The sequence below is a fragment of the Natronomonas sp. genome (assembly GCF_028274965.1).
Lineage (GTDB): Archaea > Halobacteriota > Halobacteria > Halobacteriales > Haloarculaceae > Natronomonas.
The window spans coordinates 1-50,391 of record NZ_JAQCNO010000068.1; the positions used below are offsets into that span (position 1 = coordinate 1).

The 50,391-nt window shown below is 69.7% G+C and carries 58 protein-coding genes; 32 read left to right on the forward strand and 26 right to left on the reverse strand.

What is annotated here, in order from left to right; genetic code table 11:
- Positions 1 to 3: 3 nt before the first annotated feature.
- On the reverse strand, positions 4 to 924 hold the full coding sequence (locus Q0916_RS10675; protein WP_299237248.1) for a DMT family transporter: 921 nt from the start codon (positions 922 to 924) through the stop codon (positions 4 to 6).
- A gap of 61 nt (positions 925 to 985) precedes the next feature.
- Positions 986 to 1,492, reverse strand: a complete 507-nt coding sequence (locus tag Q0916_RS10680; RefSeq protein WP_299237249.1) for a CBS domain-containing protein — start codon at positions 1,490 to 1,492, stop codon at positions 986 to 988.
- 303 nt (positions 1,493 to 1,795) lie between these two features.
- Here Q0916_RS10680 and mch point away from each other — a divergent pair, with 303 nt between their 5' ends.
- The 4 genes from mch to Q0916_RS10700 all read left to right on the forward strand — a co-directional run bounded on the left by mch (position 1,796) and on the right by Q0916_RS10700 (position 4,847).
- Positions 1,796 to 2,731, forward strand: a complete 936-nt coding sequence (gene mch, locus Q0916_RS10685; RefSeq protein ID WP_299237250.1) for a methenyltetrahydromethanopterin cyclohydrolase — start codon at positions 1,796 to 1,798, stop codon at positions 2,729 to 2,731.
- A 97-nt stretch (positions 2,732 to 2,828) separates the two neighbouring features.
- The gene (locus Q0916_RS10690) at positions 2,829 to 3,203 is read left to right on the forward strand and encodes a translation initiation factor IF-5A (RefSeq protein WP_299237251.1); all 375 of its coding nucleotides are present in this window, start codon (positions 2,829 to 2,831) and stop codon (positions 3,201 to 3,203) included.
- A 10-nt stretch (positions 3,204 to 3,213) separates the two neighbouring features.
- Complete coding sequence (locus tag Q0916_RS10695) at positions 3,214 to 4,023, forward strand: arginase family protein (protein WP_299237252.1); 810 nt, start codon at positions 3,214 to 3,216, stop codon at positions 4,021 to 4,023.
- A gap of 59 nt (positions 4,024 to 4,082) precedes the next feature.
- The gene (locus Q0916_RS10700) at positions 4,083 to 4,847 is read left to right on the forward strand and encodes a Nif3-like dinuclear metal center hexameric protein (protein WP_299237253.1); all 765 of its coding nucleotides are present in this window, start codon (positions 4,083 to 4,085) and stop codon (positions 4,845 to 4,847) included.
- Between the two features lie 9 nt (positions 4,848 to 4,856).
- On the opposite strand, the gene Q0916_RS10705 is transcribed toward Q0916_RS10700, so the two are convergent.
- Complete coding sequence (locus Q0916_RS10705; protein ID WP_299237254.1) at positions 4,857 to 5,552, reverse strand: SDR family NAD(P)-dependent oxidoreductase; 696 nt, start codon at positions 5,550 to 5,552, stop codon at positions 4,857 to 4,859.
- Positions 5,553 to 5,644: 92 nt separating this feature from the next.
- On the opposite strand from Q0916_RS10705, the gene Q0916_RS10710 reads away from it, so the two are divergent.
- The 3 genes from Q0916_RS10710 to cruF are packed head-to-tail and all read left to right on the forward strand — an operon-like array spanning position 5,645 to position 8,812.
- A complete protein-coding gene (locus tag Q0916_RS10710; protein ID WP_299237255.1) occupies positions 5,645 to 7,123 on the forward strand; it encodes a phytoene desaturase family protein in 1,479 nt (492 codons plus the stop codon).
- Positions 7,120 to 7,992 carry a prenyltransferase gene (locus Q0916_RS10715; RefSeq protein ID WP_299237256.1) on the forward strand — a complete coding sequence of 291 codons (873 nt, stop codon included), beginning with the start codon at positions 7,120 to 7,122 and terminating at the stop codon, positions 7,990 to 7,992. Before Q0916_RS10710 ends, Q0916_RS10715 begins: the two co-directional genes overlap by 4 nt.
- The gene (cruF, locus tag Q0916_RS10720; RefSeq protein WP_299237257.1) at positions 7,985 to 8,812 is read left to right on the forward strand and encodes a bisanhydrobacterioruberin hydratase; all 828 of its coding nucleotides are present in this window, start codon (positions 7,985 to 7,987) and stop codon (positions 8,810 to 8,812) included. The genes Q0916_RS10715 and cruF overlap by 8 nt, the downstream gene beginning before the upstream one ends.
- 45 nt (positions 8,813 to 8,857) lie before the next feature.
- On the opposite strand, the gene Q0916_RS10725 is transcribed toward cruF, so the two are convergent.
- The 3 genes from Q0916_RS10725 to gcvT form a co-directional block, all read right to left on the reverse strand.
- A complete protein-coding gene (locus tag Q0916_RS10725; RefSeq protein WP_299237258.1) occupies positions 8,858 to 9,817 on the reverse strand; it encodes a phytoene/squalene synthase family protein in 960 nt (319 codons plus the stop codon).
- Between the two features lie 105 nt (positions 9,818 to 9,922).
- Positions 9,923 to 10,306 carry a glycine cleavage system protein GcvH gene (gene gcvH, locus Q0916_RS10730; RefSeq protein WP_299237259.1) on the reverse strand — a complete coding sequence of 128 codons (384 nt, stop codon included), beginning with the start codon at positions 10,304 to 10,306 and terminating at the stop codon, positions 9,923 to 9,925.
- Between the two features lie 102 nt (positions 10,307 to 10,408).
- Positions 10,409 to 11,494: a glycine cleavage system aminomethyltransferase GcvT gene (gcvT, locus tag Q0916_RS10735; RefSeq protein WP_299237260.1), complete on the reverse strand. Its 1,086-nt coding sequence runs from the start codon at positions 11,492 to 11,494 to the stop codon at positions 10,409 to 10,411.
- A gap of 60 nt (positions 11,495 to 11,554) precedes the next feature.
- On the opposite strand from gcvT, the gene Q0916_RS10740 reads away from it, so the two are divergent.
- The 3 genes from Q0916_RS10740 to Q0916_RS10750 all read left to right on the forward strand — a co-directional run bounded on the left by Q0916_RS10740 (position 11,555) and on the right by Q0916_RS10750 (position 13,478).
- A complete protein-coding gene (locus tag Q0916_RS10740; RefSeq protein ID WP_299237261.1) occupies positions 11,555 to 11,995 on the forward strand; it encodes an NYN domain-containing protein in 441 nt (146 codons plus the stop codon).
- 92 nt (positions 11,996 to 12,087) lie between these two features.
- On the forward strand, positions 12,088 to 12,945 hold the full coding sequence (locus tag Q0916_RS10745; RefSeq protein ID WP_299237262.1) for a TatD family hydrolase: 858 nt from the start codon (positions 12,088 to 12,090) through the stop codon (positions 12,943 to 12,945).
- A 53-nt stretch (positions 12,946 to 12,998) separates the two neighbouring features.
- Complete coding sequence (locus tag Q0916_RS10750) at positions 12,999 to 13,478, forward strand: SRPBCC family protein (RefSeq protein ID WP_299237263.1); 480 nt, start codon at positions 12,999 to 13,001, stop codon at positions 13,476 to 13,478.
- Between the two features lie 24 nt (positions 13,479 to 13,502).
- On the opposite strand, the gene Q0916_RS10755 is transcribed toward Q0916_RS10750, so the two are convergent.
- Positions 13,503 to 13,922, reverse strand: a complete 420-nt coding sequence (locus Q0916_RS10755) for a GIY-YIG nuclease family protein (protein ID WP_299237264.1) — start codon at positions 13,920 to 13,922, stop codon at positions 13,503 to 13,505.
- 146 nt (positions 13,923 to 14,068) lie between these two features.
- Here Q0916_RS10755 and Q0916_RS10760 point away from each other — a divergent pair, with 146 nt between their 5' ends.
- Complete coding sequence (locus Q0916_RS10760) at positions 14,069 to 14,263, forward strand: methytransferase partner Trm112 (protein ID WP_299237265.1); 195 nt, start codon at positions 14,069 to 14,071, stop codon at positions 14,261 to 14,263.
- A 64-nt stretch (positions 14,264 to 14,327) separates the two neighbouring features.
- Positions 14,328 to 14,900 (forward strand): DUF7524 family protein, encoded by a 573-nt coding sequence (locus Q0916_RS10765; protein ID WP_299237266.1) that lies wholly within the window; start codon positions 14,328 to 14,330, stop codon positions 14,898 to 14,900.
- 35 nt (positions 14,901 to 14,935) lie between these two features.
- On the opposite strand, the gene Q0916_RS10770 is transcribed toward Q0916_RS10765, so the two are convergent.
- Together Q0916_RS10770 and Q0916_RS10775 are read right to left on the reverse strand one after the other, a co-directional pair.
- Positions 14,936 to 16,024: a DR2241 family protein gene (locus tag Q0916_RS10770; protein WP_299237267.1), complete on the reverse strand. Its 1,089-nt coding sequence runs from the start codon at positions 16,022 to 16,024 to the stop codon at positions 14,936 to 14,938.
- A complete protein-coding gene (locus tag Q0916_RS10775) occupies positions 16,025 to 16,924 on the reverse strand; it encodes a CbiX/SirB N-terminal domain-containing protein (protein WP_299237268.1) in 900 nt (299 codons plus the stop codon).
- A gap of 113 nt (positions 16,925 to 17,037) precedes the next feature.
- Here Q0916_RS10775 and Q0916_RS10780 point away from each other — a divergent pair, with 113 nt between their 5' ends.
- Together Q0916_RS10780 and cysS are read left to right on the forward strand one after the other, a co-directional pair.
- Positions 17,038 to 17,508, forward strand: coding sequence for a DUF7523 family protein (locus Q0916_RS10780; RefSeq protein WP_299237269.1), 471 nt, complete (start codon positions 17,038 to 17,040; stop codon positions 17,506 to 17,508).
- A gap of 50 nt (positions 17,509 to 17,558) precedes the next feature.
- A complete protein-coding gene (gene cysS, locus Q0916_RS10785) occupies positions 17,559 to 19,049 on the forward strand; it encodes a cysteine--tRNA ligase (protein ID WP_299237270.1) in 1,491 nt (496 codons plus the stop codon).
- A 302-nt stretch (positions 19,050 to 19,351) separates the two neighbouring features.
- Here cysS and Q0916_RS10790 read toward each other — a convergent pair whose 3' ends face one another.
- Entirely contained in the window at positions 19,352 to 20,575 is a 1,224-nt protein-coding gene (locus Q0916_RS10790; protein ID WP_299237271.1) for a tripartite tricarboxylate transporter permease, read from the reverse strand.
- A 229-nt stretch (positions 20,576 to 20,804) separates the two neighbouring features.
- Between Q0916_RS10790 and Q0916_RS10795 the strand changes: the two genes are divergently transcribed.
- Positions 20,805 to 21,773 (forward strand): transcription initiation factor IIB, encoded by a 969-nt coding sequence (locus Q0916_RS10795; RefSeq protein WP_299237272.1) that lies wholly within the window; start codon positions 20,805 to 20,807, stop codon positions 21,771 to 21,773.
- A 113-nt stretch (positions 21,774 to 21,886) separates the two neighbouring features.
- Positions 21,887 to 22,867, forward strand: coding sequence for a DUF5787 family protein (locus tag Q0916_RS10800; protein WP_299237273.1), 981 nt, complete (start codon positions 21,887 to 21,889; stop codon positions 22,865 to 22,867).
- Positions 22,868 to 22,892: 25 nt separating this feature from the next.
- Here Q0916_RS10800 and Q0916_RS10805 read toward each other — a convergent pair whose 3' ends face one another.
- Together Q0916_RS10805 and Q0916_RS10810 are read right to left on the reverse strand one after the other, a co-directional pair.
- A complete protein-coding gene (locus Q0916_RS10805; protein ID WP_299237274.1) occupies positions 22,893 to 23,717 on the reverse strand; it encodes an MBL fold metallo-hydrolase in 825 nt (274 codons plus the stop codon).
- Positions 23,717 to 25,033, reverse strand: a complete 1,317-nt coding sequence (locus Q0916_RS10810; RefSeq protein ID WP_299237275.1) for an ATP-binding protein — start codon at positions 25,031 to 25,033, stop codon at positions 23,717 to 23,719. The genes Q0916_RS10805 and Q0916_RS10810 overlap by 1 nt, the downstream gene beginning before the upstream one ends.
- A gap of 129 nt (positions 25,034 to 25,162) precedes the next feature.
- On the opposite strand from Q0916_RS10810, the gene rnz reads away from it, so the two are divergent.
- Complete coding sequence (gene rnz, locus Q0916_RS10815) at positions 25,163 to 26,095, forward strand: ribonuclease Z (protein WP_299237276.1); 933 nt, start codon at positions 25,163 to 25,165, stop codon at positions 26,093 to 26,095.
- Positions 26,096 to 26,130: 35 nt separating this feature from the next.
- Here the strand turns inward: rnz and Q0916_RS10820 are convergent, their stop codons facing one another.
- The gene (locus Q0916_RS10820; RefSeq protein WP_299237277.1) at positions 26,131 to 26,583 is read right to left on the reverse strand and encodes a MaoC family dehydratase; all 453 of its coding nucleotides are present in this window, start codon (positions 26,581 to 26,583) and stop codon (positions 26,131 to 26,133) included.
- A 112-nt stretch (positions 26,584 to 26,695) separates the two neighbouring features.
- On the opposite strand from Q0916_RS10820, the gene hisB reads away from it, so the two are divergent.
- Positions 26,696 to 27,283, forward strand: a complete 588-nt coding sequence (gene hisB / locus Q0916_RS10825) for an imidazoleglycerol-phosphate dehydratase HisB (RefSeq protein ID WP_299237278.1) — start codon at positions 26,696 to 26,698, stop codon at positions 27,281 to 27,283.
- A 40-nt stretch (positions 27,284 to 27,323) separates the two neighbouring features.
- Here hisB and Q0916_RS10830 read toward each other — a convergent pair whose 3' ends face one another.
- The 5 genes from Q0916_RS10830 to pyrH form a co-directional block, all read right to left on the reverse strand.
- Positions 27,324 to 28,475, reverse strand: coding sequence for a thiolase family protein (locus Q0916_RS10830; protein ID WP_299237279.1), 1,152 nt, complete (start codon positions 28,473 to 28,475; stop codon positions 27,324 to 27,326).
- A gap of 104 nt (positions 28,476 to 28,579) precedes the next feature.
- A complete protein-coding gene (locus tag Q0916_RS10835; protein WP_299237280.1) occupies positions 28,580 to 30,496 on the reverse strand; it encodes a heme-binding protein in 1,917 nt (638 codons plus the stop codon).
- Between the two features lie 50 nt (positions 30,497 to 30,546).
- Positions 30,547 to 32,319, reverse strand: a complete 1,773-nt coding sequence (locus Q0916_RS10840) for a site-2 protease family protein (RefSeq protein ID WP_299237281.1) — start codon at positions 32,317 to 32,319, stop codon at positions 30,547 to 30,549.
- A 51-nt stretch (positions 32,320 to 32,370) separates the two neighbouring features.
- Positions 32,371 to 34,002 carry a lysine--tRNA ligase gene (lysS, locus tag Q0916_RS10845; RefSeq protein ID WP_299237282.1) on the reverse strand — a complete coding sequence of 544 codons (1,632 nt, stop codon included), beginning with the start codon at positions 34,000 to 34,002 and terminating at the stop codon, positions 32,371 to 32,373.
- Positions 33,995 to 34,678, reverse strand: a complete 684-nt coding sequence (gene pyrH / locus Q0916_RS10850; protein WP_299237283.1) for a UMP kinase — start codon at positions 34,676 to 34,678, stop codon at positions 33,995 to 33,997. The genes lysS and pyrH overlap by 8 nt, the downstream gene beginning before the upstream one ends.
- A gap of 82 nt (positions 34,679 to 34,760) precedes the next feature.
- Between pyrH and Q0916_RS10855 the strand changes: the two genes are divergently transcribed.
- The 3 genes from Q0916_RS10855 (at position 34,761) to Q0916_RS10865 (ending at position 37,356) form a co-directional block, all read left to right on the forward strand.
- Positions 34,761 to 35,534, forward strand: coding sequence for a molybdopterin synthase (locus tag Q0916_RS10855; RefSeq protein WP_299237284.1), 774 nt, complete (start codon positions 34,761 to 34,763; stop codon positions 35,532 to 35,534).
- 261 nt (positions 35,535 to 35,795) lie between these two features.
- Positions 35,796 to 36,035 carry a DUF7123 family protein gene (locus Q0916_RS10860; protein WP_299237285.1) on the forward strand — a complete coding sequence of 80 codons (240 nt, stop codon included), beginning with the start codon at positions 35,796 to 35,798 and terminating at the stop codon, positions 36,033 to 36,035.
- A gap of 148 nt (positions 36,036 to 36,183) precedes the next feature.
- A complete protein-coding gene (locus Q0916_RS10865) occupies positions 36,184 to 37,356 on the forward strand; it encodes a site-2 protease family protein (RefSeq protein ID WP_299237286.1) in 1,173 nt (390 codons plus the stop codon).
- Here Q0916_RS10865 and thiL read toward each other — a convergent pair.
- Positions 37,343 to 38,215, reverse strand: coding sequence for a thiamine-phosphate kinase (thiL, locus tag Q0916_RS10870; RefSeq protein ID WP_299237287.1), 873 nt, complete (start codon positions 38,213 to 38,215; stop codon positions 37,343 to 37,345). The genes Q0916_RS10865 and thiL overlap by 14 nt on opposite strands.
- 118 nt (positions 38,216 to 38,333) lie before the next feature.
- Here thiL and Q0916_RS10875 point away from each other — a divergent pair, with 118 nt between their 5' ends.
- Positions 38,334 to 38,789: a 30S ribosomal protein S19e gene (locus tag Q0916_RS10875; RefSeq protein ID WP_299237288.1), complete on the forward strand. Its 456-nt coding sequence runs from the start codon at positions 38,334 to 38,336 to the stop codon at positions 38,787 to 38,789.
- Positions 38,790 to 38,871: 82 nt separating this feature from the next.
- On the forward strand, positions 38,872 to 40,029 hold the full coding sequence (purK, locus tag Q0916_RS10880; protein ID WP_299237289.1) for a 5-(carboxyamino)imidazole ribonucleotide synthase: 1,158 nt from the start codon (positions 38,872 to 38,874) through the stop codon (positions 40,027 to 40,029).
- Positions 40,030 to 40,155: 126 nt separating this feature from the next.
- Here purK and purE read toward each other — a convergent pair whose 3' ends face one another.
- Positions 40,156 to 40,776, reverse strand: coding sequence for a 5-(carboxyamino)imidazole ribonucleotide mutase (purE, locus tag Q0916_RS10885; RefSeq protein ID WP_299237290.1), 621 nt, complete (start codon positions 40,774 to 40,776; stop codon positions 40,156 to 40,158).
- Positions 40,777 to 40,879: 103 nt separating this feature from the next.
- Here purE and Q0916_RS10890 point away from each other — a divergent pair, with 103 nt between their 5' ends.
- A complete protein-coding gene (locus tag Q0916_RS10890) occupies positions 40,880 to 41,572 on the forward strand; it encodes an ArsR/SmtB family transcription factor (protein WP_299237291.1) in 693 nt (230 codons plus the stop codon).
- Between the two features lie 140 nt (positions 41,573 to 41,712).
- On the opposite strand, the gene Q0916_RS10895 is transcribed toward Q0916_RS10890, so the two are convergent.
- Entirely contained in the window at positions 41,713 to 42,228 is a 516-nt protein-coding gene (locus Q0916_RS10895) for a metallophosphoesterase (RefSeq protein ID WP_299237292.1), read from the reverse strand.
- 95 nt (positions 42,229 to 42,323) lie between these two features.
- On the opposite strand from Q0916_RS10895, the gene pdxT reads away from it, so the two are divergent.
- From pdxT to hisE, 3 genes are all read left to right on the forward strand, one after another.
- On the forward strand, positions 42,324 to 42,902 hold the full coding sequence (gene pdxT, locus Q0916_RS10900) for a pyridoxal 5'-phosphate synthase glutaminase subunit PdxT (protein WP_299237293.1): 579 nt from the start codon (positions 42,324 to 42,326) through the stop codon (positions 42,900 to 42,902).
- Between the two features lie 47 nt (positions 42,903 to 42,949).
- Complete coding sequence (locus Q0916_RS10905) at positions 42,950 to 43,396, forward strand: bifunctional nuclease family protein (protein WP_299237294.1); 447 nt, start codon at positions 42,950 to 42,952, stop codon at positions 43,394 to 43,396.
- A gap of 98 nt (positions 43,397 to 43,494) precedes the next feature.
- Positions 43,495 to 43,779 (forward strand): phosphoribosyl-ATP diphosphatase, encoded by a 285-nt coding sequence (gene hisE, locus Q0916_RS10910; RefSeq protein WP_299237306.1) that lies wholly within the window; start codon positions 43,495 to 43,497, stop codon positions 43,777 to 43,779.
- A gap of 24 nt (positions 43,780 to 43,803) precedes the next feature.
- Here the strand turns inward: hisE and Q0916_RS10915 are convergent, their stop codons facing one another.
- From Q0916_RS10915 to Q0916_RS10930, 4 genes are all read right to left on the reverse strand, one after another.
- Complete coding sequence (locus Q0916_RS10915; RefSeq protein ID WP_299237295.1) at positions 43,804 to 44,373, reverse strand: 5' nucleotidase, NT5C type; 570 nt, start codon at positions 44,371 to 44,373, stop codon at positions 43,804 to 43,806.
- Positions 44,374 to 44,436: 63 nt separating this feature from the next.
- A complete protein-coding gene (locus Q0916_RS10920; protein WP_299237296.1) occupies positions 44,437 to 45,669 on the reverse strand; it encodes an MBL fold metallo-hydrolase in 1,233 nt (410 codons plus the stop codon).
- A 78-nt stretch (positions 45,670 to 45,747) separates the two neighbouring features.
- Positions 45,748 to 45,930, reverse strand: coding sequence for a DUF5786 family protein (locus Q0916_RS10925; RefSeq protein WP_299237297.1), 183 nt, complete (start codon positions 45,928 to 45,930; stop codon positions 45,748 to 45,750).
- An 89-nt stretch (positions 45,931 to 46,019) separates the two neighbouring features.
- Positions 46,020 to 46,307 carry a hypothetical protein gene (locus tag Q0916_RS10930; protein WP_299237298.1) on the reverse strand — a complete coding sequence of 96 codons (288 nt, stop codon included), beginning with the start codon at positions 46,305 to 46,307 and terminating at the stop codon, positions 46,020 to 46,022.
- Positions 46,308 to 46,390: 83 nt separating this feature from the next.
- Between Q0916_RS10930 and Q0916_RS10935 the strand changes: the two genes are divergently transcribed.
- The 5 genes from Q0916_RS10935 (at position 46,391) to Q0916_RS10955 (ending at position 50,199) form a co-directional block, all read left to right on the forward strand.
- Entirely contained in the window at positions 46,391 to 46,849 is a 459-nt protein-coding gene (locus Q0916_RS10935) for a PaaI family thioesterase (RefSeq protein ID WP_299237300.1), read from the forward strand.
- Positions 46,850 to 46,941: 92 nt separating this feature from the next.
- Entirely contained in the window at positions 46,942 to 47,715 is a 774-nt protein-coding gene (locus Q0916_RS10940) for a hypothetical protein (protein ID WP_299237301.1), read from the forward strand.
- 74 nt (positions 47,716 to 47,789) lie between these two features.
- The gene (locus Q0916_RS10945; RefSeq protein WP_299237302.1) at positions 47,790 to 48,359 is read left to right on the forward strand and encodes a TlpA family protein disulfide reductase; all 570 of its coding nucleotides are present in this window, start codon (positions 47,790 to 47,792) and stop codon (positions 48,357 to 48,359) included.
- Positions 48,356 to 49,075, forward strand: a complete 720-nt coding sequence (locus Q0916_RS10950; RefSeq protein ID WP_299237303.1) for a cytochrome c biogenesis protein CcdA — start codon at positions 48,356 to 48,358, stop codon at positions 49,073 to 49,075. Before Q0916_RS10945 ends, Q0916_RS10950 begins: the two co-directional genes overlap by 4 nt.
- A gap of 56 nt (positions 49,076 to 49,131) precedes the next feature.
- Positions 49,132 to 50,199 (forward strand): S1C family serine protease, encoded by a 1,068-nt coding sequence (locus tag Q0916_RS10955; RefSeq protein ID WP_299237304.1) that lies wholly within the window; start codon positions 49,132 to 49,134, stop codon positions 50,197 to 50,199.
- Between the two features lie 3 nt (positions 50,200 to 50,202).
- Here the strand turns inward: Q0916_RS10955 and Q0916_RS10960 are convergent.
- On the reverse strand, positions 50,203 to 50,391 hold a 189-nt coding region (locus Q0916_RS10960), incomplete at its 5' end, for a DUF5790 family protein (RefSeq protein ID WP_299237305.1).

Sequence of the window (50,391 nt, forward strand, 5' to 3'; positions counted from 1 at the left end):
CGTTCAGCCGGATCGGTGCCGGAGCGTCTCGCGGATCGCCCGCCGCTTGATCAGCGCGAACCCGAGGAGGATGACGAAAAACCCGCCGACGGTCGGGGCGTCGATGCCCTCGCCGAGGAACGCGAACCCACTCAGCGCGGCGAAGGCGGGCGCGACGTACGAGACGAGGTTGATCTCGATGGCCCCGAGTCGCTCCAGCAGCGTGAAGTAGATCAAGAACCCGAGCGCGCTCGCGACGACGGCGAGGTACCCGAGCGCGAGGAGTCCGCGCGGAGAGGGGGCCCCCGAGACGGACTCGCCGAGACCGAGGCTCAGGCCGTGCATGAGGGCCGCGCCGCCGAGCATCGACCACGCCTCGAACGCCTCGATCGGGAGGTCGGTGTCGAGTCGACGCGTGAGAACGCTCCCGAGGGCGAAACACAGCGCGGCGCCGAAGACGAGCGCCTCGAAGCGCGAGCCGACGAGGTTCGCCGGGTCCGGCCGCGAGAGCACGACGACGCCGGCGAGACCCAGCCCCATCCCGGCGAGTCCGAGCGGCGCGAGTCGCTCGTCGTCGAGCAGTCCGCGCGCGAAGGCGGTCGTCAACACCGGCGACAGCGAGACGATAACGGCGGCCGCGGCGCTCGTCGTGCCGCGCTGGCCGACGAACAACAGCGCGTGGTAGCCGGCGATGATGAACACGGCGCCGACGGCGACCGCCGCGACCTCGAGGCGGGTTCGCGGGCGCCAGCGATCGGCCGCCCGGACGGCGTACCCAAGCATCAACACCCCGGCGACGTCGAACCGGAGGGCCGCAAACAGCACCGGCGCGTCGAAGAAGTAACCGGGGGCAGCCGGGTCGCCGACGCCGGCTTTGATCGCCATGAACGCCGATCCCCAGACGGCCGCGAGCGCGAGGAACAACGGGAGTGTGCGGTAGCCCACGGTGGGACCTGTACCGAACCGGGCCTCAATTTTTCGACGCGACTCCGGTCGGCGGCGCCGGTTACCCGGCGGTCTGGCCCGCGTTTCGCTCGTCGCGGAGCGACTCGAGAAGGTCCTGTCTGGCGACGATCCCGAGCAGCGCGCCCGCCCCGTCGACGACGGGGACGCGGTTGATGTCCCGGTCGCCGTCGGCCAGGATTGCGAGGAGTTCGTCGGTGTCGGCGTCGGGACCGACGGTGACGACCTCGGCGGTCATCACCTCCCGGATCGGACGGCCGGCGTTGCGGGCGAGGTCGATGCCCGCGTCGAGTTCGTCCCAGGAGATATCGATCGCGTACGTGAGCGATTCGAGAAAGGGCGGGAACCCGACCGGGATCCAAAGCGTCCGGTCGGAGGGCCGAAACAGGTCGACGAGATCGCCCTGCGTAGCGATCCCGACGACGAGACCGCCCTCGACGACCGGGAACCCGTTGAAGTCGGCCTCGGCGAGGCGACCGAGGACTTCGGCGACGTCGTCGTCGGGCGAAGCGGTCTCGACGTCGCGGGTCATGATCTCGCGGGCGTTCATACCGCGGGTTGAACGCCGGCGTGTATAGCCGTTGGGGACCGACCGCCCCGGATCGAACCCGGCCGTGTGGCGGCGGTCGGCGGTCGGCGGCGGTCGGCCGCGGGACGGTTTGAACCCACACGTCACAGTGGGACCGAACTCATCCAAGAGCAGCCCCTACCTCGGCGTGCTGGTTCACCCCAGCGTGGCCAACGCATCGAACATGGAACGCCCTGCTCGGCATGCTGTTTGCGGTCCCGTCGGGGCCGCGTTCGTTCGGCGCGAGCCGCGAACCTTATAGTCGTATCCGCGCGTTATCCGGGTATGGAGAGCCTCAACCGGATGGCCGTCGAGTTGGTCGACGAGGCCATCGACTTCGCCGACGAACTCGCGATCGAGATCCACGAACTGGATAACGGGGCCGTCGTCTGCGATTTCGGCGTCGAGGCCGTCGGCGGCGTCGAGGCGGGGCTGCTGTTGAGCGAGATCCAGACCGGCGGGCTGGCGACGGTCCAAACCGGGATGGGGGAAATCGAGGGGACCCCCCGGACGTACGTCGAGGTGTCGACCGATCACCCCGCGATGGCGTTTCTGGCCGCGCAGAAGGCGGGGTGGGAACTCTCCGTCGAGGGGTTCGAGGGGCTTGGGAGCGGTCCGGCCCGGGCGCTCGTCGCCGAGGAGGGCGAGTACCAGCGGATGGGGTACCGCGACGCCGCGGAGTTCGCCGTGCTGGCGATCGAAAGCGAGGAGCTGCCCGGCGAGGCCGTCGCCGAACACGTCGCCGAGACCGCCGGCGTGCCGGCCTCGAGCGTGTTCCTCCCGACGTTCTCGACGGCGAGTCTCACCGGCAGCGTCGCGCTCGCGGCGCGGGCGGGCGAACTCGCGGCGTTTCGGCTCTCGGAGTTGGGGTACGACCCACTGGACATGCTGACGACGACGGCCGCGGCGCCCGTCGCGCCGGTCGCCGACAGCGACGACGTCGCCATGGCCCGGACGAACGACGCGCTCGCGTACGGCGCGGAGGTGCACATGACCGTCGAGACGGCGTTCGATCGGTTCGACGACCTCCCCTCGAGCGCCGGGGCGGAGTTCGGCGTCCCGTTCGAGGGGATCTTCGCGGAGCACGACTGGGACTTCTACGAGGTGCCACACGAGGTGTTCGCCCCCGCGCGGGTGACCGTCGACGTCGTCGGCGAGGGCGTCGAGGTCGTCGGGCGGACCGACGAGGCGATCCTAGCGGAGAGCTTCGGCCTGCCATAGCCGATCACGGAGCGCGCGATCGGGGCCGTGAGCCGATAACTCGTCGCCTCCGGCGGTATCCAAACTGTTTATACTCCGCCGCGGAGAACCGGTTGGTATGCCGAAACAGCAGAGCGAGGTCCGCGATCTACAGGAGGGCAACTACGTGATGATCGACGACGTCCCGTCGAAGATCACCGCCTACAGCACGTCGAAGCCCGGCAAACACGGCAGCGCGAAGGCCCGCGTCGAGGGAACGGGCGTGTTCGACGGACAAAAGCGGAACTTCACCCAGCCCGTCGACGCGAAGATCTGGGTCCCGATCGTCAACCGGAAGCAGGGACAGGTCGTCTCCGTCTCCGGCAAGGACATGCAGGTCATGGATCTCGAGACCTACGAGACGATCACGATGCGCATCCCGGAGGACCTCGACCCCGAGTCGGACGACGAGATCGAGTACCTCGAGTTCGAGGGCCAGCGAAAGGTCGTCTGAGCCCGGCCGGATGGCACGCTTTCCCGGTGCCGACGCCCCGCCCGAGTCGGCCGCCTACGCGGTCGTCGGCGCGCCGCTGGACGCCTCCGCGACGTTCCGTCCCGGGGCCCGGTTTGGTCCCGAGCGGATCCGGCGGTTCGCCCGGCCGGCCGACGGGTACGACCGACGGACCGGCCGCCGCTTCTCGGAGCTCGTCACCGACGCGGGCGACGTCTCGGCGTGGAACGACGCGGCCGAGTACCTCAAGTTTCTGACCGGACGCCTCGAGGACCACGGGGACGCCGGGCGGGTCCCGCTGCTCGTCGGCGGGGAACACACCGTCACCGTCGCCGGGGTTCGGGCTGCCTCGCCCGACGTCTACGTCGCCTTAGACGCCCACCTTGATCTGTACGAGAGCTACGCCGGCGACGAGTTCTCGCACGCGACGGTCGCCCAACACGCCTTAGAGACCGCCGATCGGGCGGTGTTGCTTGGCGTCCGGACCGGCAGCGAGGCCGAGTGGGACCGCGCGAGCGATGCGGACGTGACGGTCGTACCCCCCGAGGAGGTCCCCGGGTGGTCCCCGTCGTTCGAGGGCGAGCGTGCGTATCTGAGCGTCGATATCGACGCGGCGGACCCCGGCTTCGCGCCGGGGACGGGGACCCCGACCCCCTTCGGGTTGACGCCGCGGGAACTGAGGGGCGCCGTCCGGGCGGTCGCGCCGCGGGCGGTCGGGTTCGACGTCGTCGAGGTGAACGACCGCGACGACGGGCAGGCGGCGGCGCTCGCCGCCGGACTGCTCCGGGCGTTCGTCTTCGCGCACGCCGACGGCGACGGCTGAGCCGCGTCGGCCCGACGGGGCGGCGTCGGATTCAAGCGTTCGCCCGGGGAAGTGGGTCCATGCGACTGTCCACGCTCTGCGATCGGCTGAACGAGCGCCTCGAACACGACCGCTACGCCGGGGTCGACGCGAGTTCGAACGGGCTACAGGTCGGCGACGGATCGGCCGACGTCGGCCGGATCGCCTTCGCCGTCGACGGCGCGATCGCGACGATCGAGGCGGCCGCGAAGGCGTCGGCGGACGCGTTGGTCGTCCACCACGGGATCGTGTGGGGCGGCCTCGACAGCGTGACCGGCGCGGCCTACGATCGGGTCGCCGCCTGCGTCGAGCGCGACGTTGCGCTGTACGCCTCACACCTCCCGTTGGACGGTCACGACGAACTCGGGAACGCCGCCGGGTTGGCGGCGTTTCTCGACTGCGAACCGCTCGGGAACTTCGGGGAGTACGGCGGCGTCACGATCGGACGCCGCGCGCGGGCGAACGAGCCGTACACGGTCGAGTCGCTCCGCGAGCGGCTCTCGGCGCTCGACACCGGCGGCCGCGACGTTCGGGTCCTCGATTTCGGCGCCTCGAGCATTGAGGAGATCGCGATCGTGACCGGATCGGGGGCCGACTGGATCGGCGAGGCCGCCGCGGCCGGCGTCGACGCCTTGGTGACCGGCGAGGGGAAACAGCAGGCCTACCACGAGGCCAGAGAGGCGGGGCTGAACGTCTTTTTCGCCGGACACTACGCGACGGAGACGTTCGGCGTCCGGGGGTTGAAACGGCTCGTCGAGCGGTGGGGCGTGGAGGCGACGTACCTCGATCACCCGACCGGGCTCTGAGGCGCCCGGCTACCGCGTCGCCTTCTTCCACTCGCGGAGGCCGACCACCGCGCCGTCGACCGTGTCGGCGTCGGCGTCGGTCGCCGCCCACCAGAACATCGGCGCGATGTCGGTCGGGTCCCGGCCGCCGCCGTGGCCGGTCAACTCGGTCTCCAGTTGTCCGAGATCAAGGACGCCGGTCGGTGCGTCCGACTCCGCGGCGAACTGTCGGGCGACGGCTTCGGCCCCGGCCTTCGAGACGGCGTAGGAGCCGAAGCCGGCCGTCGCCTCTCTCGCGATGCGGCCGGAGGGGACGAGCGCGCGGGCGTCCGGGGAAAGGTGCGGTTCGGCCTCCCGAAGCGTCGAGAAGACGCCCCGAACGTTCGTTCTGAGCGTGTCGTCGAAGTCGGCGTACCCCTCGGTCGAAAGCGGTGTTTCGCCGGCTGAACCGTGGTAGACGCCGGCGTTCGCGATCACGCAGTCGATCGTGTCGGCCCCGCCGGCGCGGGCGGCGGTCTCCATCAGACGCTCGACGTCGAACTCGTCGCGGACGTCGGCCCGCACCGCCGTCGCCGACCCGCCCTCTGATTCGATCGCCGACGCCACCGTTTCGATCTCCGCTCGCCGCCGCGAACACGTCACGACGTGGCTTCCCCGATCGGCGAACAGTTCGGCAACGGCCCGTCCGACCCCGCGCGATCCGCCCGTGACGACTACGGTGTCCATACCGCCGTTAGGGGCACCACCGGCAAGGTCGTTTCCCCGAGAGATCTTCCCGGACACACGTTTTAATGTGGCTGCCGCACGTAGCGCAGGTAATGTCTGAGTCTCGTTCCGTCGTCGTCGTCGGCTCCGGATTCGGCGGCCTCTCGTCGGCCTGCTATCTCGCCGACGCCGGCCTCGACGTGACGGTACTGGAGAAAAACGACGGGCTCGGGGGCCGGGCGTCGGTGCTCGAGGCCGACGGGTTCAAGTTCGATATGGGCCCGAGTTGGTACCTGATGCCCGACGTGTTCGAGCGGTTCTTCGGGCACTTCGGCCGCGATCCCTCCGAGTTCTACGATCTCGAGCGGCTCGATCCCCACTACCGGATCTTCTGGAAAGACGGCGACAGCGTCGACATCACCGGCGACCGCGGGGAGATGCGGACGCTGTTCGAGTCCTACGAGTCCGGCGCCGGCGACGCGCTCGACTCGTATCTCGACACCTCCGAGGAGCATTACGACGTCGCGACGGAGCAGTTCATCTACACCGACCGCCCGCGGCTCCGCGATTGGGTCGACCTCGACGTGATGAGAGCCGCCCCGATCGGGCTCCAGTTGCTCGGGACGATGGACGACTACGTCTCGAAGTACTTCGAGCACCCGAAGCTCAAGCAGATCATGCAGTACACCCTCGTCTTTTTAGGCGGCGCGCCGCACAACACGCCCGCGATCTACAACATGATGAGCCACGTCGATTTCAACCTCGGCGTGTACTACCCCGAAAACGGGCTCGCGTCCGTCGTCGACGCCTGCGTCGAGGTGGGCAAAGACCTCGGCGTCGAGTACGTGACCGACGCCGAGGTGGCCGAGATCGTCAACCGCCGGGAGGGATTCACCGTCGAGTCCGTCGCGGGCGATTTCGACGCCGATTTCGTCGTCAGCAACGCCGACTACGCCCACACCGAACAGGAGCTGCTCGCGGAGCACGAACGGCAGTACGACGAGGGCTACTGGGAGGACCGGACGTACGCCCCCTCGGCGTTTCTCATCTATCTCGGCGTCGAGGGCGACGTCGAGCCGCTCGAACACCACACCCTCGTGTTGCCGACCGACTGGGACGGCCACTTCGAGCAGATCTTCGATGACCCCGGCTGGCCCGAGGACCCCGCCTATTACCTCTGTGTGCCCTCGAAGACGGACGACGACGTCGCCCCGGAGGACCACTCGAACCTCTTTGCGCTGGTTCCGGTCGCCTCCGGGCTGGACGACACCGAGGAGGTCCGGACGTGGTACCGCGATCTCGTTCTCGAGGACATCGCCGAGAACACGGGCGTCGACCTCCGCGACCGGATCGTGTTCGAGGAGACGTTCTCCGTCTCGGAGTTCGCCGAGCGGTACAACAGCGCGAACGGGACCGCCCTCGGCCTCGCGCACACGCTCCGACAGACGGCGCTGTTCAGGCCGCCCCACCGGTCGTCAGCCTGCCCCGGGCTTTATTTCACCGGCTCGTACACCACCCCCGGGATCGGCGTCCCGATGTGTCTGGTCAGCGGTGAACACACCGCCTCGACGCTTCTTGACGACGCAGCATGACCGATCTCGCCCCCGATCGCGTGCTCCCGAGCGGCGACAGCACGACGGGGTATCTGCTCAAACTCTCGCGACCGCGCTTTTGGCTGTACCTGGCCGGACCCGTCGTCGTCGGCGTCGCCTACGCCGCCGAGAGCGCCACGGAACTGTTCGCGCCGATCGCCGTTGGGCTCTTCGCGTACTTTTTGCTCCCGGCGAACGTGTTCCTCTACGGTGTCAACGACGTGTTCGACGCCGACGTCGACGTCGAGAACCCGAAGAAAGACGACCGGGAGGTCCGGTACCGCGGCGAGTCGCTCGTGCCCGTACTCGTCGCCGCCACCGGGCTTTTGGGGCTCGCGTTCGTCCCGTTTCTCCCGCGCGTCGGCGACGTTGCGATGGTCGTCTTTCTGCTGTTGGCAGTAGAGTACAGCGCGCCGCCGTTTCGGTTCAAGACGACGCCGTTTCTCGACTCGGTGTCGAACGGGCTGTACGTCCTTCCGGGCGTGATCGCCTACAGCGCGCTGGCCGGCGAACTCCCGCCGGTCGCCGCGGTGGCCGGCGGGTGGCTGTGGGCGATGGGGATGCACACCTTCTCGGCCATCCCCGACATCGAACCCGACCGCGCCGCCGGGATCGAGACGACGGCGACCCGCCTGGGGACGGGGTACACCTACGCGTACTGCGCGGCCTGCTGGCTCACGGCGGCGGCGGTGTTCGGAACGGTGCACCCGTTCTTCGCGGCCGCGATCGGCGTCTACCCGGTGTTCGTCGCCGTCATCGTCGCTCGCGGGATCGACGTCGATCGGGCCTACTGGTGGTTCCCGGCGCTGAACACCGCCGTCGGGACGGTCTTCACCCTGGCCGCGCTGTGGGTGATCACGCGTGGCTAGCGTCCGGGTGCCGGCCCGACACAGACTCGAGGGCGCACTCGACGGCGTCGTCAGGGACAACCGCTTTACGATCGCCGTGGTGTTCCCTGCCGTCGGCGCGGTCATGCTCGTCGCCTCGGCCGAGGGGCTGTTGCCCGGACCGCTGCGTTTCAACCCGTACCTGCTCTTGCTCGGCGTTGCGGTGATGCGACTCCCGCTGGTCGCCGGCGTCGCCCCGCTTTTCACCCGGAAGGCCGCGCTCGGCGTGGGGGCGCTCTGTGCGTACACCTACGCCGTCGAGTTCGTGGGCGTTCTCACCGGGTATCCCTACGGCGCCTTCGAGTACGGCGTCGACCTCGGGCCGATGATCGGCGGGCACGTCCCGGCCGCGCTGCCGCTTTTTTTCCTCCCGCTCGTCGTCAACGCCTACCTGTTGTGTCTGCTCTCGCTCGGGGGCCTCGCCGGGCGCGCGCGCTTTCGCGTGCCGGTCGTCATCGCCGCCGTGGTCGGGTTGGACCTCGCCTTGGACCCCGCGGCGGTCTCGCTTGGCTTTTGGGCCTACGACGGCGGCGGCGCGTACTACGGCGTGCCGTGGATGAACTACGCCGGGTGGGTGCTGTCGGCGACCGCCGCTGTGACGGTCCTCGATGCGGCCTTCGATCGGGAGGCGCTCTCGGAGCGGCTCGGGAACTGTGAGTTCATGCTCGACGATCTGGTCAGTTTCGTCGTGCTCTGGGGGGGGATCAACGCGTACTTCCGAAACTGGATCCCGGCGGTGCTGGCCGCGGTGTTCGGGTACGCGCTGTGGCGGACCGACCGGTTCGACTTCCCGGAGCGATAAAAACACGAGCGAACGGGGGCAAAATCCGAGGACTGCCCGATCGGATCAGCCGGTCGGGACGGGGTTGCCGGGGCGGGACCTCGGCGTCGGATCGTCCTCGACCATCGGCACGTCGCTCACCTTCGCGAAGACGGCCTCGGGGTCGTCGTTCCACGCCCAGTACAGCCGCGTCTTCGCCACCAAGGCGAGTTTGCGGAGGGTTCCGAGCGAGGGCGTCCGCGTGACGGTGTCGTTGTCGTGGCTGCGGATGAGCCGGTGGTGGTCCGCATAGAGGACGGCGGCGGTCAAGACGGGCAACTGGCAGTCCGACGGGAGGTACTTGATGCCGGAGACGCCCTCGCGGTACAGCTCCTCGGCGCGTTTCATCTCCCGGCCGATCGCCGCGCCGAGTTCGTCGGTGAAGATCTGGCGCTCGATGTCAGCCGGGTCCGCGCCGCAGGCCTCGAGGGTCGATTGCGGGAGGTAGATCCGGTCGCGGTCCGCGATGTCCTCGCCGACGTCCCTGAGGAAGTTCGTCAGCTGGAACGCCTCGCCGAGTCGGCGGGCCTTCGGCAGCGCGGAGTCGATGTCGTCGGTCTCCATGACGATGCTCATCATCACGCCCACGGCGGCGGCCGACCCGCGCATGTACGACTCGAGCTCGTCGTACGTCTCGTAGCGGGACTTCTCGATGTCGGTCCGCATCGCGTCGACGAACACCTCGATTTCCTCGTCGGGGATGCCGTACCGTTCGCGGACCTCACAGAAGGCCTCAAGCACCGGGTCGTCAGTCGGCTCGTTGCCGAGCGCGGCCTCTCTGATCTCGATCAGACGCTCGTGCTGTTCGGTCGGCGACAGCCCGCCGTCGGGGTTGTCGACGACCTCGTCGGCGACTCTAAAAAAGGCGTACAGCACGTAGGTAGGGTGGCGGACTCGCTCGGGCAGCAGACGGGTCGCATAGTAGAAGGTCTTCCCAGTCTGTCGGTGGATAGACTTGCTCTCCGCGAGCTGGGTCGAATCGACCATTTCCTGACGACCGGTACGGCCGGCCCCGACTTATGTGTTTGTGCATCGGTAGCCGAGGCCCCGGACGCCGGTCGGGTACTCGGGTATCGGGCCCGAGCGCGTCGGTCACGCCGTCTGGTCGTCGTACGCCGACGGGGACAGAAGCGCCTCGAACTCGGCGGGGTCGGCCGGGTCGATCTCGAGCATCCAGCCGTCCCCGAAGGGGTCCTCGTTGACGAGTTCCGGCGCGTCGATCAGGTCGTCGTTGACGGCCGTCAGGTCGCCCGAAACCGGGGCGTAGAGGTCCGACACGGCCTTGATCGACTCGATGACGCCGAACTCGGCTCCGGATTCGAGCGCGTCGCCGACCGCCGGGAGTTCGACGAACACCACGTCGCCGAGTTCGTCCTGTGCGAAGTCGGTGATCCCGACGCGGACCGTCCCGCTCTCGTGGCGCGCCCATTCGTGCGTCTCTCGGTACCGGCAGTCTTCGGGAACGTCGAAGCTCATACGAGTCGTATCCACGGTGGGGCACGTAGGGCTGTCGGCTCGGCCGAAACGCCGTCCGGACGCGGGTCCCGGGCGGATTCCGGGCGAACGGGCGGCGGGTCGTCAGTAGAACGGAGGCGTCTCGACCCTCGCGCGCTTCGTGTCGCCGCGGACGACGATCCCGAGTTCCGTCCCGGGGTCGGCGTAGCCCTCGGGGACGTACCCGAGACCGATCGCGTCGCCGAGCGTCGGACTCATCGTCCCGCTCGTGACCGCCCCGATCGGGTCGCCGTCGGCGACGATCTCGTGTCCGTGGCGGGCGATCCCGCGGTCCGCGAGCCGGAAGCCGACGAGACGCTCCTCGGGGTCTGTGGCCCCGGGGGCCGAAAGCGCGTCGCGGCCGACGAAGGGGGTGTCCGTATCGACGACGAAGCCGATGCCCGCCTCGTAGGGGGTCCGGGGGTTGTCCTCGGCGTCGAAGTCCTGTCCCGAGAGCAGGAATCCGGCCTCGAGTCGGAGGGTGTCACGCGCGCCGAGCCCGCAGGGCTGACACGAAAGCGCCGACCAGACCGCCGCCGCGGCGTCGGCGTCGAAGAGGAGTTCGACGCCGTCCTCCCCGGTGTAGCCCGTCCGAGCGAGGAGACACTCGACGCCGGCGATCTCTCGCGGCGCGACCGAAAAGCGCGACACCGATCCGGGCGACTCACAGAGCCCGCCCAGTAGTTCGATTGCCTCGGGGCCCTGCACCGCGAGCATGCCGTAGCCGTCGGTCGCGTTCTCGACGGTCGCGTCGAGGTCCCACCGCTGGGTGTGTCTCGCCCACCGCTGTGTCATCTCGGCGTCGTGGCCCGCGTTCGGAACGAACAGGAACGCGGCGTCGCTCGGGGCGCCCTCCGGGAGGCGGTAGACGACGGTGTCGTCGAGCACAACGCCGTCGGCGTCCGTGATCGCCGAGTACTGCGCGTCCCCGGGGGCGAGTTCGGCGACGTCGTTCGTCGTCAGGCGGTTCATCAGCCGCCCCGCGTCGGGTCCCGACACCGCGAGTTGGCTCATGTGCGACACGTCGAACTTGCCGACCGATCCCCGGACGGCCTCGTGTTCGGTCCGGATCGAGTCGAACTCGAGCGGCATCTCCCAGCCGCCGAACGCGGTCAGTTTCGCGCCCGACGCGGCGTGATCGGCGGCGAGCGGCGGCGTTCGAAGCGACATACCGACCCTGCGACGGCCCGGAGTAAGTATCTATTTGTCGGGTGGTACCCCAGGGTGGGTATGGGACTGTTCGAGCGGCTGTTCGGCCGCGGGGCGCGGGTCGGGATCTTCGTCGACGGCCCGAACGTGTTCCGCCCCGAGTTCGACGTCGACCTCGACGACCTCCGGGAGATAGCCGGCGACGAGGGGACGATCGCGGTCTCTCGCGTCTACGTCGACGAGGAGGCCGGCAGCGGGCTGATACAGGCCGCCGAGGCCCGCGGGTTCGCGGTCGTGACGACGAGCGGCGACGTGGACGTCAGGCTCGCCGTCGACGCGGTCGAGGCCGCCGTTTCCGGGCGGATCGACGCGGTCATCGTCGTCTCCCGGGACGCCGATTTCAAGCCCGTCCTGGAGATCGCCGCCGAGCGCGGGCTCCGGACGGTCGCCGTCGCCCCGGGAACGCACGGCCGCTCGGACGCGCTCCGGAACGCCGCCCACGACGAGATAACGCTCGGGTGAGACCGGACCCGCCGGCGGGAAGCGAACCGAAGCGACGGCGACGGCGGCGCGGTAGCGGTGCCGTTTTGCCGCCCGGCGGCCAAGCGCGGGCCATGTACGACGGTCCGGTGTTGGACAACCACCTCCATCTCGATCCGATCAACGGCCAGGGAGTCGACGCCGCCGAGACGTTCGCGGCGGCCGGCGGGACGCATCTGAACGTCCTCAACAAGCCCTCGTGGGACCTCGTCGGCGCGGTCGAGGGCGAGGCCGGCTTCCGGGAGACGTTCGATCTCACGGTCGAGGTGACGCGGCGGGCCGACGAGCGCCTCCCCGGTCGCGCCCGGCCCGTCCTCGGCGTCCACCCGGGGCTCGTCTCGCGGCTCACGGAGCGGGGGTACGACCCCGACGAGGCCGCGGCCCTGATGAAAGCGGGGATCGACGTCGCCGCGGAGTACGTCGCCGAGGGGCCGGCGCTCGCGATCAAGTCCGGACGGCCCCACTACGAGGTCGAGGAGGCGGTGTGGGAGGCCTCCAACGAGGTCATGCGTCACGCGTTCGCCCGCGCCGCCTCGGTCGGGTGCGCCGTCCAGTTGCACACGGAGGGCGGCGAGGCGTTCGAAACGGTGACCGAGTGGGCCGAGGCCGAGGGGCTGGCCCCCGACCGCGTCGTCAAACACTACGCGGGCGGATATCTCGAGGGGCCGGTTCCGAGCGTGATCTCAAAGAAGGACGAGCTCGAACGGGCCTGCGGGAACGACCGGCCGTTTCTCATGGAGACGGACTTCATCGACGACCCGGACCGCCCCGGCGCGGTGTTGGGCCCGAGGACCGTCCCGAGGCGGACGCGGTGGCTCGCCGAGGCGGGACACGAACGCGCCCTGTACCGGGCCCACGTCGAAACGCCCGCCGCGGTCTACGGGATCGACACCGAGGCGACGCTTTCGGACGACCGCGACGGGGGCCTCTGAGGGGCGCTCGAGCCGACCGGGGGCGTTTTGTCGCCGCCGCCCGTACCGCCCGCATGGCAACGTACCGCCGAGAGACCGTGATCGACGCCCCCTTCGAGGAGGTCTGGGCGTTTCACGCCACGACGGACGGGCTCGAAGCCCTGACGCCCGGGTTCGTGAACCTTGAGATCGACCGCGTCTCGGGGCCGGACGGCGAGGCCGACCCGGACGAACTCGTGGTCGGATCGCGGATCGAGATGTCGGTCCGCCCGCTCGGCCTCGGACCGAGACGGCGGATCGTCTCCGTCATCGACGACCGGCGACTGGACGGCGGCGCGGGGTCGTTCCGCGACGTCATGGAGTCGGGGCCGTTCGACCGGTGGGCACACACCCACCAGTTTTTCGCCGACGGCGACCGGACGCATCTCGTTGATCGGGTCGAGTACCGCCTGCCCGGGGGGGCGCTGGGCCGGGCCGTCTCGCCGTTCGGACGGCTCGGGTTCGCGCCGATGTTCCGGGATCGACACCGACGCACGAAGCGGCTCTTGGAGTGACGGCGCGAACGCGGCGCGGTCGGGTCACTCCCGCGAGGCGGCCTCGCGGTGGGCCGTTGCGACGGATTCCCGGAGCCGTTCGCCGTCGCTCGCGTACGCGAGGTGGGCCGAACAGTCGCAGTCGGAGGCCCCAAAGCCCGAACACGGCGAGTCGGGCAGCGCCGTCGCGACCGCACACTCGATGTCGGCCCCGGGCGTCCGGACGTCGCCCCGCAGCGACGCGTCCGCACAGCCGAGGAGGTAATCGACGTGCCAGTGTCGGGTCGCGCGCTCGCCGGCGGCCACCTCGTAGTGTCTGTCGACCCGTCCGAACCCGCCGGACCCGAGCGCGCTGCCCGTGTAGGCGTACCAGCCGGCCGGAAACGCCGTCTCCGCGAGCGCGCCGACCTCGATGGTCGCCCGGCGGTCCAGTTCGATCAAAAGCGTGTACGTGCCGCCGGTCATACCGGCCGTTGTGCCGAGGGCGTCGAGTACCTGTCGGCTCGGCCGCCCGCGGACGCCCGCGTGAAACGGTCGATCCGGCGGGGCCGACCGCGCGACGGTGGACAGGACCCGCCATGTTTTTGCGTTCGCCCGCCGGAGGAGTGGACATGAAGGAGTCGCTCATGGACATCCTGTGTTGTCCGCTGGACAAGGCCGAACTCGACCTCGAAGTCATCCGCGAGGACGACGAGGAGGTCCTCGAGGGCCGGCTCGTCTGCACCGAGTGCGGCGAGGAGTACCCCATCGAGGACGGCATCCCGAACCTCCTGCCGCCGGACATGCGCGACGAGGCCGCCGCCTGAGAACGGCCCGAACGCGGTCGATCGAGCGGTAGCCTTTTTGTCCGCACCGCGAGAGTGAGCACGTGTGACGGACTCGCTCGAAGTCGCTGTCAACCGCGACGGGATCCACACGCTCGCCGTTCCGTCGGATTTCGAGGCCAACGGTCCGTTCGTCGTCGAGTTCTCGAACCACGGCGAGGCGGCCCACGTCCATCTCAACCTCGACGACCGGCTCTCGGAGGTCGCCAGGGTCGGGGCGACGAACCACTACGTCGAGAGCGGCGAGCGCCGGGTGGTCGACGTCGAGACCCGCGACCCCTCGACGTGGCCCGAGGAGACGGTCCGGGGGCGGCTCAAGATCGTCGTCGGGCACGGCCGGGAGACGCGGTACGTCACCGTCGTGTTCGATCGATCGGCGGCCGACGTCCGGGTCGATCCGGACCTCGGAACGCCGGACGCCGGGGACGCCTCTGGGACGCCGCCGCTGGTTCGGCTGCTCCCCGTCGTCGTCCTCGGGAGCGTGGCGGTGCTTTTGGCCGTCGGCGCCCTCGTCTCGGGTGGCGGTGCGTCGGTGCTGGCCGCGGGCGCGATCGGTGCCGGCACGCTGTGTGCGGTCGCCGGGTACGTCCTCTTCGGCGGCGGTGTGACGCTGCAGTGACGCCGGACGTTGCGGTGGGGTCCGGCCGCCGTCGGTCACTCCCCGTCCGTCGGCACGCCGCAGAGCCGCCCCTCGTCGTCGAGGCGCTTGGCGCGCAGAAACCGGGCGCGGTACCGGTTTGCGCCCTCGTAGATGTCGGCCTCCCTGATCGAGTCGGTCCGACCGTCGGCGACGGCGTCGATGATCGCCTCGACCTGTTCTTTCTCGCTCGGCGTCAACTCGAACTCGTAGCGCTCGGTGCGCTCGCCCTCCAGTTGGGTCCACTTGCGGGCCGCGGTCACGACGAGCGAACAGGGCTCCCGGCAGGGGAACTCCCCGTCGCCGCCGTCGACGTCAAGGGTCGTCTCGTCGTCGTACTCCCACTCGCGGCGCTTCAGACACTGGCTGTCGTCACAGCAGGCCTCGGCGACCCAGTTGACGTGTTCGTACCCCTCGCCGCGGTCCCACGTCTTGATCACGCCGTAGATCCCGCTTTGGCGCTCCATCGTCTCGCGCCAGTGGCTCACGTCGAGCTCGCCGCGACCCTCGAGGTACCAGTTCGCGATCGTCGCCGGGTAGACGTACTCGACCGTCTCGGCGAGCGCCCGGCCGTCGAGGTCGACGAACGCCCACCCGGTCGGCAGCGTCGGGGCGGTCTTCAGCGGGCGGTACCGATCTCTGTCGTCGCGTTTGACGAGCCGTCTCGCCTCAAGTGGGTCCGAGTGAACGTCGAGCGCCTCGGCGTCGACGCCGCCGTCGGCTTCGTTTCTGAGCGCGTACACCCGGTCGCCGTCCGGGCCGAGGCCGACGTCGATCCGGAGCTGTCCCCACGTTGCGACGATGCCGCCATCGGTCATCGTCTCGTAGCGATCCGGCACGGACCGCTCGTCGGCGCTCTCGAGGTGCCTGAGGAAGGCGAGTTCGGTGTCCGGTCGGTCCCGGCCGTTCCAGTAGTGCCAGTTCGAGACGAACCGGGGGTTCCGGTCGGCGGCGGCCCTGAGTTCGGCCTCCGAGAGCCCCTCGCGGGCGGCGTCCGGCGTCTCGAAGCGGTACCCGTCGGCGTCGCGGGCGGCGGCGACGCCGTCGCACTCGAGGCCGCCCGAGGCGGCCGCCGAGACGAACGCGTCGAGTTGCTCGTCGTTCATTCAATCACCCACGCCCGCACCGGATCCCGAACCCGCGTCCACGCTCGGATCCGTCCGGCGGCGGATCGATTCGATCGCGTCGCCGACGGAGGCACCGGCGTCGGCCGCCCGCTCGATGACGACGTCGGCCATCAGCGCCTCGGTTCCGACCGCGCCGGCGTACCAGATCCGGTGGCCGTCGACCTCACTCGGGGTCTCCCAGCCGGTCCGGTAGTCGTCGGTCAGCCCCATGTCCTCGGGGATGTCCTCCTGTGTGTGGTAGCCGTCGGCGACGAAAAGCGGGACGACGACGACGTCGGTCGTCTCGAAGAACTCGGTCACGTCGTCGACCTCCGGGTCCTCGTCCATGAACAGGGCCTCGACCTCCTCGAAGCGGTCCGTTTCGGCGATCCGGTCGGCGTGTAGCTCCACAGCCTTCGCGGAGTTCTCGTTTCGTTCGGTGCCGTGGCCGACGACGGCGAGTGCGAACCCCTCGCCGACCTCGTCGTCGCCGGTTACCGACTCCGCCCGCCGGACGATCACGTCGCTCATCGCGTCGTGCGTTCCCACCGGTCCGCAGTAGTGGACCGTCTTTCCGACGTCCGCGGCCTCGAACGTCGCGTGGGTGGCGCTCGTGCCGTCCGACTCCCACTCGTCGAGGTCCCAGCCCTCGAGGCGGAGTTCTCTCGGGATCACCTCCTCGGTGAAGTACCCCTCCGAGACGAAAAGCGGGACGACGTACACCTCGTCGCTCTCGACGGTCCGGAGGACCTCCCGGAACGACGGCTCCTCCTTCCAGAAGCCGGTCCGTACCTCGTCGAAGACGCCGGTCTCCGCGATGGTGTTGGCGTGGTCGTACGTCGGCGTGCTCGCGTCCGGATTCAGGTGTGACCCGTGTGCGACGATGACGAGCGCTTGCATGCCGAACGGTACGAGGCGGCGGCTTTAGTCGCTTCGGGAATCGGCGCGCCGGACGACGCGAGGCGGGCGTGGGGACCGACAGCGCCTTGTCGGATCGCTCCGAGTCCACGGGCATGACCATCGCAGCCGACGCCCGGGCGGCCGTCAGAGCATGCCCCTTCGTGTACGACGGGCTCCGGGCGGGCGTCCTCAACTACACCGCCGCCGCCCGGTTTCTCGACGTCGGCGACGCGGAGGCCGTGGGGGCCGCACTCCGGCGGTACGCCGAGGAACTGGACGACTTCTCGGGGGATGACGCGAAGGGGCGAGCGAGCGTCTCGATGCGTTCTGGGGTCGCAAAATCGGAGGACGGCACCGGGCTTCTCAGCGTCGGCGGCGTCTCGTTTGCGGTCGGGGGCGGCGAGCACACCGCGATCGTCGCCACGGGGTCGTTCGGGGCGGAAGCTCTTGAGGCGGCCCTCGGGCGGCTCCGGACGGCCGGCGTCGGCGTCGTCGCCGCCGCCGGGACCGAGGGGTCCGTGACCGTCGTCGTCGGGCGTCGCGAGGGGCCGGACGCCGTCCGCGCCGTCGAGGACGCCCTGTGAGGCCCGCGCAAGCGACGCATTGAAACCGGCTCCGGGCGCAGGCCCGGATAATGACGCTTCGCGTCCTGAACACGCTCTCCGGCGAGCGCGAGCCGTTCGAGCCGGCCGATCCCGATGACGTCCTGCTGTACTACTGCGGGTTGACCGTCTCGGACAGCGCACACCTCGGTCACGCCCGAACCTGGACCCATGTCGACGTGATCCACCGGTGGCTCGAACACCTCGGGTACGGCGTCCGGCACGTCGAGAACATCACCGACGTCAACGAGAAGATCGTCGCCCGGATCGGCGAGCGCGACGGCGACGCCGTCCTCGGCGGGAGCGAACGGGAGGTCGCCGAGCGGTTCATCGACCGGCTGCTCGCCGACATGCGGTCGCTCAACCTCAAACGCGCCGAGGTCTACCCGCGGGTGTCCGAACACGTCCCCGAGATCATCGATCTCATCGAGACGCTGATCGAGCGGGGCTACGCCTACGAGTCCAACGGCTCCGTGTACTTCGACGTGACCGAGTTCCCCGACTACGGGAAGCTCTCGAATCAGTCGATCGAGGCGGTCGAGGCCCAGGGGGCCGACGAGGAGCGGGCCGAAAAGCGGAACCCGGCGGATTTCGCGCTGTGGAAGGCCGGGGGCGTCTCGGAGGCCGCGGTGGCCGAACACCGCGTCGCGGATCGGACCTACGAGGCCGACCCGACCGGCGAGACGTGGGACTCGCCGTGGGGGCCCGGCCGCCCCGGGTGGCACATCGAGTGCTCCGCGATGTCGATGACCCACCTGGACGACTCGATCGACCTCCACGTCGGCGGGCGGGACCTCGTCTTCCCGCACCACGAAAACGAGATCGCACAGACGGAGGCCGCGACCGGCGGGACGTTCGCGCGGTACTGGCTCCACGCCGACCTCTTCGAGATGGACGACGAGAAGATGTCCTCGAGTCTCGGGAACTTCATCCCGGTGTCGGAGGCCGTCGAGCGGTTCGGGACGAACCCCCTGCGGATGTTCTTCGTCTCGTCGTCGTACAACTCGACGCAGACGTACAGCGAGGCGGCGATCGAGGAGGCCCTCGAGCGCTGGGAGCGCCTCGAGGCGGCACACGACCGGATCACAGCCGTACTCGAGGGGCCCGAGGCCCGAAGCAAGGTCGGATCGTCGCTCGGGGACGCGGTCGAGGAGACACGACGCGCGTTTACCGCGGCGATGAACGACGACTTCAACACCCGGGAGGCGCTCGCCGCGCTGTTCGAACTCGTCGCCGCGGCGAACCGCCACCTCGACGCCGAGGGGCCCTACGACTACCGCGGCCTGCACCGGGCCGTCGAGGCGCTCGAGACGTTCGGCGGCGACGTGCTCGGGTTCGATTTCGGCGACGGCTCCGGAGGGGACGTCGAGATCGCCGACGAACTCGTCGAGTTCGTCCTCGGGTTGCGCGAGACCGAACGCGACGCCGGCAACTACGAGCGCGCCGACGAGATACGGGCCGGCCTCGAGGCTCTCGGCGTCGAGGTGCAGGACACGGACGAGGGGCCGCAGTACCGGCTCTGACATCCTCCCACGACTGAAGTCGTGGGGTTCCACGGTCACAGACCGTGCCCCGACTTCGGGAGGTTCCCCACTCGCAGACGGTGGGGTTGTGGGCCGTGCCAGTACGGCCCCCGACTCGGATAGCGGGCTTCATCTACCCCCGCGAAGGGTGCGTATCCTTACCCGAGACTCGGCATCACAACCCACGAACCCTTCGATATTCAACGTTTCGCCGGCTGTCGGCTTCATCCCACTCTTGAAGGGGTGGGCTTTCGCCTCGCTACCGCTGTAACGCCCGCCGTCGGGCGGTGGCCCCGGCCGGCCTACGGGAGGGCGATCGGACAGATCAGGACGCCCATGAGAGTCGCCCGGCGCGCCCCGAGGCGGGCGGGAACCAACCCGACGAGGGTCGCTGCGAGATACGCGGCGACGCCGATCGGGCCGGCGAACAGATACGAGAGCGCGGCGAGCACGCAGAGCAGCCCAACGGAGAGCCGCGTCGGGTCCAGGTTGCCGACGACCGCGAGGTACCGGTCGCCGATCGTCAACACGCCGACGGCGCCGGCGGTCGCACCGAGAGCGACCGCGGCCAGGAGGTGCGGAAGCGACAGCGGGACGTCGGTCGCCTCGACGGCCACGAGAACGCCGGTCCGGGGGGAGCCGAGCGCGACGAGCGCAAAGAGCGCGAACACGGTGTTGGCCGTGTTCACGCCGGAGGTCGCAACCACGAACCCGCGGGCGCCGTACCGTCCCGGAACCGCGAGCAGGGCGAACGTCGCCGCGATGGCGCTCGAGACGGCGGGGACGTACCCGACGACCGCGCCGGCGAGCGTGCCGATCCCCGAGAGGCCGAGCACGCTCCGTTTCGAGGTCGCGATCGTCGGGTCGTCCTGCGGCGGAACACCGTCGCCGCCGATCGCGTCGATGAGGACGGGCGCGCCGAACAGACCCGCAAACAGCGGGGCGAGCATCCCGCCGGCGGCGAGCGGCGCGGACGGCGAGAGATCAAGCGTTGCGATCCCCAACGCGCCGCTGAGACCGAAGGAGATCGCGGCGACGAGCCTCGAGCCGATCCCCCGCTCGGTCAGGACGAGCGCAACGGCGACCGCACCGAGCACGAGCGTGAGGTTCGCCCGTACCGTCGGCCACAGGGCGGTCATGCCCCGGGTGACAGGGATCGAAAGCGGCACGGCGAGGACGACGGCGACGCCGCTGCCGAGCGCGGACAGCCGCAGGGCTTCCGGGCCGCGACCCTCCAGGACGAGTCGGTGCCCCGGCAGCGCCGCGACGGCCGTGGCGGGGGCCGGCACGCCGAGCGCGAGCGTCGGCACGATCTCGAGGAAGGTGTGTGTCACCCCCGCGGCGAGCATGGCCATGCCGACGTACAGCGACGGGCCGGGGACCGAGGGCGCGGCGCCGGCCAACAGCAGCGCCATGTTGTTCGCGTGCAGTCCCGGGATCAGCCCGCTTGCCGTTCCGAGCGCGACGCCGCCGGCGACGAAACAGAGCGCGATCGCCGCCGCCCGGGGCGCGAGGGTGACCTCCATCGGGGGCTCTGGCCGCGCTCAGGTATATAAACGTGTGCTCGGGGGCGCCCGACGGGACGGAAGGCCCGGCCGCGGCTGGACGTTTTTAAACCGGTGTCGGACCGGCCGGGTCGGCGCAACCGGTGAGAACACCAAAGTATTTAAATACGTTTCGTTCGTGTTTCAGGTACCGATAGCTAACCGGGTCTTTCTGGGGTCGTTCCCTGCCTGGTAGCCCCCGCCACGTAGCATGAGCGAACACACACACACGCGAACGCGAACGGCCGAGACGGAGACAGAGACCGAGGCCGACGAGGAACTGACCGGGTGCCCCGAGTGCGGCGGCGACATCACCGCCGACTCCGAGCACGGCGAGACGGTCTGTACCGAATGCGGCCTCGTCGTCGAGGAAGACGAGATCGACCGCGGCCCCGAGTGGCGCGCCTTCGACAGCGCCGAAAAGGATCAAAAGTCCCGCGTCGGCGCACCGACGACGAACATGATGCACGACAAGGGCCTCTCGACGAACATCGACTGGCGCGATCAGGACGCCTACGGGAACTCCCTGGACTCCCGCCAGCGCCAGAAGATGCAGCGCCTACGGAAGTGGAACGAGCGGTTCCGCACCCGCGACTCGAAAGAGCGCAACCTCAAACAGGCCCTCGGCGAGATCGACCGCATGGCCTCCGCGTTGGGCCTCCCCGAAAACGTCCGGGAGACCGCCTCGGTCATCTATCGTCGTGCACTCGACGAGAACCTCCTGCCCGGTCGCTCGATCGAAGGCGTCTCCACTGCCGCGCTGTACGCCGCCGCCAGACAGGCCGGCGTCCCACGCAGCCTCGACGAGGTCGCCGGCGTCTCGCGCGTCGAAAAGAGCGAAATCGCCCGTACCTACCGCTACGTCGTCCGCGAACTCGGCCTCGAAGTCGCGCCGGCCGACCCCGAGAGCTACGTCCCCCGCTTCGCCAGCGAACTCGGCCTCTCCGAGGAGGCCGAAAACCGCGCGCGGAAGCTCCTCGGGAACGCCAAAGAGCAGGGCGTCCACTCGGGGAAGTCGCCGGTCGGCCTCGCGGCCGCCGCCGTCTACGCCGCCTCGCTTCTCACCAACGAGAAGACAACGCAGGCGGCCGTCTCGGAGGTCGCGGACATCTCCGAGGTCACCATCCGCAACCGCTATCACGAACTCCTCGAGGCCGAACAGGACCTCGCGTTCGCCTGAGGCCCTCCGGGGCGGAGCGACAGACTCGCGTCGCGGTTGTGCGGGCGAACGCGAGGCGGCCGCCGTCGGCGTCGGTCGCGCTGTTTTTGTCGGCGGAAGCCGTCACCCAACCCGTGCGGGAGTTCGCCTTCGAACTCGCGGTGTGTGCCGCCATCGAGGCCGAGAGCGACGGCGTCGTTGCCCGCCAACTCGGCACCCGATCGCGGGTCGTCGACGTCGTCGAGATCGAACCGGGCCCGGAGTTCGACGCGCGAACGGAGATCACGTCCGAGGCGATCCCCGGGCCGGCGATCGAGAGCGACGTCGGCGTCGGGCGGGCGCGGCGGGCGACGGCGGCGATCGACGCCGACCCCGGACGGGCCGAGTCGATCGCCGACCGGGCCGTCGAGATCGGGTTCTTCGAGGCCGAACGGCGGGGCCGAAAGCGGGTCGTCCGGCAGGCGACCCGGTACCCGGACTGGATCGGGGGCCTCACCGCGATCGAGAACAAGCCGGACCTCGGTCGGCCCGGCGACCTCGAACGGCAGCTCCGAAAGGACGTGTCGCTGTCGCTTTTCGACGAGATCGTCCTCGTGACGGGCTCTTACGTCACGGGCGCACACCTCAACCGGATCCCGGACCCGGTCGGTGTCCGCCGGTTCGACGCCGAAACGGGGAGCTTCGAGACGGTCCGGGAGCCGAGTCGGCTGCGGAGCGACTCGGCCGGGATCGCCATCCTCGAGGAGAGCGCGGCGAAGACCGACATCGAGCCGATCGGTCCCGAGCGGAAGGCCCGGATGCGGCGGCGGATCGCGGAACGGGCCTACGGGAAGGGGTGGCGGCCGGAGGCGCTGCCCGGCTGTGAGCGGGCGGCTCCGCGGGGGCCGCCGTTCGGCCCCGAGGACGCGTTGCCGTACTGCGAGTGGAAAGAGCGGTTCGTCGACCCCGCCCGCGAGTGCGGCCCGGAGTGCCCGGAGTACGCGCCGACGGAGCCGCCGGCCGTCGATCCGGACGCGCTCAGAGACCGCCGGACGGGCTGGAAGGCCGACCCCGGCGGCGTCGCCCGGCGGCAGGCCGGACTCGGACGCTTCGGCGAGGACGAGGACGGCGAATGAGGCGAGGGCGGACGCAGGTGCGGGATCACAGCGTGAACCGCTCGCCGTCGACGGCCATGTCCTCCGCGAACGCCCGTTCGGCGGGGATGTAATGCGAGAGGTGGACGAGCCGGTACTCCGCGGCGTCGAGGTCGTCGGCGAGCGCCCTGGCGCCCTCGATCGTCATGTGTTTCGTTCCGAACGTGCGATAGGTCCCGTCGGCGTCGGCGTGGTCGCCCCCGAGGGGGTGGTACTGGGCGTTGCTCGCGGGGACGATCCCGTCGACGAAAAGCAGGTCCGGTTGCGCGAGGACCGCCCGGGAGTCGGCGCCGATCGCGTAGCTGCTGTCGCCGGACAGAGACAGCGTCGCGCCCGTCTCTGGGTCCTCTACCCGCAGGCCATAACAGACGAGCGGCGGGTGCTCGACGGGGACGAGCGTCACCTCGAACCCGCAGGCCTCGAACGGCTCGAAGGGGCTCTGCGGTTCGACCGACACCGCATCGAGGTAGTGGTACTTCTCGTCGACCGTCTCGGCGACGCTCTGGCCGGTCCGTGGGTCCGTCTCGTCGGCTGCGAACACCGGGACATCCTCGAGCAGCCGGTAGGCGTTCCCGAGGCCGTCGAGGTGATCGAAGTGGATGTGGCTGATCACGATCGCGTCGGGCAGCGGGACGTCCTGTTCGAGAAACTGCGAGCGGAAATCCGGGCTCGCGTCGATGAGCAGCGACTCCCCGGTGTGTTCGTTGTGGACGTGGACTGAGAACCGCGAGCGCTCGACGCCGAGAGACCGAGCGCGCTCGCAGGTGTCGCAGTCGCATCTCGGCGTCGGCGTGCCTGTCGTGTCGCCGGAGCCGAGAAGCGTGACCCGCATCAGTGGTCGTGATCGTGGGCGTGGCCGTCCGATCCGCCGGCAACGAGCGTTTCGGCGTCGCCGTCGATCATGTCCATGTTCTTCAGGTTGTCCCGCTCCTCGAAGCCCTCGACGGCGTCGAGGAGGTCCTGTTGTGTCAGCGTGGTCCGCTCTTCTGTCAGCGCGTCGAGGACCGCCTCCCGCAACACGAGTCGGAGGTCGCTGCCGGTCAGCCCCTCCGTCGCCGAGGCGAGGGCGTCGGGATCGAACCCGTCGATCTCCATGCGTCTGGTGACGATCCGGAGGATGTCGGCGCGCATCTGCCCGTCCGGTTTCGGGAAGTTGACGATCTCGTCGAAGCGCCGCCAGGCGGCCGCGTCGAGTTGGTTCGGGTGGTTCGTCGCGCCGATGAGCAACACGTCGTCCTGTATCAGCGAGATCTCGTCGATGCTCTTCAGCAGCGTGTTCACCGCGCGCTTGATGGCCGCGTGTTCGTCCGACGAGCGGGTCTTGGCGACGAAGTCGAACTCGTCCATAAAGAGGATACACGGCGAGAGCCGCTTTGCGATCTCGAAGGTCTTGTCGACGTTTTTCGCCGTCTCGCCGAGGTACTGGCTCGTGATCATCGACAGTTTGACCTCGACGAAGGGGAGATCGAGGTCCTGGGCGAGCGCGCGGGCGACGGAGGTCTTGCCGGTGCCGGGCGGCCCGACGAACAGCAGTTTGCCGATCTCCCTGAGGCCGATCTCGGCGAGGTAATCACGGTGTTCGATCGCCTTGACGACCTTGTGGATCTCGTTTTCCTGATCGGTCGTCAACACGAGGTCCTCAAGGGTCATCTCGATCTCCTCGGGCGCCCTGATCTCGACGAGATCGAGCATCTCCTCTTCATCCTCGTCGAACATCTCCTCCAAGAGCGAGTCGATCCAGACGCGGTCGGCGTGGATCGGGCGGTTCTTCTCGCGGGCGTCCTCGTAGTCGACGCCGGCGTCCTCGCCGAACGCGTGTGCGAGCGTCGGATTGGCCCGGAGCCGGTCGTGTGAGGCCCGCTCGAGGAACCACGATTCGGCCATGCCGCGGTCGCTGAACTCGATCTTCCCCGAAAAGTCGTCCCGGTCGGTGAACATCAGTCCCGAAACGGCCTCCCACGGTCGGTCGACGCCGGTCGCGGCGGCGGCGGTGTTCGTCGTCGTCGTCAGCGGCCGTTCGACCTCGCCGTCCTCCCAGAAGACGCGGCGGTACTTCGGCGGGAGATCGCGCTCGTCGAGATCGCGGGTCTCGGTGTAGATGGCCGCAGTCAACAGAAACTCAACGATATCGAGTTCGGGGCTGCTCATTCCCCGGATTTTTGACGCGGCGGCGGTATAAGCCCGTCGGAACCGCCGCCCTCGGAGAGCGCGGCGCGGCCGCACAGGGGTCGGGGTCACACCGAAGTCGGTTTATCCGCGTCGCCGCTGTGTCCCGGTATGTCGATCCGCGTGACGTTCCTGGGGACGGGCGGGGCCGTACCGACGACCCGGCGGAACACGAGTGCGGTGTTCTGCCGGCGCGAGGGCGATCGGCTGCTGTTCGACTGCGGCGAGGGGACCCAACGACAGATGATGCGTTTCGGGACCGGGTTCGCCGTGTCGCACGTCTTCGTGACGCATCTCCACGGCGATCACACCCTCGGGCTGCCCGGGCTGCTCCAGACGATGGCGTTCAACGACCGGGAGTCGCCGCTTTCGATCCACACGCCGCCGGGGACGAAACCGGAGCTCAAGCGGCTGTTGGACGGGGCCGTCGGGCGGCCGTCGTTCCCGCTTTCGGTCCGGGAGGTCGGCGACGGCGACGTGGCGCTCGATCGCCCCGGGTACGAGGTCCGCGGGTTCGAGACCGACCACGACACCCGGTCGGTCGGGTACGCTCTGATCGAGGACGAGCGGAAGGGTCGCTTCGACCGCGAGCGCGCCGAGGAGCTCGGCGTCCCGGTCGGCCCGAAGTTCCAGACGCTTCACGCCGGCGAGGCGGTCGAACTCTCCGACGGGACCGTCGTCGAACCCGAGCAGGTCGTCGGCGACCCCCGGCCCGGGCGGCGGATCGTCTACACCGGCGACACGCGGCCCAGCGAGCGAACCGAGGCCGTCGCGGAGGGGGCGGACCTGTTGATCCACGACGGGACCTTCGCCGACGACAACCGCGGCCGGGCCGAGCGGACGGCGCACTCGACGGCCGGCGAGGCGGCCGCCCTCGCCGAGCGCGCCGGGGTTAGGCGGGTCGCGCTCGTCCACGTCTCCTCGCGGTACGCCACCGACGCCGCGCGCTTAGAGCGGGAGGCCCGCGAGCGGTTCGGCGGCGATCGGGCCTTCGTGCCCGACGACGGCGACGCGGTCTCGGTGCCGTATCCGGACGCCGAGTAACGTCGGCGTCGGCTAGGCGGCGACCCGCCGGGGGGCTATTCGGCCGCCTCGCGCCGGCGGTACATCCCGAGTGCGACCCACTCGATGACCGCCTCGTCCTCTTGGTTGTAGCCGACGAGTTTCGTCCGGACGTGGCCCATCTCCGGGCGGCTCTCCGAGGGCCGCTTGTCGAGGATTTCGACGGACACCCGGAGCGTGTCCCCCGGGTGGACGGGGTGTTTCCAGCGAAGGTCCTCGACGCCGCGCGCACCCATCGACGCCTCGTCGAGAAAGCCGTCGACGAGCAGTCGCATACACATCGAGGCGGTGTGCCACCCCGAGGCGGCGAGCGAGCCGAATATCGACTCCTCGGCGGCCGCCTCGTCGGTGTGAAACGGCTGTGGGTCGTACCGCTCGGCGAACTCGGTGAGCTCCGCTTTCGTGACCTCGTAGCGGCCCTCGAGTTCGTGGACCGCCCCGACATCGATGTCTTCGAAGTAACGCGTCATCGCCGAAACGTCGACAGCGGGGATCAAAAACCCGTAGCATCGCCGCGTCCCGGGCGCCGGTCGCCCGGGTCTCGGGGACAGTATACATATACCGTCGTCCAGAGGTACCGGTATGGGAGACCGAACGGCGGCCCGGAGCCGGGAGACGGCCGAGACGGAGATCGAGGTGACGCTCGATCTCGACGGCGACGGCGACAGCACCGTCGACACCGGGATCGGCTTTTTCGACCACATGCTCGAGGCGTTCGCGAAACACGGGCTGTTCGATCTCACCGTCCGCTGTGACGGCGACCTCGGGATCGACGACCACCACACCGTCGAGGACGTCGCGATCGCGCTCGGGGCGGCCTTCGAGGAGGCCCTCGGCGACAAGCGCGGGATCGTCCGCTACGCCGACCGGGCGGTGCCGCTCGACGAGGCCGTCGCCGAGGTCGTCGTCGACGTCTCGGGGCGCCCGCGGTTCTACTTCGAGGGGGCGTTCTCTCAGCCCGCGGTCGGAGGGTTCACAAGCGACATGGCGCGGCACTTCCTTGAGTCGCTCGCGTTGAACGCCGGGGTGACGCTGCACGCCGACCTCGACGGCGAGAACGCCCACCACGAGATCGAGGCGCTGTTCAAGGCCCTGGCGCGGGGGCTCGACGACGCGACCGCGATCGACGAGCGCCGGAGCGACACGCCGAGCACGAAAGGCGAACTCTGAGCCCGCTCGCGCCGGGACTGCCCTCGGACACGGCGTCGGGCTACTCGACGGTGAACTCGATCGCCGCGCCCTGCCCGAAGCCGACACACTCGGTCGCGAGTCCGCGGTCGGCGCCGCGTTTGTGCATCTCGTGGATCAGCGTCACGGGCAGGCGCGCCCCGGTCGCCCCGAGGGGGTGACCGATGGCGATCGCGCCGCCGTTGACGTTGTAGATGTCGTTGTCGAACCCGAGTTGGTCCCGGCAGTAGACGCACTGCGAGGCGAAGGCCTCGTTGAGTTCGACAAGGTCGTAGTCGTCCGCGGTCGTCCCGGAGCGCTCGAAGAGCTCCTCGCAGGCCGGGATCGGGCCGATCCCCATGACCTCGGGTTCGACGCCGGCGACGGCGTTGTTGCCGATCTCGGCGATCTCCCCGAGCCCGTGGGCCTCGGCGAACGACCGGGACGTGACGAGCAGCGCGGCGGCCCCGTCGGTCATCTGAGAGGCGTTTCCGGGGGTCACGGTGCCGTCGGATTTGAACACCGTCGGGAGCTCGGCGAGCGTCTCGGCGGTCGTGCCGGGGCGGAGCCCCTCGTCCGTTTCGACGGTGATCGCCTCGCCGTCGTCGTCGTGGCCCTCGATCGGCACGATCTCGTCGTCGAAGCGGCCCGCCTCGGTGGCCCCGACGGCGCGCTGTTGGGACTGGGCGGCGAACTCGTCTTGGGTCCGGCGGCTCACGTCGTAGCGCTCTGCGACCTCCTCTGCGGTCATGCCCATCTGGAGGGCCGCGACGTTGTGGTGGTCGTTGAGCCCGGCGTGGATCTCGCTGTTTTCGCCCATCGGGACCCGCGACATCGACTCGACGCCGCCGGCGATGACGCAGTCGCGTTGCCCGGCGCGGATCGCGTCGGCGGCGTTGATAACCGCCTCGGCCGAGGACGCACACCAGCGGTTGATCGTCGCCGCCGGGGTGTCCTCGCCCAGCTCCGACATCAGCGCGATGACGCGGGCCATGTTGTTGCCCTGCTCGCTGCGCTGCTGTGCACAGCCCCACTTGAGGTCGTCGACGTCCTCGCCGGTGAGGCCGGTCTCCTCGAGGATGCGGTCGATGAGCGGCGTCGAGAGGTCCTCGGGGCGGACGTCGGCGAAGACGCCGCCCTCCTTGCCGAACGGGGTTCGGTACGCCTTCACGACGACCGGGGTGTTGTTGCTCATGCGTTCGCGTCCACGGTCCCCCGCGTTAAACCTGTTACCCACGCGATCGTCGCCTGTAAGGCGAACCGCGCTCGCGGCCGTCGGCTGTTAATCCGGCCGGCGCGTCAGGCCAAAAAGACGTGCCGCGGCCTGTCGACGAGGACCTCCCGGCCCCACTGGACGGTCTCTCTGAACGCGTCCGAGCGGAAGAAGGCCATCGCGTCCTCGCGGTCGCGCCACTGGCTGGCGATGAACATGTCGTTCGGCTCGGTCTCGTTCGTCATCAGGCGCGTCTCGAGGTGTCCGTCCATCTCCGCGAGCAGTCCGCCGACGTCGTCGAAGGTGTCGACGAACTCCTCGCGGTACGCCGGGTCGACGGTGTAGAACATGCCCATGGTGCCGAAGTCGCTGCCCTCGCCGGCGCGGGCGACGACGCCGGGGAGCTCCGAGAGGAACGTTCCGGCGGTGTCGGCGGCGCCTTTCGTGTCCCAAAGCGAGACGACCGCCGAGCGGTCGCCGGCGTGTTCGTCGGCGTAGACGGCGGATTTGACGTGGGTGTCGTAGTGATCGAAGCGCTCCCGCAGCTCCCCGAGGTCCGCCGAGAGCCGATCGGGGTCGGCCTCCGAGTACAGCACCATGGCGTAGACGTCCTCGCCGTGGGGTTGACCGGCGTAGATGTCCAGGTCCGCGAGTTCGCCCCGGATGTCGTCGTCGCCGTCCGTGCCGTGGGTTTCGGCGGCGTCGTCTGTATCTTCGTCGGTATCGGCCCCGCTGTCGGTCCCCGCGGCGTCAAGCGCCGCGCCGACGCCGGACTCGACGCCCGGGAGATCGTTCAGGAATCCGGAGGCGGTGTTCGCGGCGCGCTCGTTTCGCCACAGAGAGACGACGGCGGTCCTGCCGCCGTCGGCCCGGACCACCGTCGTCACGTGCGTGTCGTAGTGGTCGAAGTTGCCCCGGAGCCCGTCGACCTCGTCGCTCAGCAGGCCGGCCTCGGCCGTCGACAAAAAGAGGAGGCCGTACCCCGCCTCGGGGAACTCCGCGGCGTCGACGCCGAACCGGCCGAGCCGACCCGAGAGCGTCTCGGCGTCGACCTCCTCGTGGGCCGGGCCGCCGGTGTCGGGTCGGCCGGTGGACCCGCCCGCCTTGGAGGCCGTCGAGGCGTCGTCTGTGCCGTCGGTGCTATCGGTGCCGTCGGTGCCGTCGGTATCGGCCTCGCCCCCGGCCGACCCCGCCGGGGCGTCGGCCCCGGATCGGTCCGTCGGCACCGTCTCGCCGGCAAAGACGGCGGGCAGATCCGACGGCGGAAACTGCCGGCCGACGTAGAAGGGGCCGAACTCGGCGAACTTCGAGGTGGAGGGGTCGAACCGCATCTCGGAGAGGAGGTGTTTGATCTCGGTCGGGTCGTCGGCGAAAAGCGTCACGCCCCACTCGTAGTCGTCGAACCCGACGCTACCGGTGATGATCTGGCTGACCGACCCGGCGTACTCGCGCCCGATCTCGCCGTGGGCCGACATGTGCTCTTTGCGCTCCTCGAAGGGGAGGTCGTACCAGTTGTACTCGGGGTCGCGGCGCTTGTCCATCGGGTAAAAACAGACGTGTTCGGCGTCGGGGACCGTCGGGTAGATCCGCTGTTGCATGTAGTTCCGCGTCCCCGCGTCCTCGACGGCGTCGATGCCGTCGGCGAGGTCCTCGTGCATGTATCCGGAGACCTCGGTGACGGAGACGTACGACGACGCCCGCTCCGTGAACCCGGCGAGGGCGGTCGACTCGAAGCGGCGTTCGATGCGATCGAGGTCCCCGAGCGTCGGGCGGAGGTGCAGAATCATGAGGTCCGCCTTGTGCCCGACGACGGTGAACACCGTCGAGGCGCCCTCGTCGCTGTCGGTCACCTCGGCGTGCGATCGGAGGTGCTCGACGCCCTCCTCGAGGGCGCGTTCGCGCTCGCGTTCGGTCGCCGCCCGCCACGCGTCCCAGTCGATCTCCCGAAGGTCGTGCAACGCGTACCATCCCTCCTCGGTACCCGGCGCTTGTCGCTGTTTCATACCGCGATCGTTCGGTTCCCGGCGTAATGTGGGTTTTGTATCGCCGGGGCTCACCCCGAGAGCCACGGCACGAAGAGGAGTCCGAGCAGGCTCAGTATCATCGTCAGGCTGATCGTCGCCGCGATGGCGCTGGCCGTCAGCCCGCTCGTCTCGATCGGGAGCCGACCGAGCGTCGCCTCGACGCCCGACCGGAGGATGTGTCCGCCGTCGAGGGGGTACGACGGGATGCAGTTGAAGATGCCGAGGTTGATGTTGACCCACCCGGTCCAAAAGAGGACGTTGACGAGGCCGAACACGACGCCGGCCCCGAGCGGCCCGGACACGGAGTAGAAGTCGGTCACGTCGCCGTTGAACCCGGCGAAGTTGTAGCCGGCGGTCGGGTCGACGACGTTCATGAACGGCAGCACCAACGCGGCGAACGTCCGGGAGACGAAGGTCGTCACGGGGCCGTCGCCCCAGCCGGTCCCGCCGAGCATCGCGTAGTAGCGGTCGGCTGGGTACGTGTCGATGCCGAAGTCGTCGACGACGACGCCGCTCGTTCCGCGCTGGATCCCGCCGACGCCGAGGAAGCCGTGGTCGTCCTCGGGGTGTTCGGCGAGCGTGACCTCGTAGGCCGCCCGCTCGCCGCTCCAGGGGTCCCCGCCCCCGTCGCTCCGGTAGGTCACGACCTCGACGGTGTCGCCGGGGTCGGTGTCGGCCAGGACGGCCGAGAGCGCCTCGGGGGTCGGTGTCCGCTCGCCGCCGACGCTGTGGACGATGGTCGGCGAGTCGGGTGCGCCGGCGGCCCCGAGGGGCTGATCCGCCGGCACCGTGCTCGCGAACGCGCCGACGGGGAACCGGACCGTTCCGTTGTCGACCCCGAGTTCGACGACCTCCCGGCCCTCGAGGGCGCTCTGGAGGTCCGATTCGGTGAACACCGCGTCGCCGTCGACAGAGCGGATCTCGGTCCCGGTCGAGAGGGGGCCGTCGACGACGGCGCGGGTAACGATGAGGCTCCGTTCGACGGTGACGGCCCCGCCCTCCTTGCGCTCGATCGTCACCTCCCTGTCGGCGTCGGCCAGGGCGGCCCGAAAGGACGATTCGCTGTCGACCGTCTCGCCGTCGACGCCGACGAGGACGTCGCCGCGATCGATGCCGGCGTCCTCGGCGGCCGACCCCGGCAGCACGCCGCCGATCGCGATCCCGGGGGCGACGGTGACGAAGCTGGTGACGATCCCGAAAAGCAGCGCGAAACAGACCGCGGTCACGAGGAAGTTGTTCGTGACGCCGGCGGCGAACATCCGGGTCTTGCCCCCGCGGTCGGCGGCCTGTTGGCTGTCCTCGTCGGGCTGGACGAACGCCCCCATGGGGATGAACGCCAACAGCGCGACCCCCATGGAGTCGATCTCGATGTTCTCGACGCGGCACAGCAGGCCGTGGCCGCCCTCGTGGACGACCAGCCCGACGAGCAGGCCGACGACGATGTCGACGGCCGCCGCCAGCGGGAGAAACCGGTTGACGCCGGGGATCACGAGGGCGTCCTGCGGGCGGACGGACGCGGCCGTCTGGGGCTCGGAGACCGTGCTGATCGCCGAGAGGAGGACAACGAAAAACGACCCGATCATGATGACGAGGGCGATCCCGACGCCGAAGTTGCCCCAGGCGCGCCAGAGGCGCTTGGGCGCCGCGAGCCGGTCGAGAAACGCCCGCCCCCGCTTCGTGTGCACGGTGACGATCGGCCCCGACACCTTGACCGCCGCCGGCAACAGCCCCCGGGCGTTGAGCGTCATCGTCGCGGCGGTGTAGAGAAGGACGCCGATCGCGACCCAAAGCAGCGTGTTCATCAGGTGTTCGTACGGCGTCGCGTACTGATAGGAATTATCATACCGGCGCCGTCAGCGCTCCCGCCGGAGTCGATCGACGACGAAAGCCTCGTCCATCGCGGCGAGAAACGGCCCCAGTCGCGGCCCGTCGGGTTCGTCCAAGAACAGCCGGTAGCCCGCCTCGAAGAACTCGCCGACCGCGACGTCGTGTCGCTTTGCGGTCTCGTATATTTCCTCCTGTAGGGCCGCTTCCCCCGGCGAGTCGCGCTCGATGAAGCCGGCGAGCTCGTCGAGGGCCTCCCGCGTTCGGCCGTCGAAATCGGTCTCGGGCAGCGCCTCGGCGAGTCGGTAGTTGAACGCGTTGTCGGTCCGGACCGCCCACGCCCGGGCCTTCCGGACGCGCTCGAGGGCGGCGTCGGTCTCGGCCGCCGTCGCCTCGGGCGGGAGGTGTCCGGACCGCTCGGCCATCTGGACCCGGAGGTCCCGGTCGTCGGTCATGCCGAGGACGGCGGCGAACGTATAGGGGATCCGGACGGGGCGTTCGGTCCGGTCGGCGACCATCGGGTAGGCGCGCTCGGCGAGTTCCGTCTCCGCGTCGTCGGCGTCTTCCTCGCCGAAGTAGACGCGTTCGAAGCGGTCGAACTCGTCGACGAGGCGATCGAGGTCCGCGACGCTGAAGTCCCGCTGTTTCTTCGGGGGCTTCGTGAAGAAGTACCGGAGCACCTCCGGTTCGAGCAGTTCGAGCACCTCCTCGACGGTGATGAGGTTACCGGCGGACGACGAGAGCGCGTCGCCGTCGAGGGTGAACCACTCGTACACCATCGGCACCGGCGGCTCGAACCCGAAGACCTCCCTCGCGATGGCGGTTCCGGAGGGCCACGAGCCCTCCGCGTGGTCCTTGCCGAAGGGCTCGAAGTCGACGCCAAGCGCCGACCACTGGGCCGGCCACTCGAAGCGCCACGGGAGTTTGCCCTCGCGGAACGTCGCCGTGCCATCGTGGCCACAGCCCTCGATAACCTCGTCACCGGCGGTCACGTCGGCACAGACGTACTCGACGGTGCGGGCCTCGAGGTCGACGCCAGTCACCGTCTCGGTGAGGTGGCCGCACTCGGAGCACTGCGGCAAGAATGGGACGTACTCGTCGTCGACCTTCTCCTGGAACGATCCCAGGACCTCCCGGGCTGTCTCGCGGTCCCGGAGCGCCCGCTCGATCGCGTCGTCGAAGCCGCCCGAGCGGTACTGCTCGGTGTTCGAGACGATCTCGATCGGCACGCCGATCGCCTCCGCCGAGCGCCGGAGGAGTTCGGTGAAGTGCGCCCCGTAGGAGTCACAGCAGCCGAAGGGGTCGGGGACGTCGGTGTAGGGCCTGCCGAGGTTCCGGCCTAACGCCCCGGCGTCGATGTCGCCCAGTCCCACGAGGTTCCACTCCAGGTCGGCGAGGGTCCGCGGCAGCTTCCGGAGGCGGTCCCTGTCGTCGGCGGTGAACACCTGCTCGACCTCGCGGCCGCGGTCCCGGAGCGCCTCGGCGACGAAGTAGCCCCGCATGATCTCGTTGACGTGCCCGAGGTGCGGGACGCCCGAGGGGGAGACGCCGCCCTTGATGACGATCGGCTCCTCGGGGGACCGGGCCTCGATCTCGTCGGCGACGGCGTCGGCCCAGAAGGCCCGGCGCTCGCCGGTGCCGACGTCGTAGAGCTCACCCATCCGGGCGTACCTCCGTCCCATCGGCGTCGCCGGCGACGGCGTCGGTGATTCTGGTCGGATCGGTCCCGTCGAGGACGACCGCCCGGAGCCCGGAGCGTTCGATAATCTTCGCGGCGAGGAGATCGACCGGGGCGTTGGACCCGGCCGCGGTCTCGATCGAGGCGATCACGTCGACGAGCTCGCCCGCCGACAGTCGATCGTAGCGCTCTGCGGTCTCGGTCTCGTTGGGGTCGGCCGAGAACACCCCGGGGACGCTCGTCGCGTAGACGAGCAGGTCGGCCTCGACCATCTCCGCCAAGAGAGCCGCGACCGCGTCGGTCGTGTGACCCGGGACCGTCCCGCCCATGACCGCGACCTCGCCGCGGCGAAGCGACGCGCGGGCGTCCTCGTGTGACGCGGCGGGTTCGGGCGTCGCCGAGCTCTCGATGGCGGCGATCAGAAGCCGGGCGTTCAGCCGGGTCACGGCGATGCCGAGCGTGTCGAGGTCGAACTCGGTCGCGCCGATCCCCCGTGCGGTTTCGATGTACTTGCGGGCGACCCCACCACCCCCGACGACCGTCGCGACCTCGTGGCCCGCGGACGTTAGTTCGTCGATGGCGTCGGCGTGGGCCTCGACGCGGTCGGGGTCGAGGCCGGGGGCGAGCACGCTTCCGCCGATCGAAACGACGATTCTCATTACACCACCGTTGCTCTGTTCCGCTCTTAAGGGTTATCAAGCCGTCCGACATCTACAAGCCCCGCGAGGCAAAAAAAGCGGTATGTACGCAGTTTCGATCGCGGGACCGGGCGCGGACCGCGTCGCCGAGGAACTGGCCGAACGGGCCGAGGGGCGGGTCGGCACCGTTCGGACCGAAGCGGACGGGGAGAAGAGACGGTGGACCGAGACCGGCGACCGGACGGAGTGTGTCGTCGGCGGGGACCGCAGCGACGGCGAAAGGCCGGTCCGGGCAGCGCTCGATCGGCTCGCGCCCGACCACGAGTACGCGTTCGTCTCGGACGCGCCGGAGGCGCGGCTCCCGACGGTCGCCGTCGGCGGAACGCGCGAGGAGGCCGCCGTTTCGGTGTCCGAGCCTCCGGCGTTCGACCCGGCGTCGGCGCTCGAAGCCGTGCGGGACACGGAGCCATACGAGACGCTCGAATCGCTCGTAGCGGAGGTGAAACGGAGCGATCTGGCGGCGTACTCGGGGGCGATCGCGACGTTTACCGGTCGCGTGCGGGCCAAGGAAGACGAGGCCGACGAGCGGACCCGCTGTCTCGAGTTCGAGAAGTACGACGGCGTCGCGGAGGACCGGATGGCGACGATCGAGGCCGAACTCGAGGAGCGAGCGGGCGTCCTCGACGTCAGGCTCCACCACCGGACCGGCCGGATCCTCGACGGCGAGGACATCGTCTTCGTCGTCGTGCTCGCGGCCCACCGGGGGGAGGCGTTCGACGCGGTCGAGGACGGCATCGACCGGCTGAAAGAGGAGGTGCCGCTGTTCAAAAAGGAGGTCACCGACGACGAGGCGTTCTGGGTTCACCAGCGCGAGTGACCGGAGGCGTCGAAAAAACGGGGGTTCACGCGCCCCGACCAACTTTATTTCGTTGTGTATTTCTTGGTATATACTCTATTTATTCGTTACCGATTAAGAGAAACAAAGCTACACACGCGTCGATAAAACGACGGGAAACGTCTAAGGCGGTAATAAAAAGACGCGCGATTGCGGTGCGAGCCCCGAATCCAGCCGAAGCGACCCGAAGCTTCCTCCGTTTATATACTTACCCGGTGACAACGAGGGAGTACGGTGTCACACATGAGCGCCACAACGGAACCCTCCACCGAGAGCAAAGAGACGCGACTCCGGCGGTACCTCCGACAGCGCGTCGAGGACGGCGAGGTCTACATCAAGAGCAAGTTCATCGCCGACGACGTCGAGCTCTCCCCGAAGGAGATCGGCGCCCTGATGGTGAAGCTCAGCGACTCCGCGGCCGAACTCGAGATCGAGAAGTGGTCCTACACGTCCGCGACGACCTGGCGCGTGACGCAGGGGTAGACAGAGGTAGCCGCCGCCCCGCGGGCGCCCCGCACGCACCGACAGCGCCGCCCGGTCCCCCGATGGCGCAAGGGCGCCTTCGCCCGACAACCAGCAGACGCCGACGCTGCCAAGGGGTTTATTTCTCTCAGACGCCTTCGCTCCGACGATGGACACACCGTATCGGGCAACCGAGCGCGCCGGCCCGTCGCCGGAGTCGCTGCTGCCGGCGTTTCGGACGACCGATATCGAGCGGACCGACGACGACCGGCTCATCTACTACGGCTACCCCGAGACCGGCGCCCGTCGGCTCGAGCGGGAGGTCTGGCCGCTGTTCCGCGAGTGCGGCTACGAGGTCCGGCTCGATACGGTGCGCGACAGCGAGGCCGATCCGATAACCGGCGTCGAGGTCGGCCAAAAGCGCCGGGCGCTCGTCGCCGAACCCCACGACACTGGGATCGACGGGGTCCCCTGGACGAACCTCGTCATGTTCGTCGCAACGGTGCTCACGACGCTGTACGCCGGGACGATCTGGTACTACCAGCCGGTCGAGGGCCCCTTGGACCTCCTCGCGGGGTGGCCCTTCGCCGCCGCCGTCCTCGGGGTGCTCGCGGTCCACGAGTTCGGCCACTACGCCCTCTCTCGGTACCACCGCGTCGACGCGAGCCTGCCGTACTTCATCCCGGTGCCGAGCTTCATCGGCACCTTCGGGGCGCTGATCTCGATGCGGGGCCGGATACCGGACCGGAAGGCGCTCTTCGACATCGGCGTCTCCGGGCCGCTTGCCGGGCTCGGGGCCGCCGTCGCGGTCGCGGTCGTCGGCCTCCACCTCGATCCGGTGCAGGTCCCGCAGTACGTTCTCGAAAGCGAGGACTCGATCCAGCTCGAACTCGGCTATCCGCCGCTGTTGGAGGGGCTGGCGTGGGCGACGGGCCAACAGCTCACCTACGAGTCGCCGGGCGTCGTCGCGAACCCGGTGATCTTCGGCGCGTGGGTCGGCCTGTTCGTGACGTTTCTGAACCTCATCCCGGTCGGCCAACTCGACGGCGGGCACATGATCCGGTCGATGATCGGCGAGCGCGCCGAGACGGTCGCGGCCGTCGTTCCGGCGGCGCTGTTCGGGCTCGCGGGGTACCTCGCCGTCTTCGGGGACGTGAGCTACAACGCGCCGATCCTTTGGGGCTTTTGGGGGCTCGTGGCGACGGGGCTCGCCTACGTCGGGCTCGCGACGCCCGTGTTCGACGAGCCCCTCGATCGGGGCCGGATCGCGGTCGGCATCGCGACGTTCGCGCTCGGGGCGCTCTGTTTCACGCCGGTCCCGATCGAGCTCATCGGTGCGTGAACCCCCGGTCTGCGAGCGGTTCGCCGTCCATCCGGACGCCGCCGGCCTCGACCGTGCCGATCCGCGTCACCGCGACGTCCGTCGCCGCCGTCGCCGCCGAGAGGTCGTCCTCGGGGACGGTACAGACGAGTTCGAAGTCCTCGCCGAAGTGGACGCCCAGTTCCCGGCGCGCCCGGCGGTCCGTCGCGACCGCCTCGAGGGCCGGATCGATCGGAACGTCGGCGTACGTCGTCGACGCGCCGCAGTCGCTCGCCTCCGCGAGCTGGTGCAGAGAGCGCGCGAGCCCGTCGCTGGAGTCCATCATCGAGGTCGCGTAGGGCGCGAGCGAGCGCCCGGCCGCGACGCGGGGATCGAACCGAAAGAGCTCGTTGGCGCGGTCGGGCTCGCCGGCCCGAAACAGCTCGAGGGCGGCGGCGCTGCGGCCGAGCGTGCCGGTGACGCAGATCGCATCACCCGGCTCGGCGCCCGACCGATAGACCGGCTCGGCGGTCCGCCCGACGGCCGTCGTCGAGACGGTGAACTCCTCGTGGGCGTCGAGGTCGCCGCCGGCGTACGTCGCGTCGACGGCCGCACACACGTCGGTGCACCCGCCGATGAAGGCCTCGAGTTCGGCCTCGTCGAACCGCGGCGCGGCGTAGACCGCGAGGGCGGCGCTTGCCGACGCCCCCATCGCGGCCACGTCCGAGAGCGACGCCCCGACCGCCCGCCAGCCGGCGGTGTACCGGCTCACCCCCTCGGGGAAGTCCGTCGTCTCGTGCAGCATGTCCGTCGTCAAGACGAGGTCGCCGAGGACGGCGCAGTCGTCGCCCGCCGCCGGAACGGACCCGCCGATCAGCGAGAGCGCCTCCCGTTCGTCCATGCCGTCCGTTCGGAGGGGCCGACAATAGGGGCGTCGGTGCCCCGTTTGGGCCGCGGTGGGCGTCCCGAACCGCCGGACATCAACAGCGTTAAACGCGGCGGAACTGAACCGAAACGTAATGACGACACTCTACGACGTGCCCGCCGAGGACCTCATCGAGGCGGTCGCCGAGGAGATCGACGACGACCTCGAGGAGCCCGAGTGGCTCGCGTTCGCGAAGACCGGGACCGGCCGGGAGCTCCCGCCCGAACAGGAGGATTTCTGGAGCCGTCGCGCGGCGAGTCTCCTCCGGAAGGTCGCCGTCGACGGCCCGGTCGGCGTCGAACGGCTCCGCTCGGCGTACGGCGACGCCACGAACGGATCGACCCGCTATCGGGTCCGCCCGAACCACAAGCGAGACGCCTCGGGGAACGTCATCCGGACCGCGCTCCAACAGCTCGAGGAGGCCGGCTACGTCGAGACCTCCGAAAAGCGGGGCCGAAGCGTCAGCGGCGCGGGTCGCGCGCTGTTGGACGAGACCGCATCGGAGCTGATCGAGGCGCTCGACCGACCCGAGCTACAGCGCTACGCCTGATCGGCCTCGGACGCCGGGCAGCGCCGCCCGGAGCGAGCCGCCGAAGGGTAACGTTCTCAAACGCGACGCACCGATGGGGAGTATGAACCACACCACGCCGGCCGCCACCGTCGGCGTCGTCGGCGGCGGCCAACTCGGGCGGATGATGGGCGAGGCCGCCGGCCCGCTCGGCGTCGAACTCGTCGTGTCCGATCCGACGCCGGACTGTCCGGCCGCCCCGGTCGTCCGCGACCAGATCGTCGGCGCGTTCGACGACGATGACGCCATACGGGCGCTCGCCGAGCGCGCGGACGTGCTCACCTTCGAGATCGAACTCGCCGACCCCGACGGGATGGAGCGGGTCGGCGAGGAGACCGGAACGCCGATCCACCCGGACCCCGGGACGCTGCGGACGATCCAGGACAAACTCGCCCAGAACCGCGCGCTCGCCGCGGGGGGCCTGCCGGTCCCCACGTTCCGACCGATCGAGGATCCGGCGGACCTCCGCGAGGCGGGCGAGGAGCTCGGTTGGCCGGTCATGCTGAAGGCACGCCGGGGCGGGTACGACGGCCGCGGAAACCGACCGGTCGAAGGCCCTGGTGACGCCGCCGAGGCGCTCGAGTCGATCGGCGGGGCCGCGATGGCCGAGGAGTTCGTCGACTTCGAGCGGGAACTCGCCGTCATGGGTGTCGTCGGCGACGGCGAAACCCGCGCGTACCCGGTGACGGAGACGATCCACGAGGCGGAGATCCTCCGGGAGTCGGTCGCGCCGGCGCGGGTCGACGACGACGTCCGCTCGCGCGCCCGCGAGGTCGCCTTCGAGGTCCTAGGGCTACTGGAGGGCCGCGGCGTGTACGGGATCGAGCTCTTCGAGACGGGCGCGGGTGAGATACTGGTCAACGAGATCGCCCCCCGGCCGCACAACTCCGGGCACTGGACGATCGAGGGCACCGACTGCTCGCAGTTCGAACAGCACGTCAGGGCCGTCCTCGGGTGGCCCCTCGGCCGGACGGACGCGCGCGCACCGACGGTGACGGCGAACGTGCTCGGGGACGTCGACAGCGCGCAACCGGCCGAACTCGCCGGGACGGAGGCGATCCTCGGATCGCCCGAGGCCTCGCTGCACTGGTACGGCAAACGGGAGGTGCGGCCGCTCAGAAAGATGGGACACGTCACGCTTTCGGCGGCCGACGGCGACCGCGGAGCGCTGCTTTCGCGGGCGCGGGACGTGGTCGGTTCGGTGACGTTCTCCGATCGGTGAGCCGACAGGATAGTTCGGACCGACGCGAGGACCGCCTCTGAGACGCGCGCATCTCGACGGCGTCGGCCGGTTCCGTGTCGCGGGCGCCGACGACCGCCGGCCGCATCGAACCGGATCGGACGTGAGTCAGCGTTCCTCGCGGAACCGCTCCGTGCCCGCCTCGTGGAGGCGCTTCGAGACTGCCCCGACCTCGTCCTGGAGGTCGTCGTGGTACTCCTCGAGGCGCGACTCCAGTTCCGGGTGGGCTCGCGAGAGGATCTGGACGGCGGACAGCGCCGCGTTGAACGATTTCCCGGCGTCGACGGCGACGAGCGGCGCGCCGGTCGGCATCCCGATGACGGAGTCGACAGACTTCTCCTGGACGGGGACGCCGACGACGGGGAGCGGGTAGGCGATCGACGCCGTCATGTTAGGGAGGTCGGCCGACTTCCCGCCGGCGCCGGCGATGACGACGTCGAGCCCGCGATCGCGGGCCGTTTCGCCGTAGGCGTACATCAGCTCCGGCGTCCGGTGGGCCGAGACGACGAACGTCTCGAAGCTGAACCGACTCGCCGGGGGGTCGTCGTAGTCGGTGACCTCCTCGAAGCCGAGCGTCGTCAGCGCCTCGTAGGCCCCGTACATCGCGTCGAGATCCGAGTCCGACCCCATGACGATCCCCACGTCGGGGGTCGCCTCCTCGGGGCGGTCGCGGTCGGCCTCGGTCTCGAAGCGGTCGATGAGTTCCTGTACGTCGGCGGAGCGCGTCATACCGGTAGCCGTACGCGGCGGGCGTTTGTGCGTTGCGGTTCGACGCCGCGGCCGGCGACCGATCCGGTAACACTCATACCGACGGGGGAAATACTCCCGGGCGATGAGCCTGCTGCCCTCCAGCCCGGAGCTCTCACGGGAAACCGAACCGCGGGTCGTCGGACTCGACAGCGACGCGGCCGACGAACTGATCGAGGCTCTCTCCTCGGAGACGGCCCGCGACGTGTTCTCGGAGCTTCACGAGGAGCCCGCCCCGCCCGGCGAACTCGCAGATCGCGTCGGGACGTCGCTGCAAAACGCCCAGTACCACATCGGGAACCTCGAGGACGCCGGCGCGATCGAGGTCGTCGGCACCGCCTACTCCGAGAAGGGCCGGGAGATGTCGGTGTACGGCCCCGCCGACGGCCCGCTCGTCATCTTCGCCGGCGAGAGCGAGTCGGAATCGACGCTCAGATCGGCCGTCTCGCGGCTGTTCGCCGGACTGCTGTTGATCGGGGCCGCCGCCGCTGCGGTGCAGGTCGCCCTCGGCGACGGGCTGTTCGGTAGCGGAACCGAGGGGTCGGACGCGGGAGGCGGTCTGGAGACGGCCGACGCCCCGAGTTCGGGGCCGACCGTGGAGTCGGACGCCGGATCCGCGCCGGAGGCCGCCGACGGTCTCGGGGCGCTCATCGAGGGCCTGCTGGCCGGCGGGGTTCCCCCCGGCGTCGCGTTCTTTCTCGGCGGCGCCGCCGTCCTCGCGGTCGTCGTTGCGCTGCCGCATCTCGGGGCGTGGGTCCGGCGTCGGCGCAGTGGGTAAAACGGCGGTTTGAGCCTTCGGTGGCGCTTTACTCTTCCCGGCCGCGGTACCGATTGCGCTGGACGCTTCGGCCCTCCGTCGTTGCCCCCCGTCGCCCTGTGGCGTTCAGCGCGCCCCCTTCTGGTGGCGCCGGCCCCCGCTCAGACGCGAGGCTCGACGCTAAAGCGCTCGAAGACGGTCCCGGAGGGCTCGCACAGTCGGCCGCGCGCAACGCCGGCCGCGTCGTCCCACTCTAGTTCGGCGTGCGCCGGCCGGTTCCGGCGGGGGTCGGCGTGGCTCCCGGGGTCGAGCGCCGGGACGACACCCGGGCGGAACGTCGGGGCGTGTGAGTGTCCCGAGACGACGAGATCGGCGTTCGACTGCCGGGCGAAAAGCGAACGCGCCGTCGCCGTGTGTTCGTGACCGTGGACGAGCGCGATCCGGAGCCCCTCCCACTCGAGGACCCGCTCGGCCGGCAGGCGTTCGCGGACGGCGGGCGCGTCGGTGTTCCCGTAGACGCCCTCGAGGCGGCCGCGGGACTCGAACGCGTCGAGGACGTCGGCGGTCGCGAAGTCGCCGGCGTGAACGATGCGCGAGGCCGCCTCAACCGCCTCCCGCGTTCGCCCCGAGAGCCGCGTCCCGTCGTCGCCGTGGGTGTCCGAGAGCACAACGAGCATGCCCACGGTAGGGGGCTCATTGTGAAGTGTCCACCGGCGGTCGGGGCGGGGTCCCGTACCGAGGCCTTTTTTGAACCGAACCGCCAACGGGAGGTATGCAAACAGCCGGCGTCATCGCGGTCCAGGGCGACGTGGCCGAACACGCCGCGGCGATCCGTCGGGCCGCGGCGGACCACAGCGAGTCCTGTGAGGTCGAGACGATCCGGACGGCCGGGACGGTCCCCGAGTGCGATCTCCTGTTGGTGCCGGGCGGGGAGTCGACGACGATCTCGCGGCTGCTCGAACGGGAGGGGATCGGCGAGGAGATCGTCGAGTTCGTCGCCGACGGCAAGCCGATGCTTGCGACCTGTGCCGGGCTCATCGTCGCGAGCCGGGACGCCAAAGACGACCGCGTCCGGACGCTCGACGTCCTCGATGTGAGCGTCGATCGGAACGCCTTCGGCAGACAGAAAGACAGCTTCGAGGCCGCACTCGACGTCGAGGGGCTCGACGCGCCGTTCCCGGCGGTGTTCATCCGCGCCCCGACCATCGACGAGGTCGGATCGGGCGTCGACGTCCTCGCGACGGTCGAGGGCCGCCCGGTCGCGGTCCGGCAGGACAACGTGTTCGCGACATCGTTTCATCCGGAGCTCACGGAGGACTCGCGCGTCCACGAGTTGGCCTTCTTCGGGTGAACGCCCGGAGTGGCTGGGTTTTTATTTCGCGGTCGCCACCCCGACGTATGGAGGCACACATAGAGGGCGTCCGCGTCGCCGAGTCCCCCTCGGGCGTCGTCGCCGTGGTGACGCTCGGCGTCGACGGCGAGGACGACGTGCTGCCGATCTTCGTCGGGTTCGAGGAGGCGGCGAGCATCGCCCGGGGCCTCGACGCCGCCGACATCGGCCGCCCGCTCACCCACGATCTGCTCCTCGACGTGACCGAGGAGTTGGGCGGGCGGGTCGACCGCGTCGCCGTGACGGCGATCGAGGACGGGACGTACATCGCGGACCTCCACGTCGAGACCCCCAGAGACGAGGTCGTCGTCGACGCTCGCCCGAGCGATTCGCTCGCGCTCGCCGCCCGGACGAACGTCGGCGTCGACGTCGCCGACGCCGTCTTCGAGGCGGGGCGAGAGCCCCTCGAGGAGTACGCACACCTCGAGGACGTCCGGGAGCTGATGGCCGAATGAGCGGCGACGAGCGGGACCGGGACCGAACGCCCGAACCGAAACCGGAAGACGGGTCGGAGTCCGAACCGAGATCGGGATCCGAGCCCGACGCCGCGTCGGTGGACGCCACCCTCGAGGAGCTGTTTTCGGTCATCGAATCGCGCAAACAGCGCCTGCCCGAGGGGTCCTACACCGCGTCGCTTTTCACCCACGAGAAGGGCGAAAACGCCGTCCTAGAGAAGCTCGGCGAGGAGACGGCGGAGCTCCTCCTTGCGGCGAAAGACGACGACCGCGAGGAGATGACCCACGAGGCGGCCGACGTCGTCTACCACATGCTGGTGCTGTTGTCGATGAAGGGGCTGACGCTCGAGGACCTCGAGCGGGAGCTTCGGGACCGTTCGTGACTCCCGGCTCCGGACCCGACCGCGCTACGCCGACAGCAGCGATCTGATGTCGTCCCAGGAGTCGACGACGTGGGCCCCCTCGCAGGCCGCCGGATCGCTGTAGGGCTGTCGCATCAACAGCCCGGTCTTCCCGGCGTCGATCGCGTTCGCGACGTTGTCGTGGTAGTCGTCGATGAGTGCGTCACCGGGGACCGATCCCTTGTTCTGCGGGACGGTCTCGTGGAACGCGTCGTAGCGGATGTCGTGCTCCTCGAGCCACGCCTTCGAGACGTCGTGGGTCTCGGGGATGCGGTGGGTCGCGATCTCGATCCGGTAGTCGTCTCCGAGCGCCGACAGGGCGGCGCGGACGCCCGGGGTGGGCTCCATGCCGCCGAGGTACCACTCGGCGTGGTCGGTCATCAGCTCCCGGATGACGTCGCCGACGTGGGCGCCGGCCCCCGGGATCTCATAGGACCACTCGTCGATCTCGTCGGGGGCCACGTTGTGGTCGTACTCCCGCCGGAGGTACCGACAGAGCCGCGGGAGCTGCTCGACGACGACGCCGTCGAGGTCGACGAGAAGCGTCGAACCGGGGGCGAGGACGCGATCGGTCATTGGCCCGTCTACGCGCCCCGGCGGCCTAAACGGTTCGGACGGCGTCGGTGGGACGATGGGTCCTCAGAGCTCGTACACCGGCCCGATCTCGGGGGCGGTGGCGTCGAACCCCGCCGCGCGGAGGTCGGCGGCGAACTCCCCACACCGGTCGCCGTGGTTGATCAACACGGGCGTCGTCTCGTAGGCGGCGAGGAACGCGTCGAGCCCCTCGCGGTCGGCGTGCGCCGAGAAGTCGTACTGTTCGACCCGCGCGCTGACCGGCATCACGCGCCCGTCGATCTCGGCGCTGCCCGTCTCGACGAGATCGCGCCCCGGCGTCCCCGGGACCTGATAGCCGGTCATCGTGATCTTGTTGGTCGGGTTCGACCGGATCTCGGGGATGTACGTCATCGCCGGACCGCCCGAGAGCATCCCGCTCGTGGTGATGATCGCCGCCTTCTGGTCGGTGATTCGCTTGCGTTGGCCGTTGCGGCCGGTGACGAACCGCGCGTGGGACTTCGCCTGCCGGAGCGCGTCCGCGTCCCGGACGAACCCGGGGTACTGAAGCAGCGTCCGGGTGACATCTTTGCCCATCCCGTCGACGTAACAGGGGATGTCGTAGGCGTCGCAGATGAGCATCATCTCCTGTGTCCGTCCGATCGCGAAGGCGGGAACGACGACCGTACCGCCCTCCCACAGCGTCGTTCGGACGCTCTCAGCAAATCGTTCCTCCACCACGGAGCGGTCCTCGTGTTCGACGTCGGAGTAGGTGCTCTCACAGACGACGACGTCGGCGTCGGGGCGCGCGGTGGTCCCCGAGACCAGACGCTGGTCCTCGGTGTGGAAATCGCCCGTGTAGAGGAGCCGCGTCTCGCCGTCGTCGACGAGCACGTGGGCACTCCCGGGGATGTGACCGGCGTTGTAAAACGTGATCTCGTGGCCGGCGGCCTCGAAGGGGTCGCCGTAGCCGTGGGGCTCGGACACCTCGGTGACGCGTTTGAGGTCGTTCTCGGTGAACGGACAGTCGTACGTGCCGCCGCGGAGCTTCAGCGTGTCGCGTGCGAGCGTGAGCGCGAGTTCGTACGTCGGCGGCGTCCAGTGGATCGGCGGCCTGGCGTCACCGGAGAGCAGCGCCGGGACGTTACCGGCGTGATCGAGGTGGCCGTGGCCGACGACGACGGCGTCCGGCCGGGGCGTCTCGACCGGAAACCGCGGCGGGGTACCGCTCAGCGTGCCGAAATCGAGAAGTAGCGAGCCGTTTATCAACACGGCGCTCCGGCCGATCTCCCGGGCGCCCCCGAGGAACTGGACGTCCATTGGCGGTCGTACGTCTCCGGCGGGTTTGGGTTCGTTGGTCCGTTCGCTGGTCGGCTCCCGGCCCGAGCCGTGGGTCGGTTACTCGGCGTCGCCGTCGTCTTTCATCTCTTCGAGGCGGTCGATCAGCGACGCCTCGCTCTCGTCGAACTCGAACTCCACGTTCCCGTCGTGGTCGTTCTCGTGGACGTTGACCGCGGCGTCCTCGTCGGTGTCGACGTTCTGGTCTTTCTGCTCGGACTCGTCGTAGCTACCGAATCCCATGAACACGCTACAGCCCCAACGGACAAAAACGCGGGGATGTCCGCTCGTGTCGTTTCGCGCGGCGGACGAACCGACGGACGCCCCGGCGGTCACCCCAGACGGCGTACCGCGAACTCGGCGTAGCCGCCGTAGGCAACCTCGAGCGAGCCGATCCACCAGTTCCAGCGCGCCGCCGGGCCCTCATCGGGGCCGTCGGCGAGTTGCACGGAGACGTGTTCGGGCGTGAGTTCGATCCCCGTGTCGCGGGTGTAACGACCGCTGTCGGCGAGATCGCGGGCGTGTCTCGCGACCGCGCGGCGCTCGGGTTCGTCGCCGCCGAACGGTTCGAGGCCGACGGCGAGTGCGGGCGCATCGAAGTCCGCGGTCGTGTCGATCACGCCCGGGGTACGTCCGCGGGGGTATTGAGTGATCGGGTGACGGAGATCCAAGCGTACAAACCGGAGCCGATCGGACGGGAGGTATGACAGAGATCGAGCCGAACGACGTCCCCGAGGAGGCGGTCGAGGTGCTCCAGGCGTACCTCGAGTCCGAGCACGACTTCCTGTCGTGGCTCGGGGTCACCGTCGACTCCTTCGAGGCCGGGCGCATGACCGCGACGATCCCGTTCGACGACAAACTCACCAACCCGACGGATCCTCCGACCGTCCAGGGCGGCGTCGCCTCGACGCTCATCGACGTCGTGGGCGGGATCGTCCTCAGGCCGTATCTCACCGATCCGGTCGACGACGACATGGCGACGATAACCCTCAACGTGAACTACCTCCGGCCGGCGGCCGGCGACCTGACGGCGAGCGGGGAGGTCATCCGGGGCGGCAGCAGCGTCGGCGTCTCGACGGTCGAGGTGCGCAGCGAAACGCCGGAGGGGACAGAGCGGCTCGTCGCCGTCGGGCAGGGGGCCTACCGGCTGTTCCGGAGCTGATCCCGCGGGCGTCCGGCAGCCGGCGGTCTGACGGCGGTCTGACGGCGACCGGGAAAATGAACACATATCAGTCCCGGGGGCAAAGCGCCGGTATGACCAGTACATCGCCCTTCGTCGGCGGCGGTGATCCGGCCGGGACGGTCTTTTTTACGAGGGTCTTCGCGCACGTGTCGATCACCGTGGCCGCCGCGACGCTTCTCGTCTTCCTGGGCGTGTACGTCCGTCGCGTCCTCGCCGAGGGCTTCGAGTACGAGTGGGGGTACCTCGCCGTCGGGGTCGGGGCGGCGTTCATCTACGGCATCACCGGGATCGTCACCAGTCTCACGGGGTCGACGTGGCTCGGGGCGTTCACCGAGGGCGCGGTCCTGTTTTTCATCCTCTTCGTCGCGCTTGGGATCCGGGCGATGTACCACGCCGACGGGTCGCCGGACGGGGCGGAGCCGCTGTTGCCGCGGTGGGTCGACGGCCTCGTCGTCGTCGGGTTCGTCGTCGCGTGGTGGGCCGGCTACGTCGCCGCCGGCGACTGGACCCGGCCGGTCGTCGCCGTCGGGTGGGTCGGCGCGTCGGCGTGGGCCGTCTTCTACGGGATCCGGACGACGCGGGCCAACGAGGGGACGAGCTTCTCGGCGCTCATCAGACACCTGCTTCCGACCGTGCTCTGTCTCGCCGCGGTGACGATGACCGACCTCGCGAGGAGCGTCGCAGGGGTGAACGCGGCGATCGTCGAGGCCGTCTGGCTCATCGGAACGGTGCTCGTCGCCGCGTTCCTGTTCAACACCGCCGCCGCGATCCGCCAACAGGAGGGGGAGGTCGAGCGGATGTACGACCGGACGACGTGGCGACAACAGGAGTTTGGGGACCGCTGAGCGGTCGGAGGCGTTCGTGTGCGGACGGTACCGAACCGCCGAAGGTTTGAAACCGAACGACGGGTAGCTCTGCTATGGACTATCGCCGTCGAGACCTGCTCTCGCTGTCGGCCGCCGGCCTCGCCGCCGTGTCGGGCTGTCTCGGCATCGCCAGTTCGGACGAGGGCGACGGCGGCGACGGGGAGGACGCCGAAGACGACCCGGAGGTCGGGCGCACCGATTGGCGGAACGAGCCCCTCGAGGACGTTCGGACCGGTGAGACGTTCACCATCGGCGGTCACGACGTCCCCGTCGTGCTCCACTCGTTTGCGGTGTGGTGTGGGTCGTGCCGGACCCAACAGGCGCACCTGGCGGAGTTTCACGAGAGCTACGAGGGGGAGGTCGTCGGGATCGATCTCAACGTCGACGCCAACGAGGGTCGAGAGCGGATCGAGGAGCACCTCGAGGCGACCGGCCACGACTGGTACTTCGCCGTCTCGCCGCCGGGGGTGACCCGAGGGATCGTCGACGCGTTCAGCCCGAAACTCGCCTCCGGGCCCGGGTCGCCCGTCGTCGTCATCTGCCCGAACGGCGGCCACGAGGTCCTCGACGACTTCTCGACGCCCGCGGCCGACGTCGAGGCCGCGGTCCGCGGCTGTCGATGACCGAGGTGGCGGTGCTCGCACGGCTCCTCGAGTTCTTCGCGCTCGGCGTTGCGACGCCGCTTACGGCCGTCTGCGTGCTCCCGCTGTACCCGTCGTTCATCTCGTTTCTGGCCGGCGGTCACGGCGGGAACGGGGTCGGAAACGAGGGCGGAGGCGGGGGACCACAGCGGTCGGTCGCGCTGTTGGGCGTGCTCGTCGTGGCCGGCGTCCTGTCGTTTCTCGCCGCGGTCGGGTTCGTCGTCACGACGGTTCTGCAGCGCTCGCTGACGGGGGTCGTCGCAACGGTCTCGCCGGTCGCGTTCGCCGTCCTCGGGGTCGTGGGGGCGGTGCTTCTGATCGCACCGCGGGCGTTCGCCCGCCTGCCGGCGGTCGAGCCGCCCCGGACCACACACCCCGCGCTGTCGGCGTACGGGTACGGCGTTTTCTTCGGCGCGATCGTGCTCCCCTGTAACCCGGGGACGATCGCGCTGTTTTTCGCCCGCGTGCCGGTCCTGTTCGACTCGGCGGCCCACAGCATGCTCGGGTTCTTGGCGTTCGGCCTCGGGATCGGGGCCCCGCTTTTGACCTTCGCGCTCGTCGCGGAGCCGTTCGGCCGGCGGGTCACCCGGACGCTCGCGGCCTACCACGGCCTGATAAACCGCGGCACCGGGCTCGTGTTGCTCGCCGTCGCCGCCTACTACCTGGTCGTCGTGTTCAGGGTCGTCCCGATCGGGTGAGGGCGCGCCGTCGCCGGAGCCGAAGGCCCTTTTCGGCTCGCACGCCTACCCGGTGTATGACACAGCAGACGCGCCGCGGATTTCTCGCGGCCACGACCGGCGTCCTCGCCGGGGTCGCCGGCTGCGCGGCGGGGTCCAGAGAGTCCCCGGAACCGGCCGACGCCCAGGAAGCGCCCGCACAGGACGGCTCGGATCGCGACTCTGCGTACACGTCGGTGTACGAGGCGGCGATCGGTTCGGTCGCGTTCGTCGGCGACGAGTCCGGCGGCGGGTCAGGGTTCGTCCACGACGGCGTCGTCGTCACCAACCAACACGTCGTCAGGGACGCCGACACGATCGGTGTCCGCTTCGAGAACGGCGAGTGGCGGGAGGCCGGCGTCACCGCGACGGACGTCTACGCCGATCTGGCCGTCCTCTCGACGGACATCCCGTCGTACGCGACGCCGCTTTCGCTCGTCGAGTCCGTGCCGCCCGTCGGGACCGAGGTCCTCGCGCTCGGCAGCCCCTTCGGGCTCGAGTCGTCCGTCTCGACGGGGATCATAAGCGGTCGGAACCGGTCGGTGCCGAACGGCCAAACCGGGTTCCCGATCCCGAACACGGTCCAGACCGACGCCGGACTCGACCCGGGCAACAGCGGCGGACCGCTCGTCACGATGGAGGGCGAGGTGACCGGGATCAACGTCGCGGGGGCGGGCACGAGCGTCGGCTTCGCCGTGTCGCCGCTTCTCGCCGGTCGCGTGATACCCGAACTCGTCGACACCGGCGGCTACGAGCACCCGTTTCTCGGGGTCCGGCTGCTCGGGGTGACACCGCGGGTCGCGGAGGCGAACGGCCTCGGGGAGCCCCGCGGGGTTCTCGTCGTGGAAACGACAGAGGACGGCCCCGCCGCCGGATCGCTCCGCGGGGCGACCGGCGAGGCGACCGTCGACGGCCGGCCCGTACCGACCGGCGGGGACGTCATCGTCGGGCTGGCCGGCGACCGGATCGACACGGAGGCGGACCTCGGCACGACGCTCGCGCTGCGGTTGTCGCCCGGCGATCGGGTCGAGGCGACGGTCATCCGGGACGGCGAGCGCCGGACGGTCGACGTCGAGATCGGGTCGCGGCCGGAGCCGGAGGCCTGAGGGTCACTCCTCGCTCTCGGCGGCGTCTTCGAGTTCGCTCCGGAGCTCCGGGATCGTCGCGGTGAGGTCGGTGACCTGTTCGTGGGCGGTCGTGATCCGCGAGAGGACGGCCTCCAGCGATTCGATGTCCGCCTCTAAGTCCTCGGCGTCCTCGAAGGCGTCGGCCTTCCGTCCCATTGCGAACCACTTTTT

Excerpts from the sequence above, each read along its gene's own strand:
- Q0916_RS10680 (WP_299237249.1), bottom strand. The coding sequence starts at position 1,492 with ATGAACGCCCGCGAGATCATGACCCGCGACGTCGAGACCGCTTCGCCC.
- Q0916_RS10860 (WP_299237285.1), top strand. The coding sequence starts at position 35,796 with ATGAGCGCCACAACGGAACCCTCCACCGAGAGCAAAGAGACGCGACTC.
- Q0916_RS10700 (WP_299237253.1), top strand. The coding sequence starts at position 4,083 with ATGCGACTGTCCACGCTCTGCGATCGGCTGAACGAGCGCCTCGAACAC.
- Q0916_RS10940 (WP_299237301.1), top strand. The coding sequence starts at position 46,942 with ATGACCAGTACATCGCCCTTCGTCGGCGGCGGTGATCCGGCCGGGACG.
- Q0916_RS10810 (WP_299237275.1), bottom strand. The coding sequence starts at position 25,033 with ATGAGCAGCCCCGAACTCGATATCGTTGAGTTTCTGTTGACTGCGGCC.
- gcvH (WP_299237259.1), bottom strand. The coding sequence starts at position 10,306 with ATGAGCTTCGACGTTCCCGAAGACTGCCGGTACCGAGAGACGCACGAA.
- Q0916_RS10950 (WP_299237303.1), top strand. The coding sequence starts at position 48,356 with ATGACCGAGGTGGCGGTGCTCGCACGGCTCCTCGAGTTCTTCGCGCTC.
- lysS (WP_299237282.1), bottom strand. The coding sequence starts at position 34,002 with ATGGGTGAGCTCTACGACGTCGGCACCGGCGAGCGCCGGGCCTTCTGG.
- Q0916_RS10895 (WP_299237292.1), bottom strand. The coding sequence starts at position 42,228 with ATGCTCGTTGTGCTCTCGGACACCCACGGCGACGACGGGACGCGGCTC.
- Q0916_RS10755 (WP_299237264.1), bottom strand. The coding sequence starts at position 13,922 with ATGACCGGCGGCACGTACACGCTTTTGATCGAACTGGACCGCCGGGCG.
- Q0916_RS10770 (WP_299237267.1), bottom strand. The coding sequence starts at position 16,024 with ATGAACGACGAGCAACTCGACGCGTTCGTCTCGGCGGCCGCCTCGGGC.
- Q0916_RS10905 (WP_299237294.1), top strand. The coding sequence starts at position 42,950 with ATGGAGGCACACATAGAGGGCGTCCGCGTCGCCGAGTCCCCCTCGGGC.
- pdxT (WP_299237293.1), top strand. The coding sequence starts at position 42,324 with ATGCAAACAGCCGGCGTCATCGCGGTCCAGGGCGACGTGGCCGAACAC.
- Q0916_RS10955 (WP_299237304.1), top strand. The coding sequence starts at position 49,132 with ATGACACAGCAGACGCGCCGCGGATTTCTCGCGGCCACGACCGGCGTC.
- Q0916_RS10855 (WP_299237284.1), top strand. The coding sequence starts at position 34,761 with ATGTACGCAGTTTCGATCGCGGGACCGGGCGCGGACCGCGTCGCCGAG.
- Q0916_RS10740 (WP_299237261.1), top strand. The coding sequence starts at position 11,555 with ATGGGACTGTTCGAGCGGCTGTTCGGCCGCGGGGCGCGGGTCGGGATC.
- Q0916_RS10865 (WP_299237286.1), top strand. The coding sequence starts at position 36,184 with ATGGACACACCGTATCGGGCAACCGAGCGCGCCGGCCCGTCGCCGGAG.
- Q0916_RS10745 (WP_299237262.1), top strand. The coding sequence starts at position 12,088 with ATGTACGACGGTCCGGTGTTGGACAACCACCTCCATCTCGATCCGATC.
- Q0916_RS10840 (WP_299237281.1), bottom strand. The coding sequence starts at position 32,319 with ATGAACACGCTGCTTTGGGTCGCGATCGGCGTCCTTCTCTACACCGCC.
- Q0916_RS10935 (WP_299237300.1), top strand. The coding sequence starts at position 46,391 with ATGACAGAGATCGAGCCGAACGACGTCCCCGAGGAGGCGGTCGAGGTG.
- Q0916_RS10915 (WP_299237295.1), bottom strand. The coding sequence starts at position 44,373 with ATGACCGATCGCGTCCTCGCCCCCGGTTCGACGCTTCTCGTCGACCTC.
- cysS (WP_299237270.1), top strand. The coding sequence starts at position 17,559 with ATGACGCTTCGCGTCCTGAACACGCTCTCCGGCGAGCGCGAGCCGTTC.
- Q0916_RS10725 (WP_299237258.1), bottom strand. The coding sequence starts at position 9,817 with ATGGTCGATTCGACCCAGCTCGCGGAGAGCAAGTCTATCCACCGACAG.
- Q0916_RS10795 (WP_299237272.1), top strand. The coding sequence starts at position 20,805 with ATGAGCGAACACACACACACGCGAACGCGAACGGCCGAGACGGAGACA.
- Q0916_RS10805 (WP_299237274.1), bottom strand. The coding sequence starts at position 23,717 with ATGCGGGTCACGCTTCTCGGCTCCGGCGACACGACAGGCACGCCGACG.
- Q0916_RS10830 (WP_299237279.1), bottom strand. The coding sequence starts at position 28,475 with ATGAGCAACAACACCCCGGTCGTCGTGAAGGCGTACCGAACCCCGTTC.
- Q0916_RS10705 (WP_299237254.1), bottom strand. The coding sequence starts at position 5,552 with ATGGACACCGTAGTCGTCACGGGCGGATCGCGCGGGGTCGGACGGGCC.
- mch (WP_299237250.1), top strand. The coding sequence starts at position 1,796 with ATGGAGAGCCTCAACCGGATGGCCGTCGAGTTGGTCGACGAGGCCATC.
- Q0916_RS10710 (WP_299237255.1), top strand. The coding sequence starts at position 5,645 with ATGTCTGAGTCTCGTTCCGTCGTCGTCGTCGGCTCCGGATTCGGCGGC.
- Q0916_RS10820 (WP_299237277.1), bottom strand. The coding sequence starts at position 26,583 with ATGACGCGTTACTTCGAAGACATCGATGTCGGGGCGGTCCACGAACTC.
- purE (WP_299237290.1), bottom strand. The coding sequence starts at position 40,776 with ATGACGCGCTCCGCCGACGTACAGGAACTCATCGACCGCTTCGAGACC.
- Q0916_RS10890 (WP_299237291.1), top strand. The coding sequence starts at position 40,880 with ATGAGCCTGCTGCCCTCCAGCCCGGAGCTCTCACGGGAAACCGAACCG.
- Q0916_RS10760 (WP_299237265.1), top strand. The coding sequence starts at position 14,069 with ATGAAGGAGTCGCTCATGGACATCCTGTGTTGTCCGCTGGACAAGGCC.
- Q0916_RS10775 (WP_299237268.1), bottom strand. The coding sequence starts at position 16,924 with ATGCAAGCGCTCGTCATCGTCGCACACGGGTCACACCTGAATCCGGAC.
- Q0916_RS10780 (WP_299237269.1), top strand. The coding sequence starts at position 17,038 with ATGACCATCGCAGCCGACGCCCGGGCGGCCGTCAGAGCATGCCCCTTC.
- Q0916_RS10920 (WP_299237296.1), bottom strand. The coding sequence starts at position 45,669 with ATGGACGTCCAGTTCCTCGGGGGCGCCCGGGAGATCGGCCGGAGCGCC.
- Q0916_RS10925 (WP_299237297.1), bottom strand. The coding sequence starts at position 45,930 with ATGGGATTCGGTAGCTACGACGAGTCCGAGCAGAAAGACCAGAACGTC.
- hisB (WP_299237278.1), top strand. The coding sequence starts at position 26,696 with ATGGGAGACCGAACGGCGGCCCGGAGCCGGGAGACGGCCGAGACGGAG.
- Q0916_RS10945 (WP_299237302.1), top strand. The coding sequence starts at position 47,790 with ATGGACTATCGCCGTCGAGACCTGCTCTCGCTGTCGGCCGCCGGCCTC.
- gcvT (WP_299237260.1), bottom strand. The coding sequence starts at position 11,494 with ATGTCGCTTCGAACGCCGCCGCTCGCCGCCGATCACGCCGCGTCGGGC.
- Q0916_RS10790 (WP_299237271.1), bottom strand. The coding sequence starts at position 20,575 with ATGGAGGTCACCCTCGCGCCCCGGGCGGCGGCGATCGCGCTCTGTTTC.
- Q0916_RS10875 (WP_299237288.1), top strand. The coding sequence starts at position 38,334 with ATGACGACACTCTACGACGTGCCCGCCGAGGACCTCATCGAGGCGGTC.
- Q0916_RS10750 (WP_299237263.1), top strand. The coding sequence starts at position 12,999 with ATGGCAACGTACCGCCGAGAGACCGTGATCGACGCCCCCTTCGAGGAG.
- rnz (WP_299237276.1), top strand. The coding sequence starts at position 25,163 with ATGTCGATCCGCGTGACGTTCCTGGGGACGGGCGGGGCCGTACCGACG.
- purK (WP_299237289.1), top strand. The coding sequence starts at position 38,872 with ATGAACCACACCACGCCGGCCGCCACCGTCGGCGTCGTCGGCGGCGGC.
- pyrH (WP_299237283.1), bottom strand. The coding sequence starts at position 34,678 with ATGAGAATCGTCGTTTCGATCGGCGGAAGCGTGCTCGCCCCCGGCCTC.
- Q0916_RS10695 (WP_299237252.1), top strand. The coding sequence starts at position 3,214 with ATGGCACGCTTTCCCGGTGCCGACGCCCCGCCCGAGTCGGCCGCCTAC.
- Q0916_RS10715 (WP_299237256.1), top strand. The coding sequence starts at position 7,120 with ATGACCGATCTCGCCCCCGATCGCGTGCTCCCGAGCGGCGACAGCACG.
- Q0916_RS10835 (WP_299237280.1), bottom strand. The coding sequence starts at position 30,496 with ATGAAACAGCGACAAGCGCCGGGTACCGAGGAGGGATGGTACGCGTTG.
- thiL (WP_299237287.1), bottom strand. The coding sequence starts at position 38,215 with ATGGACGAACGGGAGGCGCTCTCGCTGATCGGCGGGTCCGTTCCGGCG.
- Q0916_RS10690 (WP_299237251.1), top strand. The coding sequence starts at position 2,829 with ATGCCGAAACAGCAGAGCGAGGTCCGCGATCTACAGGAGGGCAACTAC.